The organism is Gammaproteobacteria bacterium (genome assembly GCA_035279405.1).
Lineage (GTDB): Bacteria > Pseudomonadota > Gammaproteobacteria > Natronospirales > REEB76 > REEB76.
Genome location: DATEHU010000040.1, coordinates 57,294 through 111,935, shown reverse-complemented (window position 1 = coordinate 111,935; position 54,642 = coordinate 57,294). Strand labels below are relative to the sequence as shown.

62 protein-coding genes (1 of these 62 cut by a window edge) are annotated in these 54,642 nt (G+C 62.2%); 23 read left to right on the top strand and 39 right to left on the bottom strand.

From position 1 onward, the window contains the following. Positions 1-169: 169 nt before the first annotated feature. From VJR90_09735 to VJR90_09715, 5 genes are all read left to right on the top strand, one after another. Entirely contained in the window at positions 170-739 is a 570-nt protein-coding gene (locus VJR90_09735; protein HKV97757.1) for a phosphoribosyltransferase family protein, read from the top strand. 29 nt (positions 740-768) lie between these two features. After that, on the top strand, positions 769-2,661 hold the full coding sequence (serA, locus tag VJR90_09730; protein ID HKV97756.1) for a phosphoglycerate dehydrogenase: 1,893 nt from the start codon (positions 769-771) through the stop codon (positions 2,659-2,661). 186 nt (positions 2,662-2,847) lie between these two features. Then, positions 2,848-3,255 (top strand): DUF1761 family protein, encoded by a 408-nt coding sequence (locus VJR90_09725; GenBank protein ID HKV97755.1) that lies wholly within the window; start codon positions 2,848-2,850, stop codon positions 3,253-3,255. 35 nt (positions 3,256-3,290) lie between these two features. After that, positions 3,291-3,776 (top strand): isoprenylcysteine carboxylmethyltransferase family protein, encoded by a 486-nt coding sequence (locus tag VJR90_09720; protein HKV97754.1) that lies wholly within the window; start codon positions 3,291-3,293, stop codon positions 3,774-3,776. After that, positions 3,777-4,313, top strand: a complete 537-nt coding sequence (locus VJR90_09715; protein HKV97753.1) for a GNAT family N-acetyltransferase — start codon at positions 3,777-3,779, stop codon at positions 4,311-4,313. It begins immediately after the preceding gene. A 251-nt stretch (positions 4,314-4,564) separates the two neighbouring features. Here VJR90_09715 and VJR90_09710 read toward each other — a convergent pair whose 3' ends face one another. From VJR90_09710 to VJR90_09700, 3 genes are all read right to left on the bottom strand, one after another. Continuing rightward, a complete protein-coding gene (locus VJR90_09710) occupies positions 4,565-6,838 on the bottom strand; it encodes a thiamine pyrophosphate-dependent enzyme (GenBank protein ID HKV97752.1) in 2,274 nt (757 codons plus the stop codon). Continuing rightward, a complete protein-coding gene (locus tag VJR90_09705) occupies positions 6,835-7,509 on the bottom strand; it encodes a glutathione S-transferase family protein (GenBank protein HKV97751.1) in 675 nt (224 codons plus the stop codon). Before VJR90_09705 ends, VJR90_09710 begins: the two co-directional genes overlap by 4 nt. 120 nt (positions 7,510-7,629) lie before the next feature. After that, a complete protein-coding gene (locus tag VJR90_09700) occupies positions 7,630-8,793 on the bottom strand; it encodes an acyl-CoA dehydrogenase family protein (GenBank protein HKV97750.1) in 1,164 nt (387 codons plus the stop codon). Positions 8,794-8,869: 76 nt separating this feature from the next. On the opposite strand from VJR90_09700, the gene VJR90_09695 reads away from it, so the two are divergent. The 3 genes from VJR90_09695 to VJR90_09685 all read left to right on the top strand — a co-directional run bounded on the left by VJR90_09695 (position 8,870) and on the right by VJR90_09685 (position 11,872). After that, complete coding sequence (locus VJR90_09695) at positions 8,870-9,787, top strand: hypothetical protein (GenBank protein ID HKV97749.1); 918 nt, start codon at positions 8,870-8,872, stop codon at positions 9,785-9,787. Positions 9,788-9,985: 198 nt separating this feature from the next. Continuing rightward, entirely contained in the window at positions 9,986-10,720 is a 735-nt protein-coding gene (locus VJR90_09690; GenBank protein HKV97748.1) for a DUF969 domain-containing protein, read from the top strand. A gap of 195 nt (positions 10,721-10,915) precedes the next feature. Next, complete coding sequence (locus tag VJR90_09685; GenBank protein HKV97747.1) at positions 10,916-11,872, top strand: DUF979 domain-containing protein; 957 nt, start codon at positions 10,916-10,918, stop codon at positions 11,870-11,872. A 107-nt stretch (positions 11,873-11,979) separates the two neighbouring features. Here the strand turns inward: VJR90_09685 and VJR90_09680 are convergent, their stop codons facing one another. The 19 genes from VJR90_09680 to VJR90_09590 all read right to left on the bottom strand — a co-directional run bounded on the left by VJR90_09680 (position 11,980) and on the right by VJR90_09590 (position 28,950). Further along, entirely contained in the window at positions 11,980-12,204 is a 225-nt protein-coding gene (locus tag VJR90_09680) for a GDCCVxC domain-containing (seleno)protein (GenBank protein HKV97746.1), read from the bottom strand. A gap of 45 nt (positions 12,205-12,249) precedes the next feature. Beyond that, positions 12,250-12,864: a LysE family transporter gene (locus tag VJR90_09675; GenBank protein ID HKV97745.1), complete on the bottom strand. Its 615-nt coding sequence runs from the start codon at positions 12,862-12,864 to the stop codon at positions 12,250-12,252. A 383-nt stretch (positions 12,865-13,247) separates the two neighbouring features. After that, positions 13,248-14,066, bottom strand: a complete 819-nt coding sequence (locus tag VJR90_09670) for a hypothetical protein (GenBank protein ID HKV97744.1) — start codon at positions 14,064-14,066, stop codon at positions 13,248-13,250. Position 14,067: 1 nt separating this feature from the next. Further along, positions 14,068-17,931, bottom strand: coding sequence for a translocation/assembly module TamB domain-containing protein (locus VJR90_09665; protein HKV97743.1), 3,864 nt, complete (start codon positions 17,929-17,931; stop codon positions 14,068-14,070). After that, complete coding sequence (locus VJR90_09660; protein HKV97742.1) at positions 17,928-19,691, bottom strand: autotransporter assembly complex family protein; 1,764 nt, start codon at positions 19,689-19,691, stop codon at positions 17,928-17,930. The genes VJR90_09665 and VJR90_09660 overlap by 4 nt, the downstream gene beginning before the upstream one ends. After that, positions 19,688-21,586: a S9 family peptidase gene (locus VJR90_09655; protein ID HKV97741.1), complete on the bottom strand. Its 1,899-nt coding sequence runs from the start codon at positions 21,584-21,586 to the stop codon at positions 19,688-19,690. Before VJR90_09655 ends, VJR90_09660 begins: the two co-directional genes overlap by 4 nt. Next, positions 21,583-22,356, bottom strand: coding sequence for an NRDE family protein (locus tag VJR90_09650; GenBank protein ID HKV97740.1), 774 nt, complete (start codon positions 22,354-22,356; stop codon positions 21,583-21,585). Before VJR90_09650 ends, VJR90_09655 begins: the two co-directional genes overlap by 4 nt. Before the next feature lie 48 nt (positions 22,357-22,404). Next, the gene (gene nudC / locus VJR90_09645) at positions 22,405-23,337 is read right to left on the bottom strand and encodes an NAD(+) diphosphatase (GenBank protein ID HKV97739.1); all 933 of its coding nucleotides are present in this window, start codon (positions 23,335-23,337) and stop codon (positions 22,405-22,407) included. 196 nt (positions 23,338-23,533) lie between these two features. Beyond that, positions 23,534-23,953 carry an HIT domain-containing protein gene (locus VJR90_09640; GenBank protein HKV97738.1) on the bottom strand — a complete coding sequence of 140 codons (420 nt, stop codon included), beginning with the start codon at positions 23,951-23,953 and terminating at the stop codon, positions 23,534-23,536. Positions 23,954-24,060: 107 nt separating this feature from the next. Continuing rightward, positions 24,061-24,480, bottom strand: coding sequence for a putative toxin-antitoxin system toxin component, PIN family (locus tag VJR90_09635; GenBank protein ID HKV97737.1), 420 nt, complete (start codon positions 24,478-24,480; stop codon positions 24,061-24,063). Next, positions 24,477-24,710, bottom strand: a complete 234-nt coding sequence (locus VJR90_09630; GenBank protein ID HKV97736.1) for a CopG family transcriptional regulator — start codon at positions 24,708-24,710, stop codon at positions 24,477-24,479. Before VJR90_09630 ends, VJR90_09635 begins: the two co-directional genes overlap by 4 nt. Before the next feature lie 163 nt (positions 24,711-24,873). After that, entirely contained in the window at positions 24,874-25,992 is a 1,119-nt protein-coding gene (gene cfa, locus VJR90_09625) for a cyclopropane fatty acyl phospholipid synthase (protein ID HKV97735.1), read from the bottom strand. Positions 25,993-26,019: 27 nt separating this feature from the next. Then, positions 26,020-26,181 (bottom strand): hypothetical protein, encoded by a 162-nt coding sequence (locus VJR90_09620; protein ID HKV97734.1) that lies wholly within the window; start codon positions 26,179-26,181, stop codon positions 26,020-26,022. A 115-nt stretch (positions 26,182-26,296) separates the two neighbouring features. Continuing rightward, positions 26,297-26,845 carry a M15 family metallopeptidase gene (locus tag VJR90_09615; GenBank protein ID HKV97733.1) on the bottom strand — a complete coding sequence of 183 codons (549 nt, stop codon included), beginning with the start codon at positions 26,843-26,845 and terminating at the stop codon, positions 26,297-26,299. Between the two features lie 18 nt (positions 26,846-26,863). Next, the gene (locus VJR90_09610) at positions 26,864-27,376 is read right to left on the bottom strand and encodes a YbhB/YbcL family Raf kinase inhibitor-like protein (protein ID HKV97732.1); all 513 of its coding nucleotides are present in this window, start codon (positions 27,374-27,376) and stop codon (positions 26,864-26,866) included. A gap of 44 nt (positions 27,377-27,420) precedes the next feature. Continuing rightward, a complete protein-coding gene (locus VJR90_09605) occupies positions 27,421-27,639 on the bottom strand; it encodes a hypothetical protein (GenBank protein HKV97731.1) in 219 nt (72 codons plus the stop codon). Between the two features lie 39 nt (positions 27,640-27,678). Beyond that, entirely contained in the window at positions 27,679-28,245 is a 567-nt protein-coding gene (locus tag VJR90_09600; GenBank protein HKV97730.1) for a YbhB/YbcL family Raf kinase inhibitor-like protein, read from the bottom strand. Between the two features lie 24 nt (positions 28,246-28,269). Then, positions 28,270-28,737, bottom strand: a complete 468-nt coding sequence (locus VJR90_09595; GenBank protein HKV97729.1) for an MgtC/SapB family protein — start codon at positions 28,735-28,737, stop codon at positions 28,270-28,272. Between the two features lie 3 nt (positions 28,738-28,740). Next, the gene (locus tag VJR90_09590; GenBank protein HKV97728.1) at positions 28,741-28,950 is read right to left on the bottom strand and encodes a hypothetical protein; all 210 of its coding nucleotides are present in this window, start codon (positions 28,948-28,950) and stop codon (positions 28,741-28,743) included. 134 nt (positions 28,951-29,084) lie between these two features. On the opposite strand from VJR90_09590, the gene VJR90_09585 reads away from it, so the two are divergent. From VJR90_09585 to VJR90_09570, 4 genes are all read left to right on the top strand, one after another. Continuing rightward, positions 29,085-30,287, top strand: a complete 1,203-nt coding sequence (locus tag VJR90_09585) for a M20 family metallopeptidase (protein HKV97727.1) — start codon at positions 29,085-29,087, stop codon at positions 30,285-30,287. A gap of 59 nt (positions 30,288-30,346) precedes the next feature. Then, the gene (locus tag VJR90_09580) at positions 30,347-30,553 is read left to right on the top strand and encodes a 2-oxoisovalerate dehydrogenase (protein HKV97726.1); all 207 of its coding nucleotides are present in this window, start codon (positions 30,347-30,349) and stop codon (positions 30,551-30,553) included. Beyond that, complete coding sequence (locus VJR90_09575; GenBank protein ID HKV97725.1) at positions 30,550-30,735, top strand: type II toxin-antitoxin system HicA family toxin; 186 nt, start codon at positions 30,550-30,552, stop codon at positions 30,733-30,735. The genes VJR90_09580 and VJR90_09575 overlap by 4 nt, the downstream gene beginning before the upstream one ends. 178 nt (positions 30,736-30,913) lie before the next feature. After that, on the top strand, positions 30,914-32,464 hold the full coding sequence (locus VJR90_09570) for a peptidase S10 (protein ID HKV97724.1): 1,551 nt from the start codon (positions 30,914-30,916) through the stop codon (positions 32,462-32,464). A 329-nt stretch (positions 32,465-32,793) separates the two neighbouring features. Here VJR90_09570 and ubiB read toward each other — a convergent pair whose 3' ends face one another. From ubiB to VJR90_09515, 11 genes are all read right to left on the bottom strand, one after another. Then, positions 32,794-34,461: a ubiquinone biosynthesis regulatory protein kinase UbiB gene (ubiB, locus tag VJR90_09565; GenBank protein ID HKV97723.1), complete on the bottom strand. Its 1,668-nt coding sequence runs from the start codon at positions 34,459-34,461 to the stop codon at positions 32,794-32,796. Between the two features lie 210 nt (positions 34,462-34,671). Then, positions 34,672-35,289 carry an SCP2 sterol-binding domain-containing protein gene (locus tag VJR90_09560; GenBank protein HKV97722.1) on the bottom strand — a complete coding sequence of 206 codons (618 nt, stop codon included), beginning with the start codon at positions 35,287-35,289 and terminating at the stop codon, positions 34,672-34,674. Continuing rightward, on the bottom strand, positions 35,286-36,041 hold the full coding sequence (gene ubiE / locus VJR90_09555; protein HKV97721.1) for a bifunctional demethylmenaquinone methyltransferase/2-methoxy-6-polyprenyl-1,4-benzoquinol methylase UbiE: 756 nt from the start codon (positions 36,039-36,041) through the stop codon (positions 35,286-35,288). The genes VJR90_09560 and ubiE overlap by 4 nt, the downstream gene beginning before the upstream one ends. Positions 36,042-36,384: 343 nt before the next feature. Beyond that, positions 36,385-36,618, bottom strand: coding sequence for an addiction module protein (locus VJR90_09550; protein ID HKV97720.1), 234 nt, complete (start codon positions 36,616-36,618; stop codon positions 36,385-36,387). A gap of 54 nt (positions 36,619-36,672) precedes the next feature. After that, entirely contained in the window at positions 36,673-37,053 is a 381-nt protein-coding gene (locus VJR90_09545; protein ID HKV97719.1) for a DUF971 domain-containing protein, read from the bottom strand. Then, positions 37,050-38,381: an ATP-dependent protease ATPase subunit HslU gene (gene hslU, locus VJR90_09540; GenBank protein ID HKV97718.1), complete on the bottom strand. Its 1,332-nt coding sequence runs from the start codon at positions 38,379-38,381 to the stop codon at positions 37,050-37,052. Before hslU ends, VJR90_09545 begins: the two co-directional genes overlap by 4 nt. A gap of 137 nt (positions 38,382-38,518) precedes the next feature. Further along, on the bottom strand, positions 38,519-39,055 hold the full coding sequence (gene hslV / locus VJR90_09535; protein ID HKV97717.1) for an ATP-dependent protease subunit HslV: 537 nt from the start codon (positions 39,053-39,055) through the stop codon (positions 38,519-38,521). 134 nt (positions 39,056-39,189) lie between these two features. After that, positions 39,190-40,104: a tyrosine recombinase XerC gene (gene xerC / locus VJR90_09530; GenBank protein ID HKV97716.1), complete on the bottom strand. Its 915-nt coding sequence runs from the start codon at positions 40,102-40,104 to the stop codon at positions 39,190-39,192. Further along, on the bottom strand, positions 40,101-40,805 hold the full coding sequence (locus VJR90_09525; protein ID HKV97715.1) for a DUF484 family protein: 705 nt from the start codon (positions 40,803-40,805) through the stop codon (positions 40,101-40,103). Before VJR90_09525 ends, xerC begins: the two co-directional genes overlap by 4 nt. Next, positions 40,802-41,632 carry a diaminopimelate epimerase gene (gene dapF / locus VJR90_09520; GenBank protein HKV97714.1) on the bottom strand — a complete coding sequence of 277 codons (831 nt, stop codon included), beginning with the start codon at positions 41,630-41,632 and terminating at the stop codon, positions 40,802-40,804. The genes VJR90_09525 and dapF overlap by 4 nt, the downstream gene beginning before the upstream one ends. Beyond that, a complete protein-coding gene (locus VJR90_09515) occupies positions 41,629-42,057 on the bottom strand; it encodes a CoA-binding protein (protein ID HKV97713.1) in 429 nt (142 codons plus the stop codon). The genes dapF and VJR90_09515 overlap by 4 nt, the downstream gene beginning before the upstream one ends. A 173-nt stretch (positions 42,058-42,230) precedes the next feature. On the opposite strand from VJR90_09515, the gene VJR90_09510 reads away from it, so the two are divergent. Then, positions 42,231-42,878 carry a ParA family protein gene (locus tag VJR90_09510; GenBank protein HKV97712.1) on the top strand — a complete coding sequence of 216 codons (648 nt, stop codon included), beginning with the start codon at positions 42,231-42,233 and terminating at the stop codon, positions 42,876-42,878. Between the two features lie 168 nt (positions 42,879-43,046). Here VJR90_09510 and VJR90_09505 read toward each other — a convergent pair whose 3' ends face one another. Next, a complete protein-coding gene (locus tag VJR90_09505) occupies positions 43,047-43,448 on the bottom strand; it encodes a MerR family DNA-binding protein (protein ID HKV97711.1) in 402 nt (133 codons plus the stop codon). 74 nt (positions 43,449-43,522) lie between these two features. On the opposite strand from VJR90_09505, the gene VJR90_09500 reads away from it, so the two are divergent. From VJR90_09500 to VJR90_09485, 4 genes are all read left to right on the top strand, one after another. Then, positions 43,523-43,861 (top strand): mercuric transporter MerT family protein, encoded by a 339-nt coding sequence (locus VJR90_09500; protein HKV97710.1) that lies wholly within the window; start codon positions 43,523-43,525, stop codon positions 43,859-43,861. 15 nt (positions 43,862-43,876) lie between these two features. Next, positions 43,877-44,179 (top strand): mercury resistance system periplasmic binding protein MerP, encoded by a 303-nt coding sequence (gene merP, locus VJR90_09495; protein ID HKV97709.1) that lies wholly within the window; start codon positions 43,877-43,879, stop codon positions 44,177-44,179. Continuing rightward, the gene (locus tag VJR90_09490) at positions 44,176-44,544 is read left to right on the top strand and encodes a carboxymuconolactone decarboxylase family protein (protein ID HKV97708.1); all 369 of its coding nucleotides are present in this window, start codon (positions 44,176-44,178) and stop codon (positions 44,542-44,544) included. The genes merP and VJR90_09490 overlap by 4 nt, the downstream gene beginning before the upstream one ends. A 195-nt stretch (positions 44,545-44,739) precedes the next feature. Continuing rightward, a complete protein-coding gene (locus VJR90_09485) occupies positions 44,740-44,973 on the top strand; it encodes a hypothetical protein (protein HKV97707.1) in 234 nt (77 codons plus the stop codon). Positions 44,974-44,990: 17 nt separating this feature from the next. Here VJR90_09485 and VJR90_09480 read toward each other — a convergent pair whose 3' ends face one another. Beyond that, on the bottom strand, positions 44,991-45,515 hold the full coding sequence (locus VJR90_09480; protein HKV97706.1) for a hypothetical protein: 525 nt from the start codon (positions 45,513-45,515) through the stop codon (positions 44,991-44,993). Next, positions 45,512-46,852, bottom strand: coding sequence for a chloride channel protein (locus VJR90_09475; GenBank protein HKV97705.1), 1,341 nt, complete (start codon positions 46,850-46,852; stop codon positions 45,512-45,514). Before VJR90_09475 ends, VJR90_09480 begins: the two co-directional genes overlap by 4 nt. Positions 46,853-46,995: 143 nt before the next feature. Between VJR90_09475 and VJR90_09470 the strand changes: the two genes are divergently transcribed. After that, positions 46,996-47,838, top strand: a complete 843-nt coding sequence (locus VJR90_09470; GenBank protein HKV97704.1) for a DUF1684 domain-containing protein — start codon at positions 46,996-46,998, stop codon at positions 47,836-47,838. Between the two features lie 35 nt (positions 47,839-47,873). On the opposite strand, the gene VJR90_09465 is transcribed toward VJR90_09470, so the two are convergent. Continuing rightward, positions 47,874-49,994: a TonB-dependent receptor gene (locus VJR90_09465; protein HKV97703.1), complete on the bottom strand. Its 2,121-nt coding sequence runs from the start codon at positions 49,992-49,994 to the stop codon at positions 47,874-47,876. A gap of 165 nt (positions 49,995-50,159) precedes the next feature. Then, positions 50,160-50,837, bottom strand: a complete 678-nt coding sequence (locus VJR90_09460; protein ID HKV97702.1) for a dienelactone hydrolase family protein — start codon at positions 50,835-50,837, stop codon at positions 50,160-50,162. 179 nt (positions 50,838-51,016) lie between these two features. Here VJR90_09460 and VJR90_09455 point away from each other — a divergent pair, with 179 nt between their 5' ends. The 4 genes from VJR90_09455 to VJR90_09440 are packed head-to-tail and all read left to right on the top strand — an operon-like array spanning position 51,017 to position 53,610. Further along, on the top strand, positions 51,017-51,775 hold the full coding sequence (locus tag VJR90_09455; protein ID HKV97701.1) for an SDR family oxidoreductase: 759 nt from the start codon (positions 51,017-51,019) through the stop codon (positions 51,773-51,775). 11 nt (positions 51,776-51,786) lie between these two features. After that, entirely contained in the window at positions 51,787-52,497 is a 711-nt protein-coding gene (locus VJR90_09450) for a TerC family protein (protein HKV97700.1), read from the top strand. After that, entirely contained in the window at positions 52,494-53,189 is a 696-nt protein-coding gene (locus tag VJR90_09445; protein ID HKV97699.1) for an ATP-binding protein, read from the top strand. The genes VJR90_09450 and VJR90_09445 overlap by 4 nt, the downstream gene beginning before the upstream one ends. Next, positions 53,173-53,610 (top strand): hotdog fold thioesterase, encoded by a 438-nt coding sequence (locus VJR90_09440; GenBank protein HKV97698.1) that lies wholly within the window; start codon positions 53,173-53,175, stop codon positions 53,608-53,610. Before VJR90_09445 ends, VJR90_09440 begins: the two co-directional genes overlap by 17 nt. A gap of 230 nt (positions 53,611-53,840) precedes the next feature. Here VJR90_09440 and VJR90_09435 read toward each other — a convergent pair whose 3' ends face one another. Further along, positions 53,841-54,512, bottom strand: a complete 672-nt coding sequence (locus VJR90_09435) for a cation/multidrug efflux pump (GenBank protein HKV97697.1) — start codon at positions 54,510-54,512, stop codon at positions 53,841-53,843. Between the two features lie 64 nt (positions 54,513-54,576). On the opposite strand from VJR90_09435, the gene VJR90_09430 reads away from it, so the two are divergent. After that, positions 54,577-54,642, top strand: the beginning of a protein-coding gene (locus VJR90_09430; GenBank protein HKV97696.1) for a lipoprotein. The gene runs 123 nt beyond the window's last position; 66 of the gene's 189 nt are visible here — the first part of the coding sequence; the start codon lies at positions 54,577-54,579; its stop codon lies off the right edge, out of view.

Genomic DNA, 54,642 nt, shown 5'->3' with positions numbered 1-54,642 from the left:
TGGTCCGCCATCGGTGGCGGTGCCTCGGCAATAATTCAGAAATGAATAATAAAAATTGTGGCGACCGCGGCACCGGAACACGTCCGCCGGGCGGCTCAGTGTAGTATGGACACCGGCATTCGATTTCGGTTCGCGCCACCCCAACGCGTCTGATCGGAGAATCCGGGTCATGCAGTCGCCGTCATTTACCCTGCGGATAGGCCGGCTGGCCCGCGAACTCCCGCTGTTCGAAGTCCAGCCCGGGCTGCGCATCGCGGTGCTCAACATCCTGGGCGATGTGGAACTGGCGGAGGAAGCCGCCGCGGCACTCGCGCCGCGCATTGCTGCGCACGCTCCGCAGGTGCTGATGACGCCGGAAGCCAAGAGCATTCCGCTGACCTACGTCCTGGCACGACGGCTGCAATTGCCTTACGTGGTGCTGCGCAAGACTTACAAGAGCTACATGGGCGAAGCGCTCTCGACCACCACCACTTCGATCACCATGGGCCGTAAACAAACCCTGTACCTCGATCAGAAGGACCGCGACCTGGTTGCCAACGCGCGCGTGGCCCTGATCGACGACGTGATAAGCACGGGCTCCACGCTGGTGGCCATGCGCGAGATCGTGACGCGCGCCGCCGGCCAGGCCGTGTGCGAAGCGGCCATCTGCACCGAAGGCGAGCGTGAAGACTGGAAGCATGTGATCGCGCTCGCGCATCTGCCGTTGTTCAAAACCGGCGGCAACGCGGCCGACGCCTGAAACTCAACCGCGCACGGACCGCGAACGCCATGCCAACCGACATCCAGTTCATCCTTGACTTCGACAGCACGCTCATCCGCGTGGAGATGATGGACGTCATGGCGGAAATCGCCGTCCCCGATCCGGTCGCGCGCGCCGATATCCGGCGGCACATCCAGGAGCTGATTGACGCAGCCATGGCCGGCCACCTGGATTACCGTGAATCGCTGCAGCAGCGCCTGGCGCTGCTGCATTTCCCGCGCGCGCGCATGCCGGAGGTAAGTGCCCGGCTCCAAACCCTGGTGACGCCTTCGTTTCTTCGCAACCGCGCGTTTCTCGCCGCGCATGCGGACCGCGTGCATGTCCTCACAGGCGGTTTCCGGCAGATGGTGGAACCGGTGATCCGCAACCTCGGCCTGCGCGCGGAGTATCTGCACGCAAACACGCTCACCTTCGATGCGGCGGGCGTGAGCAACGGCTGCGACTGGGACAATCCGCTATCGCGCGAGGGCGGCAAAATCGAGGTCGTCCAGAAGCTCAAACTGGACGGGCGCGTGATTGTCGTGGGCGACGGCTGGAGCGATTACAAAATCCGCGCAGCGGGCGCCGCCGCGCGTTTCTACGCGTTTACCGAAAACATCGCGCGTCCTGAGGTCACGGCCAAAGCCGACCACGTGGCGCCGAATTTCGACGAAGTACTCTACGATCTCGGCTTGCGTGCGGCAGTGTCGTACCCCAAGAACCGCATGAAAGTTCTGCTGCTGGAGAACATTCACGCGGACGCCGTGGCTGCGTTCGACAAGGAAGGCTACAGCGTGGAAACCGTGGCCGGCAGTCTGGAGGAAGCCGCACTCGCGGAGCGGCTCGCCGATGTGTCCATCCTCGGCATCCGCTCCAAGACACAGGTGACGGAGCGCGCCCTCGCCGGTGCCAGGCGCCTGCTCGCGGTCGGCGCATTCTGCATCGGCATCAACCAGATGGACCTGCACGCCTGCGAACGCAAGGGCGTAGTCGCCTTCAACGCGCCCTTCAGCAACACACGCTCGGTGGTGGAGCTGGCGCTCGCGGAAATCATTTTCCTGCTGCGCGGCATCCCCGAGAAAATCCGCCTCATGGACCACGGTGTGTGGGACAAGTCCGCAAAGGGTGCGCACGAGGTACGCGGCAAGCGCCTGGGGATCGTCGGCTACGGCAACATCGGCATGCAACTCTCGGTGGTGGCCGAATCGCTGGGCATGGACGTGTGCTTCTACGACGTGGCGGAGAAGCTCGCGCTCGGCAACGCGCACAAGTGCACGACACTGGACGAGCTGCTGGATAGTTCCGACGCCGTGACCGTGCATGTGGACGGCCGCAAGGAAAACTCCAAACTCATCGGCGTGCGTGAATTCGCGCGCATGCGGCCGGGCGCGGTGTTCCTGAACCTCTCGCGCGGCCACGTGGTGGATCTCGAGGCGCTGCGCGTGCAGCTGGAATCCGGCCGCTTGCTCGGTGCGGCACTCGACGTGTACCCCGAGGAGCCACACGCCAACGGCGAGCGCTTCGAGCATCCGTTGCGCAAGTCCGCCAATGCCCTGCTCACGCCGCACATCGGCGGCAGCACGCTCGAAGCCCAGCGGGACATCGGCCGCTACGTGAGCAGCCGCATTATTGACTACGTGAATACCGGCAACACCGAAGGCAGCGTGAATTTCCCGCCGCTGCGTCTGCCGCCGCAGGCCGATGCCCATCGCTTGATCCACGTGCACGAGAACGTGCCCGGCATCCTCGCGCAGATCAACCAGGCGCTGGCTGCGCATGGCGCCAATATCCTCGGCCAGTACCTGAAAACCCATGAACGGCTGGGTTACGTGATCACCGACATCAACCGCAATTATTCCGAAACGCTGCTTGACGACATCCGCCGCATTCCCCACACGCTGCGCTTCCGGGTGCTGTATTAGCGCCGCGGGACGGCCGCTGCCGCCGCCGGACGTGAACACACATGGGTGCGGCTGCGGACTTTACCCCGTGCGGCCTGCGCCGCGGCGCAGGCGCCGAACGCTGCGGTGTGGTATAGATTGGGCCGCTTGGCGGCGCGGCAAACACCTCCAACCGCCGGCATTGACAGGCCTTGGAGAGATGTCCGCATGAGCACCGAATGGTTCATCGTGGCCGTGGTCGTGGCAATCGTCGTCACGTCACTCACGGACTGGTTCTTCGGCGGCGTGTTGTTCCACGAGAAATACAAGACTTATCCCGAAATCTGGCGCAACACCGGCAGCGGCAAAGGCGAGAGCCTGGCCATCACCTGGTCCGTACTGCTGGGCGTGCTCACCTGCGTGATATTCATTTACCTTGCCGTGCGGCTCGATGCCCTGAGCTGGGGGCACGCACTCGGCCTGGCGTTCGGCATCTGGCTGCTGGCACCGCTGCCGTTGCTGGTCACCAACGCACTGTTCATCAAAATCCACCCGCTCAACACTTTGTCCAACCTCATCGGTTGGCTGGTCAAGCTGTTGATCTGTGCCGTCGCGGCGCACCTGTTTCTGGGTTAATCGCGGCGCTGCATCGCAACGCAGGGAGACGCTGCATGTCCGAAACCCCCGTTCATCAAGACACCTCCGGCGTACGTTTCCCGCCGCCGCTCTATTACCTCATCGGCCTGATCATGGGCTTCGTTATTCAATATTTCTATGCGATCCATATCGGCAGGCCCGGCCATCGGTTGATCGAGTACGCGCTGGGCGGCATCTGGATTCTCGCCGGACTGTTGCTCATGGCTTGGGCGCTGTTCACGTTCCGGCGTGCCGGCACCAGCCCCATACCGCACGTGCCCACCAAGGTGCTGACCGCGGCCGGACCTTATCGCCTGACGCGCAATCCCATGTACCTGGGGATGACGCTCATCAGCGTGGGCGCGAGCCTCGCCGGCAACGCGCTCTGGCCGCTCTTGTCCGTGCCGGTGGCGCTGGTGCTGATTGACCGACTGGTAATCCGCAAGGAGGAGAAATATCTCGAACGGAAATTCGGCCAGGAATATCTCGGCTACAAGCAGCGCGTGCGCCGCTGGCTTTAAATGGCTTTCCGCATCGAAACCGAGCGGCTGCTGGTCCGCCCCTGGGAGGTGGCGGACCGGCCGGCGTTCGAGCGTTTCGCCGCCGACGCCGAAATGATGCGCTACATCAACGGCGGCCGCGGTTGGGATACGGCCCGCATTGACGCTTGGCTCGCACGCCAGGCGCGGAATCTCGCCCAGCACAGCTGCTGCATGGGCGCCGCGGTGCTGAAGCAGTCCGGCGCGATCAGCGGCGTGGGCGGCATCCAGCCGCTGGAAAATGCCGGCCTCTTCGAGATCGGCTGGTGGATCTGGAAGGACTACTGGAACCGGGGGCTGGCCACGGAAATGGCGCGGGGATTCGTCGCACACGCTTTCAACATCATGCAACTGCCGCAGGTCGTGGCCCTCGTGGACCCGCCCAACGGGGCCTCGATCCGCGTGGCCGAAAAACTCGGCATGCGCCGCCACGGCATCCGCAATGCCCACGAACTGGCGGAACGGTACCCTGAAATCGAAGTGCTGTATTTCACTCTCGCACGCAATCCGGCCGCGTAGAACGCGCTAATCTTGATCCCGGGGCGAGCCAACTGCGTGCTGCATAACACAGTTTTAATCGTGCCTTGAAAGCGCTCCTACCTGTGTTGGCCGTTGCAACAATGCGGACACAATGCACAGCAACAGCAAGCCAATGGCGACCAGTATGCGGGGCGCAGTCCGCCCACATCGGAAATCCAGCCGCAAAAATCGGCCCCGGCGTCTGGCCCAAGCAAAACATCGCAGTCAAGGCGGCGATCACCTGGGTCCACTTAAACAAGCGCATTAGCCGTTGAGAAAATCTCGTCCTCGCTCACCAGCACCAGATTCGCGGCGGCGGCCAGCGGAATATAGGAATCCCTTCCGACGACGCGCTTTTTGCGAATACCACGGCTGGTGTGTTCTTCGATGGCAGTGAAAATTTCTTCCGAGATGCCACCGGTCTCGCGCCCTTCATCCACCACCAGCATCTTGCCGACTTCTTTGGCGTGCTTGGCAATCAAATCCACGTTGAGCGGCTTGAGCCAGCGCAAATCCAGAATGCGGGTCTGTTTGCCGGTTTTTGCTTTGAGCTTCATTGCCACGCGCAGCGACATGGGTACGCCATTGCCGAAGGTGACGATCAACAAATCCTTCGCATTCGGGTTATAGACCCGCGCGTCGCCCAGAGGAATGGCGCGATCCGGCGTGGGGTAGTCGCAGAGCCACTGGTTGTCCTTGGGTGCGTACAAATCCTTGGCCATGTATAGCGCGATGGGTTCGAGCCACAGCACCACGCGGCCGTCCACTTTCGCGAGCGCCGCGCAGGTGCGCAGCATCATGGCCGCGTCGTCACCGCGCGAGGCGCAGGCGATCACCACGCCGGGAATGTCGCGCAGCGCGGTGAAGCTGTTGTCGTTGTGGAAATGGCCGCCGAAGCCTTTCTGGTAGCCGAGCGCCGCGATGCGCACTACCATGCCGTTTGAATACTGCGCGTTGGAAAAGAATTGCAGCGAGGCGGCCTCGCCACGGATCTGGTCGCAGGCATTGTGGAAATAGGCGAGGTACTGGATTTCGGGAAACGGCAGCAGGCCCATGTAAGCCGCGCCCTGGGCCATGCCGAGTATGGTCTGCTCGTCCAGCAATGTGTTGAACACGCGCTGGCCCTTGAAGGTCTTGTACAGGCCCGAGGTCACGGTATAGACGCCGCCTTTCTGCGCCACGTCCTCGCCGAACACGGTCATCCCGGGATACTTCGCCATGAGATCGAAGAGCGCGCGGTTCAACTGGATGGACAGATGCCGCGGCGGCTGTTTCTCCGGCAGCATATCTTCACCGCCGAATGCGGCGAGACGTGCTGCTCCCGAAGCCGGGCGCACGGCTTCCGCATTCACCTCGTCCGGGTGATACGGCGCCAATGGCGCCATGACTTCTTCGGCGGTGGTCAGCTTCGGTCGTTTTGCGGCCTTGAGCGCAGCCTCGTGCACGCGGGTGCGTGCCACTTCGTAAGCCGCCAGCAATTCGGGCGGCGAATACGCGCCCGATTCCAGCGCGATGCGCGCCGATACCAGGAGCGGATCACGCGCTTCCGTGGATTCCAGTTCGTCCGCGCTCTTGTATTCCGTTTCCGCGTCGGTGCCGGCGTGGCCCAGGAGACGCACGAGTTTCAAGTGCAGGAACACCGGGTGGCGGTGCGCGCGGCAATACTCCACGGCTTCCAGGGTTTTCGCGTACGCGTCCACCACGTCGGTGCCATCGGCGGCGATGTATTCGAGTCCCGCACGGTCACTGTAATTGGCTTCGATCCAGCCGGCGGGCGTCTTCACCGAGATGCCGATGGCGTTGTCTTCGCACATGAAAAGGATCGGACAGGGCAGTTTCTGGAACGCAGTCCATTGCGCGGCGTTGATCGCGCCTACGGCAGTCGAATGGTTCGCGCTGGCGTCACCGAAACTGCACACCACGATGCTGTCTTCGGGAATCGGCAGCTTCGCACCGATGCGTTGCGCCTGGCCTATGGCGACCGCCGTACCGACCGCTTTCGGCAAATGGCTGGCAATCGTCGAAGTCTGCGGCGGCACCCACAAGGGCACCGAGCCCCAAACCTTGTGACGTCCACCGGAAATCGGGTCCTCGCTGGACGCGGCCAGCGACAGGGCGGTGTCGTACACCATATCTATGCCGAGTTTACGCGCGCGCTCCTGCATGAACGCGCCGCTGCGGTAATGCAGGAACGCGATGTCGGTGTGGCGCGTAACGCGGCCCACGGCAGCATTGCCCTCGTGGCCGGAACTGCCGATGGTGTAGAAGCCTTCGTTGCGCGCGCGCATGGCGCGGGCTTCGAGGTCCTGATGCCGCGACAGCATCTGCGATTCGAACAGTTCCCTGAAATCCCTGACTGTGAGCGCGACGCCCGCACGCATGGCATCGCGATCTGACGGCTTGCGCGTGGGTGTTGCAGTCCATCCCTGCACAAAGTGAATGAAATTCTGATCCACGATTTCCGCGCGGTTGATGCTGCGCGTAGCGGCGCGGGCGAATCCACTGCTGCCCGACTGTTGGCTCATGTCCGAACCTGGAACCGGACAGCCTGCGACGCCAGGCTGACAAAACCGGGCTGGGCCTGCACGCGTTCAAACCAGTTGCGTACCGCCGGGTAAGCAGACAGCTCAAACCCGCCGTCTGCGGCGCAGTGTGTATAGGCAAACAGGCTGATGTCCGCAACCCCATAATCCGCACCGGAGAAAAACTTCTGCTGCTGCAAATGCTGCTGCATGACGTCCAGGGCCTGGTATCCGCGCGCGTGCAACTGCGGCAGATCCCGCCGCCGCGAATGATCCGCAGGCAGATACTTCATGATGAAACGCGCCACCGCGATATACGGCTCGTGGCTGTATTGCTCGAAGAACATCCACTGCAACGCCTGTGCGCGTTGCCAACGGTCGGCGGGCCAGAGCCGGCTGCCTTCCGCGAGAAAAATCATGATGGCATTGGATTCGGATAAAAACTTGCCGTCCGGCAATTCCAGCAACGGAACTTTGCCGTTGGGGTTTTTCGCGACAAATTCCGCGGTCCGCGTTTCACCGCGAGTGCTGTCTATTTCCACCCAGGCATAAGGCAACTGCAGCTGCTCCAGTGTCAGGCGCACCTTGTAGCAGTTCCCGGAACTCCACATTCCATAAACGGTGTAGGGCATGGCGGCGCGGGCGGAACCGGTGGTGGATTGCTTCTCAGTCATAGGCCGGAATTACAAGTGGCTTTGCTTGTTGACGGCTGCGCGGGTGAGGAGTGAGGAGCAAGAAAAATAAAATCGCGGCTCTTCCAACTCCTCACACCTCACTCCTCACCCTTCACTTCTTCAGAACGCATTAACGCCGGTCAGTTCCTTGCCAATCACCAACTGATGCACGCTCTCGGTGCCCTCGTAGGTAATGACGGATTCCAAATTGAGCGCGTGGCGGATGGGGCAGAATTCGGTAGTGATGCCGGCGCCGCCCAAAAGGTCGCGCGCGTCGCGGGCGATGTCGAGCGCCATGCGCACGTTGTTCCATTTGGCGAGCGACACCTGGCTGGGATGCAACTTGCCGGAGTCTTTGAGCCGCCCAAGCTGCAGCGCCAGCAATTGCGCGCCGGTAATCTTGCGCGCCATCTCCGCCATGCGCACCTGTGCCAATTGGTTGTGGTTTAGCGGTCGGCCAAATAATTCACGAGTCTGGGTGTATTCCAGCACTTCCTTCAGGCAAGCCTGCGCCGCACCGATGGCGCCCCAGGCGATGCCGTAACGCGCCTGCGTGAGACAGGACAGCGGACCCTTCAGGCCTTTCACATTCGGCAATACGTTGGTTTCAGGCACATGCACGTTGTCGAAATACAGCGCCGATGTGACCGAAGCGCGTAGCGACATCTTGTGGTGCACTTCCGGCGCGTCAAAGCCTTTCATGCCCTTCTCGACCAGGAAACCGCGGATGCCATCGTCGGTCTGCGCCCACACCAGCGCCACGTCGGCGATCGTGCCGTTCGTGATCCACATCTTGGCGCCGTTCAGCACCCAGTCGCCGCTCTGCTTCTTCGCGTGGGTTTTCATGTTGGCGGGATCGGAACCGCCGTGCGGTTCGGTCAGACCGAAACAGCCGATCTTCTCTCCGCGTGCCATCGCCGGCAGCCAGCGCTGTTTCTGTTCCTCGGAGCCGTAGCTAAATATCGGATACATCACGAGCGAGGATTGCACCGACACGAAACTGCGCAGGCCCGAGTCGCCGCGCTCCAGTTCCTGACAGATCAAACCGTAGGCCACGCCGTTCAAGCCCGCGCAATCGTAGCCGCGGATGGAACTGCCGAGCAGTCCCAGCGCGGCGATCTCGGGAACCAGCTCTTTTGGGAAACGTGCGTCTTCAAAGGCCTTGCCGATGATGGGCAGCACTTTCTCGTCCACGAAACGCGCAACGCTCGCCTGCGCCAGGCGCTCCTCTTCGCTCAGCTGGCCGTGGATGTCGTAGAGGTCTAGGGGATTCAGGGATTTCAAAACGGTCTCCGTTAAAAAACGGCGCCTATAATATCGCAATCGCTTTGGGAGTTCAGTGCTCTAAGAAGGAGCCCTCATGAAATATCTCCTGATTACTGGACTTGCCTTATTTACCTGGATCGCATGTAACGTCGCATCCGCAGAAATTACATTCAAAGGTGAATCTCCTGAACTGAAAGCAATCATCCCTAAGAACAATGACATCACGCCGGGCGCCTCATTAAAAGATGGGACAGAAGCGATACCGCAAGTTGCGCAAACAAAAATTGTTGCACTTGTATCTGCTATTTATGCAGCCTACAAGAAAAACTGCAGCCTGGAGCAATGCGACGAACCTTCATCGTCGTTTTATGGGCCAATTTTTCGACTGAGAGCTCCAAATGACGAGACCTTGTATGTTTTTGAGACCATGTCGTATTACGGAGGAATCAACTATTTCCTTATTTTATTCGACAAAAAAACAGCCAGAATCACTGTAAGTCCGCCATCCATTTACGCGAAGTGGCTGGACATGTTTTATGGCGACAGCGCAGGATTGTTACAGAGACCGTTTGTTAATTTCTCGAAGATTGGTGGAAGCGAAACGCTTGTCGTGGAGGATTATGCGCATAATGGCGACGCGTACAATGCCGCCCTATATCGGTATTTCTGTATTCAGAACAACCTTGCCTTGACGCCGATTCTTACGGTTGAACGTCGCGCACTATGGCCATTTGAAAAAAATGGTTCTGCGAATATCCTGATTAGGAACCTTCGACTTTTGAAGAACCATGTCGCAGAAATCAACGTATATCTGCAAAGTCTTACGAATAACCAAAATTCGCGTCTTGTAGGCAAAGTTATTTTGCAAGCTTCGGCTTCTTGTGAGCCGTATCACATAGTCAAAGTAATACCTCTTGATAATGAATTTAAGAAATTCAGTGATGCCCTAATAACAGTGTCGGAAACCGACATAAACAAGTTCATTGTCACGGGCGATGATTTATTTTACTAGCCCGTCATTAGACAGATCACCCGACCTGCTCTCCATCGCTGCACACACTTCCGGCGCATGGGCGAAGACGTCGGCAAACAACCAAACGGGGCGGGCCGCGCGCGAAAGCCGCCTAGCGTAGGGTACGCATCGTGACGAGCGGACCGTTAGAATGACGCGGCCACCGTCCATGAAAGCCCGGAGCAAAACCGCATGCACCTGTTGACGCTCATCGGCGTGCTCGTGGTCATCGTCGGCTTCGCGCTCAAGGTGAACCCGCTACTGGTGGTGACGGTCGCCGGAATCGCCACGGGTTTCGCCGGCGGACTGCATCCGGTGGCCATCATCAGCGAATTCGGGCGCGCCTTCACTGAGAACCGCTACATGGGGCTGGTGTGGCTCACGCTGCCGGTCATCGGCCTGCTGGAACGCGGCGGCCTCAAGGAACGCGCGCAGGAATTGATTTCCCGCATCCACAGCGCCACCACCGGCCGCGTGCTGCTCCTGTACCTCGCGATCCGCCAGCTCACCGCCACCATCGGCCTGACATCGCTCGGCGGACAAGCGCAGATGGTGCGCCCGCTGATCGCGCCCATGGCGGAAGCCGCGGCGGAAGCACGTTTCGGCGCGCTGCCGGACCAGACTCGCTATTTAATTCGCGCGCACGCCGCCGCCGTGGATAACGTCGGCGTATTTTTCGGTGAGGATATTTTTCTCGCCATGGGTTCGGTACTGCTCATCAAGGGCGTGCTGGACGCGAACGGCATTCATCTCACTCCGCTGCACATCGCGCTGTGGGCGATTCCCACCGCCGTGGCGGTATTCATCATTCACTCGGTGCGTCTGATGCTGCTGGATCGCAGGCTGCGCAAACAATTAACGACTATTTCGAACTCGCCTCTCCCCCACGCACGTGGGGGAGACGGCAAGGGTGAGGGGGCGCCAGAGGTATGAAACTAATGCCTTTCTCAAAATCCGTTCGCCCTGAGCGTAGTGCCGAAGGCACGAAGTCGAAGGGTATCGGATTCGAGAATATCCTGCGTTTCGACTTCGCGGAGCTGCGCTCCGCTACGCTCAACACGAACGGTTCGAAATCTTGAGATACGTTCTCATGAAAAACCATTCCATTTATCTTGACGCGAGCCGCCCATGATCCGGCTGGAATACGTTTATGTTCTCGCCGGCCTGCTGTTCGGCGTGGCCGCGGTGCTCGAATACCTCGACCGCGCCAATCCCAAACGCCTGCGCAAGACCGTGTTCTGGGCAATCTACAGCATCACCTTCCTATTCGGTTCGGTGCTGCCGCCGTTCGTGACCGGCTGCCTGGTGATTCTCATGGCGCTGGTGACCGGCTGGAAAGACCTCGGCATGAGCAAAGTGTCCACGGCGGCCGAACCGGAGCGCCGGCAAAGCGCGGCGCGCCTCAAGGACAAATTATTTATCCCGGCGCTGTGCATTCCGTTCGTGACTTTTCTCGGCACACTGGTGCTGCCGAAGATCGTGATCGCCGGTCATCCGCTGGCCACCGCCGGCAACGCCACGCTCGTCGGCCTGGGCCTGTCCGTGGTCGTGGCGTTCTTCGTCGCACTGTGGCTGTTCCGCCAGCGATTCGCCACCGGACTTCACGAGGGCCGGCGGCTGTTGACGGCCGTGGGCACGGTGACGGTGTTGCCGCAACTGTTGGCTGCGCTGGGCGCACTGTTCGCCGCGGCCGGCGTGGGCCAGGTGGTCTCCGGCCTGGTCACGGATTTCATCCCGGCGGACGCGAAGTTCCTGGTGATCGTGGCCTTCGCGGTGGGCATGGCGCTGTTCACCATGATCATGGGCAACGCCTTCGCGGCATTTCCGGTGATGGTCGCAGGCGTGGGCCTGCCGCTCATCGTGCACAAGCTCGGCGGCGATCCCGCCATCATGGCGGCCATCGGCATGCTCTCCGGTTACTGCGGCACGCTCATGACGCCCATGGCCGCGAACTTCAACATCGTGCCGGCGGCGCTCTTGGAATTGCCGGACCAGAACGGCGTCGTTAAAGTGCAGATTCCCACCGGTCTGATGTTGCTTGGAGTCAATATCCTGCTGATGTATTTCCTGGTGTTCCGCTTCTGATTGTGGGAGCGGCGATGACCGCCATGGATGGCGGAAATACAGATTTTGCAGGAGCAAAAATCTGCACTCGCCGCGAAATAAATACAACATCGCGGCTAAAGCCGCTCCTACAATTTATTTGCAACCATACGCTCCCGTTGTTTCGGCGGGCAGCGCACGGAGCCATAGGAGCAGAACACGCAGCAGTCGCCGGGTTTCGGTTTCAACAACGTGCCGCAGTGCGGGCACTCCCAGAAGTGCTGACAAGCATCCGTCGGCATCTGCGCTTCGGTATTCCGGCCACAGAGCGGGCAGGTGAGAACGGACGTGAGGATCGGCAAGCGTGCAGTCACACAGGCAGCTTAGGACCGGACAACTGCGCACACAAGCGCAATGCCTCAGGCGTGCAGCAAGCGCAAACTCGTCCAACCCACGTACAGGCCGAAACCTGCGAGCATCACGACGCTCACGTAGGCGACCCAGACGATGGCGGACAGGGCTTTGCGCCCCACCCAACGGAACGCGTAGGTGAAGGCTGCGGCATACAGGCTGCCGGTGACAAAGAAGGTGGCGATGCCGGGCCAGCCCCAAGCGGTATAAAGGAGTGAGCCGTTCGCCAGCCACCAGGCGAATGAAAACGGGCTGGTCACGGTCGTGAAAATGCCGAGCTTCATGGAGCCCGGCGTAGCGCCGGTCTGCAGACCGGCATGCCGCGTCTGCCACGTGCGCCAGGCCATCCACAAGAGCAGCGCCGCCCCCACAAGCCCCAGTATGCCCACTGCGTGCGGGCGGTGATCGAGAAACGCGATGACACCGATGATCGCAAGGCCGAGCCATAGCATGTCGCCCAGAATCGCACCGGCCGCCATCAGCAGTGATTCCCTGACCCGACCGCGCATCGCGCAATTCGCCATGATGGTCGTGACCGGCCCCGGCGGCGCCGCGATGCTGATCGCAAGCAGCGCGCCGCCCAACACCGCGTGCCACATGGACAAATGCAGGATTGGTTGCATATTCAGTGTTCGGCGCTCAGGTCGCGCATTGAATTGGGCGGCGACGTATATTCAACATGACTGAAATCCCCCCTCTATCGTACTTCGCTTGTTGGCTGCGCAATCCTGCTTCGCCAAAAGTCCAGCCCATACATCCTGTATGGGCGTTCGCGGCGTTGCCGCTCACCCTGCTTCGTCCGAAAGTCCAGGGCAGCCCTGCACACTCTGCCATCCTGCGCCGTGTACAGGTCCAGGGAGACCATCCATGGTCTCCCGCACAGCGCGTCGCGCTGTGCCCATGGCTGCCCGCTCGGAGCGTCGCTCCTCGCCCCCCTTTGCAAAGGGGGGAAGCGCGCCGAGCGCGCGGGGGGATTTGTCACGGATGGTCATTTTGCCGGGAGCGTTCAGCGCGCGTCAGGCGCCAGCGCCTGGCAGCCGTAACACAGGTTCAGGAATGGTCCATGGTAGACAAAACGCATGTAGCCGGTGAGATCGGAACGCTCTGCCTGCAGCGCCAAGGCGTAATAAGTGTAGCCAAGCTCCAGCGACAGGCCGTCAATCAGCGGATGCAGTGCTGACAGCGTGTAGCGGTTCAAATGGCCGCGGATGCCATTCACCGTCATCTTGAAATACGAGGCTTCAGACCGGAACTGCCAGCCGTGCACATCGTACAGGCCGCGCAGACCCACGACCGGTAATGGCGCCTGGGCATCCGCTGATTTGGACACGCCGCTGTTCTGGTCCGACAGTCCGACCGTGAAATGCGTGGCGTGCACGCCCGCGGCGATGCTCAAGCTCCAGGGATAGTCCGCCACGATGGCATAACGATATAACAGCGAATCGGTGCGCACGTCCGTAAACGTGCCGACCGTGGTGTTGAGCGTGTAATTCACACCGCCGTAAACGATGTTTTCGTCGATCACGCGGCTGCCGGTACGGCGCAGATCGAAGTAATTGAATTCCAGCGAGGAACGCGCGTCAGAGCGGTAACCCAAGGCCGCCTGCGGCACCACGCGCCGCCGCGGCAGATTGAGATCGGATTCCAGGTGCAGATTGGTTCCGACCGCTCCCTGCGGCGCATCCAGGCGGATGTTGGTCGAAGCCTTGGGATCGAATGCACCGAGACTCGCGAACCAGCCGGATTCGTTCGCGGCCAACGCCGCGACTGGCGCCAGACACAGCCACGCGGCCGTTATTCCCAGAAGCACAGGTCGTTGATGCATGTCAGCGCTCGATGCTGTATATCAAATCCGCGCCGCTCGCGAAACCGGTCTCGGCTTGGAGCATCCAGCGCGCACTCAGCGTGTACTGCAGGCGCAGCGTGTTGAACGGTTGGCCGAATACCGTACCGTAGCTGATGTACAGCCGCGGCGACAGGTATTTGCCGAGGAACACGGCGGGTGCACTGCTGCCGCTGGCAAGCGTCACATTCTGCACGCTCACGTCCTTGACGCCGATCTGCTCGCCGAGTTCCGACGCCAGCAATTGGCCGCCGGCGATCTGGGTGATATCCGAAGCCGTGGTGGGCGGCGCGCTGATCAGCGGCGAGAGGCTCTGGTTGACGCCGGTCTGGCCGGTGAGCAGATAGGCCAGCATCTGCGACTGCGGCAGCGGCGGCTGCGAAAACAGCGACACCTTGGGATGCCGCAGACTGCCGCGCACGATGACGCCGACTTTCTGTTCGCTGGCGCCGGGCGCCACGGTCACCGGATGCGCCGGCGGGCGGATGGCGCGGATGTCGAGGGCCGGGTTGTCAATCGCGCCGCCGCTGAACAGCAGGCGGCCGCGGTCAATGTTGAGCTTCTGGCCGTAGGCGGTGAATTTCCCGCCCAGGATTTCGAGCGTGCCGTTGCCGATAGTCGCATGGCCCGGCTCGTCCACCGCCTGCACGCTGCCGGCGATGCGGCCGGTGAGCCCGAATCCGTCGAAGCGCACGTCCGGTCCCATGATGGCGCGCACCTTGGCGTGCACGCGCCATTTGCCCGGCGCCGGGGTTTTTGCGCCCACGATTACCTGGTCCGGAGACACGCCTGCGGTCTGGCTGAGGTCGCGTGGCTGGAGTTTCGCGCTTGGCAGCGTGACATCGCCGTTCAGCCAGAGGTCGTAATTGTCGAGCTTGAGATCCAGGGCCGGCGACACCGCCACCTGCGCTTCCGGCGTATTCACCGCGCGGAAATTATCCCCGGTCAGTTTGCCCTGGGCCTGCCAGTGGTTCGCGCTGCGCGTGGCGCTGCTCGTCCAGGCAAGATTGCCGTTGCCGGAACGCGCGCTGCCATCGAGCTGCAAATGACCACCATCGCCCTGGAGCTTGAGCAGGATGTCGGTGATGTGCAGGCCGTAGCGCGGCACGCTCAACTCGCCGTCGCTGAGCACCGCGCTGCCGTCAAACAACGGATCCGAGGGCGTGCCGCTCAACACCAGATTGACGTCGAGTTTGCCGTTCACCGCACCGACCGCCGGCACCAAGGCGGGAATCAGCTGAAAGTCGCGCAGTTCGCCGCGGATATTGCCGCTCAGCGCGTCGCCCGAGGCGCGCGCGATACGCGATTGCATGTTCAGATAACCGCCGTCCGCCAATGACCAAGTGAGTTCCCCCGTGCTCTGCTCATCATTGGATTGCAGCTTGACGTTGCCGGAGGTGTAGGCGAGCAGGGTCACGCGCTGGCGGTTGACGACGCTGTGAATCCCGCCCGGCGACAGACTGGCGGCGAGATCAAGACTGCGCTTGCCGTCGGCTTCCTGGACATGCAGCGTACCGCCGAAGCTGCCGTCATACGCGAGGCCCTCCGGCAGCAGCGCCTGCAAGTCACTCATGGGCACCGCAGTGATGAGCGCGTCCGCCTGCCAATGTCCGGGCTGCCACTCGGCCTGCACGCAGGTACCGGCACCGCCTTGCTTCACACAGGCTTGCGGCAGGCTGAAATGCGCCGCGGCGATACGCGGCTGCCACGGCGTCGAGTTCTTCCATTCTCCAGCGTCGCGCGGTGACAGCGTGACCTCGGTGAGATCGCCCTGCCACACGCGGTTCGCGTAACTGCCGCGGCCGGCGAATTGCACATTTCCATAGGGCGAAGCAAGCGCGAGTTTGAGCTGCTGGTCCAGCGGCGCGCCCGTGGCTTCGCCGTCGGCGGAATCAATCCTGAGCCTTCCGATCTGCGCACCCGCAACGTGCATGCTCGCGTTGCTCGTCGGAGCCGTTCCTGCAAGGCTCGCCTGCAACTCCAGCTTCTGCACGCTGTCGTCTGCGTACTGCAGGTTCCGGCCCTGGAGGCTGAAACTCAACTGGGGTACCGCGCCGGATAAATCCGCTTGGCCGCTGCTGTGCAAATCCCCGTGAATGCCCGGCCAGAGCGAGGCGAGGTCCGGGGCGTCGAGCGTCCAGGCAAGTTGCGCATGCCGGCCGTATTCACCGTCGAGTTGCAAGCGGTTTTTGCCGGACTGCACTTGCAGCCGCTGGAACTGCCAGAGGCCCGCGTGGTGACTCACGCTGCCGGAGGCAAGCACCGGCACCCCGCGCAGCTCGCCGTCAAGGCGCGTCACCTGCACATTCCAGTCCGCGCGCGGTCCGAGCCGCCCCGAGAGCCGCGCATCGAAGTTGAGCGCGCCCGGAAAATCCGGATACAGGGCCGCGGGATTGAGCTGCTGCGCGACGACCGTGAATCCCCAGTTCTGGCCAGACACGTGCGGCACCCGGCCTTGTGCCTGTATCCGGCCGCCGAGCCAGGCGGCATTGAAGCGGTCCACGACCGTGAGCGCCGCATCGCCGTGGCCACGGAACTGAAGATCCATGGGCGGCAGCGGCTGGCCGCGCTTGAAATTCGTCAGGGCAAGCTGGAATTTGCGCGTGCTCGCCGTGAGTTGCCAGGCATGCGGCGCTGCCAAATGAACGCCGCCTTCGGCCTTGAATTGGCCGCCGTTGTCGAGCGCGCCGTCGAGACTCAACAGCACCTGATGCGCTTTGGTAGTCAATGTGAGATTGCCGCGCGGCGATGTGAACCACGGCTTGCCCGTCAGGGGCAGCGGCAATGCCTGCCATTCGCCATGCAGCGTCGGCTGCCATCGGCCCTGTACGTAACGCACCTGGCCGGCAAGTGCGAAACGTGTGCGGGTCTGCGCACGCGCCAGATTCAGGCTGCGGATTTCGAGCACGCGGTCGGCCCAGCTCAGATCCACGTGGCTTTGCCACAGTCCATAGACGGGTTCGCGCGCGTCGATGTCGCCGGTAAGCACCGTGGCCTGCGCATCGCCCTGCAACCGCAAAGCCCCGCGTGCAGTGAGTTGCGGCCAGTCGTCGCGCAGATGCTGCGGATCGAAATCGCTGAATTCCAGCGTACCGTCCCAGGACGGCGCGGTGAACAGCGCATGGATTTGCGCCGCGACCTGCAGCGGGAACGGAGCCGTCAAGGATCCGCTGAGAACCACCCGTTGCTCATCGCCCACAAGGCTCGCCCGCCCCGCGAATGCCGGCCACTGCGGCAGATGCAACTGCCACTGCAGTTGCCCCTTGATATGCTCGCCCGGCTGGAATTGCCAGTCACCGTCGCCGGCCACGTGCAGTTGGGCACCGCTGGCCCGCAATCCACTCACCGACCACGCGTGGTTATCGAGTCGGATCGCGAACTGCGCTTCATTCACGGTTAGCGGCTGTGCCAGGCCGGGCGCTTCGATCTGCAGGTTCTGAAGCCTGAGCTGCTGCACGTTGATGGCCACTGGCAGGTGCGGCGGCTGCGGGCGCACCAAACGGAAATGCGTTGCACCCGTGCCGGACTTGAGTGTGACTTGCACCGCGTTCAAATCCAGGCGCGTGATGTTCAGCTGTCGCCCCAGCAATGCCGAAATTCGCCATTCCATGGCGATACTGCCGATCCGGGCGTCGAATGTCGGGGCGTGCACCTGCACGTCGCCGAGCGTGATCGGTCCGGAGAGTGAGCCCTGCACCGTTCCGACACTGAGCTGGCCGGAGTAACGCGCAACCAACTGCGTCACGCTCCAGCGCAGCACGGTTTCGCTGTGCAGCGCGAACAGCACCGTGCCCGCGATCAGCAGAATGAGCGCGGCTGCAGCAATGGCCACGATGCGCTTGATCACAAATCCGTCCCGATGCTGATGTGGATGCGCACGCGGTCGAGGTCGGGGCGCTTGATGGGATGCGCGAAATCCAGGCGCACCATGCCCACGGGCGTGCGCCAGCGCAGGCCCGCGCCCACGCCTTTCTCCAGCGAGGTATTGAAGGAATTGAACACGTTGCCCGCGTCCACGAACGCCGCCACACCGAATACCGGCCCCAGCATGTGGTCTACCTCCACGCTGCCGACCATCAGATCCTTGCCGCCGATGACGTTGCCGTATTGATCGGTCGGTCCGATGGAATTGTAGGCGAAGCCGCGCACCGTCATGTCGCCGCCGGTGAAGAAGCGCTGTGACAGCGGCAGGGCGTCGAAATCCCGCGTCGCCGTGGCCCCGACTTCACCGCGCAACAATAAACGCGTACGCGGCGCGATCGTGAAGATCAGCTTGGCGCTCAGGTCGGCGCGCAGGAAACTGGTGCTGGAGCCGAGCGCCTGGCTCGCACCGCGGATATCCAACGACAAGCGATAGCCATGGGTCGGAAATATCGGATCGTCGGTCACTACGCGCGAGAACGTGCTACCCGGCAATAGCAGCGTGCTGATGCTGCTGGGGCTGGCCGCGTAATCGCTGCGGTTGTGCGACAGTTGCACATATTGGTTCCAGGACCAGTCGTTGAGGGTGGTCAGGCGGTTCACTCCAAGTGCAGTGGTGTAGGCCACGCCGCTGCCCAGGATCTGGCGCACGTTGGCCACGCTGTACACCAGCGTCGGTCCGTTGGGTGTGGGCACGGTGTAGCTCACCTGCGTGCTGGCCAGCACGTGCGAATACTGTCCAAGCACCGAAAATTTATGGCCCTGGTCGTTGAGGCGGCGGTTCTCCCAACCGAGCGTCATGCGCGGTCCGGTGTCGGTGCCGTAACCCAGGCCGAGCACGTACTTGTTGCGCTTGCGCGGGCTGAGCGTGATCACCACCGGGATGTGCTGCGCGGGGCCCGCGGCGCCGCGCTGCGGCTGCACCTGCACGAGGTCGAAGTAGCCGGAATCGTTGAGCGCGTACTCGAGTGCCAGCAGCTTGCCGCCGTCATACGGGTCGCCTGGCTTGAACGTCACGTATTGCGCCAAGAACTTCGAGTCCATGAAATCCTGCTCGAACGTGACTGCGCCGAAGTAATACTGCTCGCCGGTGTCGAGATGCAGCTCGACATCCGCCCAGTGCGCGGCCGGATCCACGCGCAGCACGCTGATCTCGTACTTGGCGTCGAGATATCCGCGGTGCGTGGCGATGTCGAGCAGCCGCTGCTTCACCTGGGAGTAGAGCGGCTGATTCAGTTGGCTGCCGGATTTGAGCGGCAGCGCGGCCAGATATCTGGTAAACGCCGCATCGCTCTTGCCCGGGCCGCTCACCGTTATATCCACGTTCCGCAATTCCACCGGAGCGCCGGGATTGACCGTATAGATGACGCTCCAGCCGCTTTCGGTCTGCTTGAGATCGCTGACAACCTGCGCCTGGTAATAGCCAAAAGGTTGCAGCGCGGTTTTGATCTCGGCCGGCGCGCGCGCATTCATCTGCTCCACCAGCGCGTCGTTGAGGTTGGGCGCGTCCTTGTAGGCGTTGATGCTGAGATAGGCGAGCACGTTGTTGAGCAACTCGCCGCTCACCCCCTGCACCTGGATTTGCACCTGCGGCACGGCTGCGTGCGCGCCCACGCTCACCGCCAGCAGCACCAGCCAGGCTGCGCAGTGAACCGGAAACCAGCGCAGGCTTCGCCTGCCGCTCATGAGTCCATCGCGGGCGTAAAGCCAAACACCCGGCCGTAGAACGCAAGCTCCGCTTCGAGCGTGCGTTGCAGCGTCTCGCGGCGGCGGAAGCCGTGGCCTTCCTCGGGGAATTCCAGACATTCGACCGGCACCTGGTTGGCGCGCAAAGCCTGCGCCATGCGTTGCGTCTGATCGGGCGGCACCACCTTGTCCTTGAGGCCCTGGAAAAATATCACCGGACAGCGGATGTTCGACGCCGCGTACAGGGGCGAACGTGCTTTATATATTTCACGCGCGGCAGGCCAGGGACCCAGCAGACTGTCGCCGTAATGCGCCTCGAATTTGTGGGTGTCGCGCATTGCGCTTTCGAGTTCGCTGATGCCGTAATACACCGCGCCGGCGTGGAAAAAATCGTGGAACGCCAGGGCGCAAAGCGTGGTAAAGCCGCCGGCACTGCTGCCGCTGATGGCCAGGCATTGGGGATTCACCAACCCGCACTCGACGAGGCAGCGCGCAGCCGCCACGCAGTCCTCGGCGTCCTTGATGCCCCACTGCCCGCACAGGCTTGCGCGGTAGGCGCGACCGAATCCGCTGCTGCCGCGATAGTTCACGTCCGCGACCGCGAAACCGCGGCTGGTCCAGAACTGCACGCGCAGTTCCAGGCCGTTGCCGCTCATGGCCGTCGGGCCGCCGTGGCACTTCACCAGCAGAGGCGGCTTTTCGCCGGCTGAAGCGCGGTATTCCGGGTTGTGCGGTGGGTAATACCAGCAATACAAAGTCTCGCCGTTGCTCGTCGGGAAACTCATGAACTCGGGCGCGCTCAGATATCCCGCCGGAACCCGCTCCGCATCCTGCGTGAGCCGCAGCTCGCGCTTGCCGTCACTCCAGATCACCGCGGGCGGATGCGTGCTGTCGGCGGCCAACAATGCCAACTGATTGCCCTGCACGTGCAGATGTTCGATCTGGCTGTATTGGGGCTGGCTTGATTGCACGGCACCATCCGCGCCGATGTGCACAAGTTCGGAACCACCCTGACGCCAACGCACCGCGTACAAACTGCCATCGTCCCGGAACCCGTAACTCGACATGCCGAAGTTCCACTGCGCAAAACCGTAGTCCATGGCGTCGCGTGTGACTGCGTTCAGCTTGTCATCCGCATGCTTATATATGTTCCAGAAGCCATCACGGTCCGAAATAAAATGCAGTGCGCCGTCCGGCGCGAACTGCGGCTGGAAAATGGATTCTTCCGTACCGCCGGCCACTCGCCGCGGATCGCTCGGCATGCCGTCGGCATCGAATGCGGCAAGCCACAGTTCGCAACCGTCCCAGGGCATGAGCGGCGGGTTCCAGCACAGCCAGGCCAACTGCCGGCCATCCGGACTCAAGGCCGGCGAGCTGTAAAAGTCAAAACCCTGCGCCAGTGTATCCAGATGCCCGTCAGCCAAGCCGATTGAAACCAGCGTATTGCGCAGCGCGTGCGCAGCTTGGCGATGGTCTTCGCCCACCGCAATCAGGCGATGGCGCGGCTCATCCAATTGCAGATCGGCAAACCGGCAACCGGACACTTTGGTCAGGATTTGCGGCGTCCCGCCGGCCAGTGCCTGACCGTAAATCTGCTGATCCGCGTCATTGACGAAATACGCAGTGTCCATGGTTACCGCGAACGCGCCGCCGCCATACTCGTGCACGCGGCTGCGCACGCTGAACGGCACGGGCGTGACATCGTGCGGGGGTTCGCCCGGCCGGGCGCGCACCAGCACCGAGCGACCGTTTTCCGCGGGCCGGCTTTCCAGCCAATAGACGTGCTCGCCCGCGACGCGCGGCTGGGCGAGCCGCACGCCACCGGCCGCAATCAACGCGGCGCTCAGCGGCGAGCGCCAGCTGCCACAGGCCGCGAGCTGCAGCGCGCGCTTCATGCGCCATCGCCTGTGAGCTGGAAATCCCGGGTTTCGAGGCGCCGGCCTTCGGCATCAAAACGCCGCTCGGCGAAATGCAGATCCCCGTTGCGCGCGCGCAGGATCGCGTTCGAGCAGCGCGTGCCGTACTCCGGATTGACCACGAACACCGGCGAGATCTGCCGCTCACGTTCTGCGCCGATACCGGTATCGGGCAACTCGTTCGCGGATGCGGGCATACGGTCGGCCAGCAACAGCATCAACTCTTCTATCGTTGGCGTGCCGCGCTGCAGCAGTGTTTCCAGTCGTGACTTGCTGAGTGTGACCTTTGGCCAGTGCGTATCGAGCAAGTGATTGCTCAATCCGTGGACGCCTGGACTGATCGGTTGCGGTGTTTGTTCGCCGCGGTTGGAAAAATACCACAGTGAATCTGCATCGCCGACAATCAGGCTGAACGGCGCATAGTCATGGGCATGTCGCTGAATCGCTGCCAGATAATCCTGTGGCAGCATCGTGCCGCGTAAAAAATCGGCGGTGAGTTCCCCGCGGGATCGCGGACCTTTTTTAGGCACCGGGCCTTCGCGGTAATTGGTGACCAACGCGAAGCGTGCACCAGCGGTCACGCCGAGCCAAGTGCCGCCGGCGGTGAGATCGCGGCCGGCCAATACTTCGGGCGCGTCCTCCCAGAAACCAGCGGGTGCCGCGGGACGCGCGTGCAACTCGTCACGATTACCGGCAAACACCAGCGGACAGTCGGAATGAACCTTCCACGCGAAGACGGCCACGCACATTCGGCCATTATAGCCAGCGACTTCAGCCCGATTCCCCGCGACGCTGTCTCAGCGTGCGCCGGCAACCGCCGGCAGCATGAATCCGGGTGCTTCCTCGAACCACTCGCGGATCAACGCATGCGAGCTGGAACCCGGCAGTGACAATGCCAGACTGCCGGCCTGCAGGCCGGCGGCAATGTCTTCGCGCGAAAACCAGCGGGCCTCCGCGAGCTCGCCGTCGTTGCAGCGGATTTCGGTGCTTTCGGCTTCGGCGCGGAAACCCAGCATCAGCGAGGCCGGGTACGGCCAGGGTTGCGAACGCAGGTAGCGCACCCGGCCCACGCGGATATCGGTTTCCTCGCGGATTTCGCGCCGCAATGCGGATTCCAGATTTTCGCCGGGCTCCACGAAACCGGCGAGCGTGGAAAAACGATTGGCCGCCCACTCCGGCTGGCGCCCGAGCAGACAGCGCTCGCCATGCGTCACCAGCATGATGACCGCTGGATTGACGCGCGGGTAAAGGATATTGCCGCAGCGTGTGCAGTGCAGTTCATGGCCGGCGCGCCGGCTTTGTGTGGGCGCACCGCATTTTCCGCAATAACGATTGTGGGCATACCAGTGCACCATGGCGCGCGCATAGCCGAGCAGCGCCAGTGCGTCATCTTCGAGCACACCAAACTGCGGCCGCAGATTGCTGCGCACCGTGCCTGCGCGCAGCAGCGCATCCGGCGCCAGTCCGAGCGCGAAACATGTGTGGCCGCGGTATTCGCCCAGCAGCACCGAGGCGTACGCCGAAGCGCGTAGCGCTTCGGCCTTGTGCGCGTCCAGGATCAGAGGCTCGCCATCGGCACTGAGCAGATTGTCTTCGCCCGACACGGGTACGAACCGCGTCGCTGGGTCCGACAGTTTCGCCTGGAGCCAGCTTTCATCGGCACGCCGCAGCGCCAGCCGGTCAAACCTGCTATCAGCAAATACCAATGGTTTATTGTTTGGGGTAGGCATGCAACGACTTTGCGACGAGCTCGCATTATCCCACAGCCTTACCAGAACATATCTCAGAATATCGTTCGCCCTGAGCGTAGCACCATAAGTGCGGAGTCGAAGGGTCTCAAACCATGATTTTCCCTGTTTCGACTTCGCGGAGCTTCGCTCCGCTACGCTCAACACGAACGGTTAGAGAATTTGGAAATAGGTTCCGTCATTCTGGGCGAAAATCCTCGTTCAATTTCGGCAGCAGCGCAGTTTTCAATTTGTTGATCTCGGCGCTGTAGTACGGTCGCGGCGGAACTTTGCCCCACACCGGCGCGGGCCAGGCTTTGTCGTGCGTGTAACGCACGATGTGATGCACGTGCAGTTGCGGCACCTGGTTGCCGAGCGCCGCAATGTTGAGCTTGTCGGGCTTGAAAATGACGGTGAGTGCGCGCGCCAGTTGCGCGGATTCGTCCCAGAGCTGACGGCGGTCGGCGTCGTCGAGTTCATGAATTTCACGGATGTTCTCGCGTTCCGGCACCAGGATGAACCACGGATAATTCGCATCGTCCATGAGCAGCAAGCGGCAAAGCTTGAATTTGCCGAGCGGCAGGGTGTCTTTTTCGAGCTGTGAATGAAGCTGGAACATGGAATTTGTTACTAATTGTCATTCCCGCGAAAGCGGGAATGACGAACAAATCTGAGATTCCTTTGAGTCCGACGATCGTCGCGTTTCGATTGGCCGCTGCGCCACAGTCAAGTCCCCACGAACTCGCGGGATCTCAATACGCGGCATTTGGGTGGCGGGTTTTCGATCAATAAAGCGTCTCCGGTAATCAGATTCAAGCCGGGGCGCGCTGCCAGCAAACGCCAGAGGTGATTGTCGCCAGGCTCCGGGGCCTGTTCATTGCGCCCGGTGGTATCCACGATCACGCCATTGGTCGCCAGCGCCTCCAGCAAAATATCAATTTCACTTTCCGTCAAGCGGTGGAGCTTCTTGATGCGTGGCCGCAGCAACACGCGCCGGTATTCGCTGAGCAAATCAAGCGAGAGCACAAAGTTGAATTCCGCGTTCAGCATGCGATCGAGAACCACTGCTGGCGGCGATGCCGCATCGGCTGTTATCACGGCCGATACCACGACGTTGGTATCCACCACCCAAAAAGAGGGGCTCACTGACGGGCCTTCCGGGTCTCCTCGACAGCAAGTTTTTCCGCCGCTGCCGCAGACAGCCGTGAGCGGGCGCGCGCTTTGGCAAGCAGCTCGGCTACCCTGTTTTCCGGCTTGATGCCGACTGCCTCCAGGCCTTCCGCCACGAGTTCCCCGATGGTTTTTCCGCGCCGGGCAGCGGCAGCCTTGAGCGCCTTGTGACGCTCATTCGTGATACTGATGGTTATCCGAGACATACTTTCCAACCTCTATACGCATCGATGCTAATACATCAAAACATATAGATGAGGCGCTGTCAAACCAATGCGGCTGCATTGCATACCAGGGCTAGTGAATTCCCGGCACGAGTCTGGGCGGTGCGGGTTGTCATCGGCCTGCTCGGGAGGAAGTAGGGAGCAATCAGCGCGGCGCGACGTAGCCGCCTGGTACTCCCCGTGGCGAGAACACGATCTGCCACAACTGGTTCTTGCGCGACCGGAACGAAGCCATGCTGGCGCAGAGGTAGTAACGCCACATGCGGTGGAAGGTTTCGTTGTACTGGTTTTTGAGTTCTTCCCAACTGTTCTCGAAGTTGCGCCGCCAAGCCTGCAGGGTCTTGTCGTAGTACACGCTGAAGTTGTGCCAGTCCTCCATGACGAACAGATCCTCGGTGGCGGCGGCGATCTGTTTGATGGAGGGCAGCATGCTGTTGGGGAAAATGTACTTGGCGATCCAGGCGTCGGTGTCGCGCACCGACTTGTTGCCGCCGATGCAGTGCAGCAGGAACAGACCGTCATCCTTGAGGCAGCGGTGCGCGGTCTGCATGTAGGCGGGATAGTTTTTCACGCCCACGTGCTCAAACATGCCGATCGAGAAGATGCGGTCAAACTTTTCGTCAAGCAACCGGTAATCCTGCAGGCGCACCTCAATCGGCAGTCCTTTGCTGATTTCACGTGCGTACCTGGCCTGCTGTTCCGAGACGGTGATGCCGACGCCAGTGATGCCATAGCGTTCGGCGGCGAGTTTCAGCGCTTCGCCCCAGCCGCAGCCGATGTCGAGCACACGCATACCGGATTTCAGCCCGAGCTTCTTGAAAATCAATTCGAGCTTGGCTTCCTGGGCGTCGTCCAGATTGTCCGCAGCTTTCCAGTAGCCGCAGCTATAAACCAGACGCTTGCCCAGCATGTGCTTGTAGAGATCGTTGCCCATATCGTAATGGCGCCGGCCCACCTCGAACGCGCGGTTGGGTTTCTGCAGATTGAAGAAACGTGCCTGCAGATAGGCCAGCACGTTATCCACGTTCACGGCTTTTTCTTCCAGATTGGCCATGAGTACACGGTAGATGAGGCCGTCGAGATCCTCCGCGTCCCACCAGCCTTGCATGTAGGACTCGCCCAGCCCCACCGAGCCGTGGGCGATGGCGCGCCGGTAGAAGTGCTCGTTGTGCACCTGGATGTCCCAGGGATGCGGACCGTTGACCGCGACGCCGGTGCCTTCCAGCAGATGTTCCACTTTGCGTTTGAATGCGGACTGTGACATGCGAACCCCTTGCTTATATGAATCCCGTCAATCGAGATACGCGCGGCCGATGCGCCAGCCGAGATATGCGCCGATGACGGCACCGAGACTGGACAGCAGCCAGGCGGTCACCATGCCGGCACGCGCCCCCACGGTCCAGCCGATTCCACTCAGAATAACCACGCACAGCAGCAGAATGAGTTTTTTCATGAGGTAGTGCAGTGTGAAACCAAAAATAAGCGCAGCTGCAATTGCATTTTGCTACCCCTCACATCGCACCCCTCACCCTAACCTCTCCCCTTGAAAAGGGGAGAGGAGATAAGGACTAAGAATCCTTTATATACGCCCAGTGCCAGGGTTCGTAGGCGATGCCATGCGGATTGTCGCGCGGATATGAAAGCCGGAAGCCGAAACCGTTCGCGTGGCGCTTCAGCCAGGCGAAGGCCTGGGTGGAATCGAATTCGGTTTCCAGCGGCGCGTATCCGGCCGCGGTCAAATCCACGGCGCAGCCGGTGTGATGCTCGCTGTAGCCGGGCGCGGCGTTCACCTTGAGAATGTCCGCGAGCTGCTGGCCGGATGCGAGCTTGCGTGCAATCAGATCGCGCTGGTAATCCAGGCCGCGGAATGCCGACACCACCAGCAGCACGATGTCATCCTGCAGCGCCCGGGTGCGCATCGCCTGCCACGGCCCGGCCGCATGCGGCGCGAGTTGCTGCTCGCGGCCGAAAATGTCCGGGCCGATGGCTGCGAGTTCTCCGGCTTCCGGGAGCAGTGGCAAACGGTGGCGTGCGGCGTAATCCGCCGGAATTCCGAGTTCACGGTGTATGGCGGCGACGCGTGCCGCGTAATCCGCCGGTGGGGTTGCGATCTGCACATTCAACGCGCAATGCCCTCAGCGCGGATGCTGGTAAGTGCCGATGATCTGCGCTTCGGCGAGCACGTGGCCACGCATTGCCGCGAGCAGCGCGTCCTTGGAGGGGCGATGCAGATCCGGCAACACGGTGTCCAGGGCATAGAGCTTCTGGAAATACCGGTGCCGCCCGATGGGCGGACAGGGACCGCCGTAGCCGGGGCGCTTCCAGCTGTTCGTGCCATCGCGCGTGCCGGCCGGCGCGTGCAGAGAGCCGCCTTCGGGCAGCCCGTGCACATCCACGGGGATGCCATACAGCACCCAGTGCACCCAGGTCACCTTGGGCGCCGCCGGATCCGGCGCATCCGGATCGTCCATGATGAAAGCGAAACTCTTCGTACCGGCGGGCACCCCCGACCAGGCGAGGGGCGGCGAGATGTCGGCACCGTCGCAGGTGTAGCGCGCGGGGATCGCGCCGTTGTCGGCATAGGCCGACGAGCTGAGCTGGAATTTCTGCGCCATGGGAGCCGCCTCCGCTATCCAGGGCAAAGCCATGCCTGCGATCAGCACAACGCCAAATTGCAATTGCAAACTGCGCGTCATGCCCACGGCTCGGCACTCGCCAGACGCGCGCGCAACTCGTCGTCGCTGAACGCGGCGACTTCGTGCTCGGCCGAGAGGTGATTGCCTGCCTGCAACGGGCTTTTGTACACGTCGAAACTGCCGAGTCGCCAGAACAGCATGAGCATGTTGCCGTAGGAGGCATCCATCACGTCTGCCTCCCACACCTGACCACCGATGTCGCTGAAACTGCGCATGCCGCCAGTATAAACCCGCGCCCCGCGCCGGGCCGGCGCTTATTTGCTGCGGCCGTACACGCCGACCAGGTGCGCTTGCGCGAGGGTGCTGAAATGCAGTTCAAAACCCACCATCGCGCCGGATGCATCGGCGTCGAGCGGCAGCTTGGCGACCTTGAGGGCGTACACCGTCACCTGATAATGATGCGGCGGATCGCCGACCGGCGGGCACGGACCGCCGTAATTCGAGAACCCGAAATCGCTGCGCGCCTGCACCGCTCCCGGCGGCAGCATATGCGCGTGCGCATCACCGGCGCCCGCCGCGAGACCGGTGACGTTTGCGGGAATGTTGAATACCACCCAGTGCCACCAGCCGCTGCCGGTCGGCGCATCCGGATCGTAGATGGTCACGGCAAAACTCTTGGTGCCCGCGGGCGCACCCGACCAGTGCAGCGCCGGGGATACGTCGCCGCCTTTGCAGCCGAAACCATTGAACACCTGCGCTTTGGGAATGGTGCCGCCGTTCGCAAAATCGGGACTGGTGACGCTGAACCCGCCCGCGGCCAGCGTGGCCCCCGGCAAAGCCAGCAACAGGAATGCCGGGAATGCGCGCACGAATAAACGCATGTTGAGCTCCTCAATCAAGTGCAATCAGGAATCCGCGTGATGATCACGCTCCAGCACTTTCATGCCGCGCAGCACGATGAGCGCCAAGATGGTCACGCCGACAGCGGCGATCAACTGGCCGAGCGCCACCGCCAGGCCCACGGCCGCCGAAGTCCAAATGGTTGCCGCGGTGGTGAGCCCGCCGACTTTGCTGTGCTCGCCGCCGCTGCGGAAAATCGTGCCCGCGCCCAGAAAGCTCACGCCGGTGACAATGGCCGCGGCCACGCGCAGCGGGTCAATGACCACCGTGCTCTTCAACTGCAGATAGTGTTCCGCTGCCGCGGCCACCGCCATGAACAGACAGGCGGCGCCTGCCACCAGCGTGTGAGTGCGAAAGCCGGCCGGCTTGTTGGCCAGTTCGCGCTCGAAGCCAATTACGCCGCCGAGGATCATGGCCACGATCACCTGGCCGATGATCACGAGTTGCGTGTGCCAGTCGGAATTCATGAACATGCGTCACGCGCTCCGGGGGCCGCGCAACAGGCGCGCGGGCAAACGCAGGATAGCACCGAGCAGCTCGAACACCGCGTCCACGCTGATGCCCACGAGCCGGAACGGCAGCAGCACCAGCCACACCAGCGGATAGAGAATCAGCGCGAGCAGCGCCAGCGGCCAGCACACCACGAGCAGAATCAGCCACAGAATCAGACCCGGGAACACACTCATGACACTTACCCAACCCATGGCCAAGCTGCGGGAAAGCCTATCATTTTCCGCCGGTGCGGGCAGCGCGACGGGATACCCGCCGGCGAATCGCTTTGGCATTCGATGGGGGCGGGACTATCATCGCGGCTTTTCCGATGGCGAGGTGCAGCGTGGATGCCAAACAAGCGGCGCGTGAACGCCTGAGCGCGGCACGCCTATCGCTGCTCGAGCTGAGCCACCGCATCCACGCGCATCCGGAACTCGGTTTCGAGGAAGAAAAAGCCTGCGGCTGGCTGGCGGAAACGCTGGACCAGGCGGGCTTTGCGGTGAACACCGGCATTTGTGACTTGCCCACGGCGTTTTCCGCCACCGCCGGCCACGGGCCGCTCAAGATCGGCATCATGGCCGAGTACGACAGCCTGCCGGGGGTCGGCCACGCCTGCGGCCACAACCTGATTGCCGCGATGGCGGTGGGCGCCGGGCTGGCCGCGGTCAAGGTGGCCGACGACGCCGGGTTGACGATTACGGTGCTTGGCACGCCCGCCGAGGAAATCGGCAATGCCGGCGGAAAAGTATTGATGCTGGAGCGCGGTGCCTTCAAGGGTATGCACGCCGCCATGATGGTGCACCCCGCGCCCATGGACATGCTGCAGCCGAAGATCATCGCGGCCTCCATGTTCGACGTGCATTACACCGGCAAGGAAGCGCATGCCTCGGCGTTTCCGGAACTGGGGATCAATGCCGCCGACGCGCTCACCGTGGCGCAGACATCCATAGGATTGCTGCGCCAGCACATCCGCCAGACCGACCGCATCCACGGCATCTGCACCCACGGCGGCGAGGCGCCTAACATCGTGCCGGCGCACACCTCCGCGCGCTACATCATCCGCGGCGAATCCGTGCAGGCCATGGAAGAACTGCGCGTGAAGGTGCGCCACTGCTTCGAGGCCGGCGCGCTCGCCACCGGCTCGAAACTGGAAATCAAGGGCGGCGACAAACCCTATACGGAAATGCACCATGACGCGGCCATGGCGGAAATCTACCGCCGCAACTCCGAGTTGCTGGGAAGGAGCTTTGACATCCCCGCCAAGGCGCGTGCCTTTGTCACACCCGAGACGGCGGCGCGCTTCAGCGCATCCACCGACATGGGCAACGTGTCGCTTGCGCTGCCCTCGATCCATCCCATGATCGGCATCGACTCGCTGCCGGCCGTGAACCATCAGCCGGAATTCACCGCCCATTGCGTGAGCCCGGCGGCGGACCAGGCGCTCTGGGATGGTGCGCTCGCCATGGCCTGGACCGTGATCGACATGGCGGCGGACCAGGATTTGCGTCAGCGTCTGTTGGCGCGGCACTGAACTCTTACAAAGTTAGCTGTTAATATTGAGCCATTGCGCGGGTTTAATCGGAAAGCGTCATGCAGGAAATTATTTTCATGGTAGACGAGGCCCCCGAGGGGGGTTATCAGGCGCGCGCGCTGGGAGAAGCCATTTTCACTGAAGCCGATGATCTTGCCGCTTTGCATACGCAGGTACGCGACGCCGTCGCGTGCCATTTTGACCCCGGAAAAGCACCCAAGGTAATACGCCTGCACTTCGTCAGAGAAGAACTGATCGCGCTATGAAGCTCCCGCGCGACGTAGGCGGGGCGCATCTGGCTAAGACATTGGGACGCTTGGGTTATTCGATCACGCGCCAAACCGGCAGTCACATCCGCCTTACTCGTGTATCAGATATCGTCAACCATCTCACAATTCCCGCCCATCAAACGTTGAAGGTAGGAACTCTGTCCGCGATATTTGGGTGAAGTCGCCGGACATTTGCAGATGTCCAAAGAGGAGTTGATCAAGCAGCTGTTCGGCGATTAAACGCCCTTGGCAAGACACATGCTTTGCGTTGAACCTAGGTGGGCCTTTGTTGTCCACCATGCGTCCCTGCGAAAACAACGATTCCATCCCCCGGCCTTCCACACACAGGTGATAACCATGAAGAAGTATCTCAGCCCCGCCTTGCTGCTGTTGCTAGCGGTTTACGCCGGCGCCGCCATCGCGGCCGATGCGCCTCCGGCCAAGCGTCCGGCGGCCAGCACCGCCACCGCGACCCAGGAGGAAAAATCCGTCACTCAGGGCAGCGTCACGGTCGAGGGCCAGCGTGTGGATTACGACGCCACCGCCGGCACCATCATCCTCAAGAACAAGGATGACAAACCCATCGGCAGCATGTTCTACATCGCCTATACCAAGCGCGGCGCCAATCCCGCCAACCGGCCGGTCACCTTCTTCTACAACGGCGGCCCCGGTTCCTCCACGGTGTGGCTGCACATGGGCGCCTTCGGGCCGCAGCGCGTGGTCACCGCGGACCACACCCACACGCCGGCCGCGCCCTACGGTTTGGTGAACAACGACTACAGTCTGCTGGATGCCACCGATGAAGTGTTCATTGACGCCATGGGCACCGGTTACAGCCGCATCATCGGCAAGGATGAGGGCGGTGCGGGCGAGCCCAAGGATTTCTACGGCGTGGATGCCGACGTGGCCTCGTTCGCGCAGTTCATCCGCCGCTACTTGAGCGACAACGGCCGCTGGAATTCGCCCAAGTACCTGTTCGGCGAGTCCTATGGCACACCGCGCTCCGCGGCGCTGGTGAACTATCTCTTACAACGCGACGACGTTGACATGAACGGCGTGATCCTGCTGTCGTCGATCCTGGATTTCCGCACCGCGAGCTTCAACGCCGGCAACGATCTGCCGTTCGAGCTGTTCCTGCCGAGCTACACGGCGGTCGCCTGGTATCACCACAAACTCCCCAACCCGCCGGCGGAGCTGCAGCCGCTGCTGCAACAGGTGCAACAGTTCGCGCTCGGCGATTACGCACGCGCGCTGGACGCGGGCAGCACGCTCACCGACAGCCAGTTTGACGCCATCGCGGAGAAGCTGCACACCTACACCGGACTGAGCACCGCGTACATCGAGAAAGCCAAGCTGCGGGTCAACGCCAGCCAATTCGAGCACGAGTTGCTGAATGACAACGACACCACCGTCGGCCGGCTGGACGCGCGCTTCACCGGCCCGACCATGAACCCGCTGAGCGAAGTGGCCTACTACGATCCGCAGTCCGCGGCCATCAGTTCCGCGTACGTATCGGCCTTCAATCACTACGTGCACAACACGCTCAAGTTCGGCCGCGACCGCCACTACCTCCCCGAGGCTTTCCACAAGTGGGATTGGACGCACCAGAACCCGACCACGGGCCAGGCCTGGCCGGGCACCTTGAATACGGCAGTGGACCTGACCGAGGCCATGAAATACAACCCGGATCTGCAGGTGCTGGTGAACAGCGGGTATTTCGATCTGGCCACGCCCTACTTTGCCACCGACTACACCATGGACCACCTGCCGATTCCCAAGGACCTGCAGAACCACATACACATGAAATACTACAATTCCGGCCACATGGTGTACGTGCATGTGCCGGCGCTCAAGCAGCTGCACGACAACGCCGCGGCGTTCATCCGCAACACCGACAACGTGAAATAAGGGATTGCCAACTAGACGAGATACAACAGGGCTCTGCGGAGCCCTGTTTTTTTTGTAGCTCAGAACCCGCCCTAAAATACGTTCACCCTGAGCGTAGTGCCGCAGGCACGAAGTCGAAGGGCCTGTCCTGAGCGAAATCGAAGGGTTGTTTGCCTCTGATTTTCCGTGTTTCGACTTCGCGGAGCGGCGCTCCGCTAGCCTGTCCTGAGCTTGTCGAAGGGCCTGTCCTGAGCTTGTCGAAGGGCCTGTCCTGAGCCTGTCGAAGGGCCTGTCCTAAGCCTGTCGAAGGGCTCAACACGAACGGTTCAGGATTTTAAGACAAACTCCAGTCAGTCCTTCCCAGCGCCGAGTTTGCGGCTGCGCCAGTGGCCCCAGATGAGCACCAGGAATCCCACGCCCGCCACCGCACAGGCCGCCCACAGCGGCACACCCGGTCGGCCGAGCAGCAGGGCGCCGCTCACCACCAGCGCGCCGCCCGCGACCGCGTGATATACGTGGCGCACGCGGTGGCGCACTGAATCGCGCAGGCTCTTGAGCTCGTCGCTGTCCATGCCCACGCGCAGCTTGCCCGCGGACAACTGCTCCAGAATCGTGTTGAGCCGGCCCGGAGTCTCCAGCAACAGCTCGCGCAGCGCCGGCAGGTTCGCGCGCAGCCGTCGCAGCGTGGCCTTGAGGCCCATCTGCTCGCGCACCCAGTCTTCCAGAAACGGCTTGGCGGTTTTCCACAAATCCAGGTCTGGATACAGCTCGCGGCCCACGCCCTCGATGTACAGCAGGGTTTTCTGCAGCAGCACCAGTTGCGGTTGCAGCGGCATGTTGAAGCGCCGCGCGGTCTGGAACAGCCGCAACAGCAGATTGCCGAAGGAGATGTCCTTGAGCGGACGGTTGAAGATCGGCTCGCACACCGTGCGAATGGCGCTTTCGAATTCGCTCACGCGCGTGCCGGCCGGCACCCAGCCGGAATCCACGTGCAGCTCCGCCACACGCCGGTAGTCGTGGCGGAAGAACGCCAGGAAATTTTCCGCCAGATAGCGTTGATCACTCTCCGTGAGCGCGCCCACGATGCCGAAATCCACCGCCATGTAGCGCGGATGCTTCGGATCGTGCACGTCCACGAAGATGTTGCCGGGATGCATGTCGGCATGGAAGAAATTGTGCTTGAACACCTGAGTGAAGAAGATTTCCACGCCGTTCTCGGCCAGCCGCAGCATGTCGGTGCCGCGCGCCTTGAGCGTGGCCACGTCGCTCACCTGCACGCCGTGGATGCGTTCCATCACCATGACGTTGCGGCGGATGAGCGGCCAGTAAACCTCGGGCACATACAGCAGCTTCGAACCCTCGAAATTGCGCCTGAGCTGGGCGGCGTTCGCCGCTTCGCGCATCAGGTCGAGTTCGTCGAGGATGGTTTTCTCGTACTCCGCCACCACTTCGCGCGGCCTGAGGCGCCGCGACTCGTGCCAGTAACGTTCCGCCAGCCCCGCCATCAGATACAGCAGCTCCAGATCCGCGCGAATCACGCGCTCCACGTCGGGGCGCAGTACCTTGACCACCACCTCGCGCCCGTCCTTGAGGCGCGCCGTGTGTACCTGGGCGATTGAGGCCGAGGCCAGCGGTGTTTCGTCGAATTCCTCGAACAATGCGCTCACCGGCTGCTCAAGCGCCTGCTCCACGATCAAGCGCGCCGCGCGGCCCGGGAACGGCGGCACGCGGTCCTGGAGCTTGACGAGTTCGTCGGCGATGTCCGGCGGCAGGAGGTCGCGGCGCGTGGACAGCATCTGCCCGAATTTCACGAACACCGGCCCCAAGTCTTCGAGCGCGCGACGGATGCGCACGCCGCGCGTGACATCACGGCGCCGCAGCCAGTGAAACGGAGAAACATATATGACGAAGCGCACCGGACGGAAAATGTGTGCCGAGAGGATGATTTCATCCAGGCCGTGACGCGCCAGCACAAAGCTGATGCGCATGAGCCGCAGCGTCTGGCGCGGCGTGATCATGTGGATGTATTCCGGCCCAGCATGCGCGCGTGCCGCCCGGCCCCCTCCTTTGCAAAATCCCCCTCTTTCGCACTTCGCAATCCTGCTGCATGCGAAAGTCCGGGGCAGCCATCCATGGCTGCCCGCTCGGCACTTCGTGCTTCGCCCCCCTTTTTCCAAAGGGGGAAGCATAGATATTGATGGGCACAGGGGTTCGCGGATTGCATTGCGTCAGCTCTTGCGGTGTTGTCCCGCCAAGCGCTGCACCCGCGCCGCCAGGCGCTCGGCGTCGTTCTTCAGCCGGTCCACGCCGTCAAGAAAGATTTCGACTTCGTGACGCGGTGGCAGCGTGGCGCTTTCATACACGAGGTATTCCGCCAAGTCCTGGCTGAAACGCATCGCCGCATCCTTGCCCCAACGCAGCAGGCCGCGCGCCAGGTTTCCAATCTGGTGCGCGGCGACGTCGCCCACGTAGCGCGACAGGATTTCTTCCCAGTCGAGGTCCGCCTGCTTCAGCAGGCGGGAAAATATCTGGCCGGTTTCCGCATCGCCGTTCAGCTCGATGCCGCGCGGCGGGGCATCGCCGCGTTTCAGCGCGGCTTCCAGCAGCGCGAAACTCGGCGCGCGCACCGTCAGATCAACCTTGCCTTCATGCGCAGCGCGCACCGCGAGCCGTTGGGTCTGCGGCAGAAAGTACAGCTTGAGCGGCAATTCTTTGAGTTCCAGCGCGATGACTTTGCCGTCGAGCTGCTTGATGTCGCGCGCCGCGGCGTTCGAGCCAGCCAGCGCTTGATGCAGCGCCAGTTCCACAGCGGGCGCCAGCAGTACGCCAAGCGTCGGCGCGCTCACAAGCGGTAACCGCGATGCAGTGCCACGATGCCGCCGCTGAGATTCAGATAATCGCAGCGCTCGAAGCCGGCCGCTTGCAGCATTTGCTTCAGGGTTTCCTGATCGGGATGTACGCGTATGGATTCGGCGAGATAGCGGTAACTGGCTTTGTCCCGGGCGATCACCCGGCCGAGTTGCGGCAGCACCGCGAAAGAGTACAGGTCGTAAAGCGCCTTCAGGCCGGGGACAGCGGGCTTGGAAAATTCCAGCACCAGCAGCCGGCCGCCGGGCCTGAGCACCCGGTACATGCCGGCGAGTGCCGCCTCCTTGCGTGCGACGTTGCGCAGACCGAAGGCGATGGTGATGCAGTCAAAGTGCTGGTCCGGATACGGCAGATGCTCGACATCCGCCTGCACGTAGTCCACGTTGCCGGCGACGCCCGCGTCCACGAGCCGCTCGCGGCCGCGCTCCAGCATCGCAGCATTGATATCGGCCAGCACCACACGCCCGTTTGCGCCCACCTGTCTCGCCAGCCCGCGGGTGAGATCGCCGGTGCCGCCAGCCACGTCCAGCGCCGTCTGGCCGGGCTTGAGCCCGGTCTGGCTAAGCGCAAAGCGTTTCCACAGGCGATGCACGCCGAACGACATCAGGTCGTTCATCAGGTCGTAGCGATTGGCGACCGAGCTGAACACCTCGCCCACGCGCCGCGCCTTGTCGGCCAGCGGAATCTGCTGGTAGCCGAAATGCGTGGCGGGTTCGGTATCGTCGGTCATGATATGCATCCCGCGGTGGGCCTGCATTCTAACAGTCATTGTGAGATGCCGATGGCATTCGGCTGCGCGACAGGGCATGGAATCTATTTGAGCGCCACCCGCGCGGTTACGTGGTCTCCCAGCGCTGCGGCTTGCGATGTGTATGGGCTACGGAGAGCACGACTATGGCGTTGCCTGACATTTCTGCCCGTGATGGGTGAGCCTTCCGGATAGCAGCGCATGAAGCCCAACGCCTTGTCCAGCTCATCGAGCCACTCTGCACCGAGACCAAGATGCTGATCTACGTAATAGTACAAGGCTGCGAGCAACTCACGCTGCGCGACAGTAGAAAAGACCAAACGCATTATTTGCCGACTAGTGCGCGAGCTTCGGCAATGACTTTCTCGGCAGGAACAACTTCGAGTTTCCCTGTTTCATAAGCCTCAAGACGGCGAGCAGACTCTTCCAGCCAAGCAGCTGCGTAATTTTCTGCTGACGCATCATCCAGACTTTCAATCAGCACCGAGGCAAGCTCAGCACGTGCCTGTTTCGGAAGAGCCAGCAGTGATTTTCCCAAATCCTTGCGGTTCGCGGCCATGTCAGATCCCTGAAATTTGCGCTGACTACACGGTAATCCGGCCTCTTGCGGCTGTCAACGAACCAAACCGTTCTCCTTGCGCTGATAGCCGGCATCTTTGAGGCGCTTGAGATACCGCGTCCAGTTCTGTTCGTGGTTCTGGCCGAGATCGTGGAGCACCGGCCAGGAATACAGGCCGGTGTCGTGACCGTCGTCGAAAATCAGGCGCACGGCGTAACTGCCCACCGGTTCGACACCGATGATCTTCACGTGTTCCTTGCCGATCTGCAGGATTTCCTGTCCCGGGCCGTGGCCGCTGACTTCGGCGGAGGGCGAGAACACGCGCAGATACTCGAACGGCAGCTCGAACTTCTCGCCGCTGGCGAACGTCACCGCGAGCACGCCCGCCGATTTGCGCAAGCGGATCTCGGTGGGATGCTGGGCGGCGGTACTCATAATATGTACCGGCTCAAGTCCTCATCCTTGACCAGCTCGCCGACCTGTTTGTCGACGTAGGCGGCATCTATGGTCATGGCCTTGCCGTTCTTGTCGGCCGCCTCGAAGGACAGGTTCTCGAACAGCCGCTCCATGACGGTGTGCAGGCGGCGCGCGCCGATGTTCTCGGTACCCTCGTTGACCTCGAACGCGACCTCCGCGATGCGCCGCACGCCGTCCGTGCTGAACTCCAGCTTGACGCCTTCGGTGGCCAAGAGCGCCTTGTACTGCGTGGTGAGCGCTGCGTCCGGCTCGGTGAGAATGCGCACGAAATCCTCGGTGGTCAGCGCCGAGAGTTCCACGCGGATCGGCAAGCGGCCCTGCAGTTCCGGAATCAGATCCGACGGCTTGGACATCTGGAACGCGCCCGAGGCGATGAACAGCACGTGGTCGGTCTTCACCGTGCCGTACTTGGTGGTCACGGTGGTGCCCTCGACCAGCGGCAGCAGGTCGCGCTGCACGCCCTCGCGCGACACGTCCGCGCCGTGCAACTCGCCGCGGCGCGCTACCTTGTCAATCTCGTCAATGAACACGATACCGTTCTGCTCCATATTTTCGAGCGCGGCGAGCTTGATCTCGTCCTCGTTGATCATTTTGCCGGCTTCCTCGTCTTCCAGCAGTTTGCGCGCCTCGCGCACCTTGAGCTTGCGCGTACGCTTGCGACTCCCGCCCATGTTCTGGAACAGCCCCTGCAGTTGCTGGGTCATTTCTTCCATGCCGGGCGGCGCCATGATTTCCACCCCCACGTTGACCACCAGCTCCACCTCGATTTCACGGTCTTCCAGTCCGCCTTCCCGCAGCAGCTTGCGAAGTTTCTGTCGCGTGTCGGACTCGTCGGGCGGCAGCGGCTCGTTGGCGAAGCCGATGTGCTGTTTGCGCGGCAGCAGCGCATCCAGGATGCGTTCCTCGGCCGCTTCCTCGGCGCGCGCCTGCACGTGGTGCTTGGCCTGTTCGCGCTCCATCTTGACCGCGGCCTCCGCGAGGTCGCGCACGATGCTGTCCACATCCTTGCCGACGTAACCCACCTCGGTGAATTTGGTGGCCTCCACCTTGACAAACGGCGCGTTCGCGAGCCGCGCCAGACGGCGCGCGATCTCGGTCTTGCCGACGCCGGTCGGGCCGATCATCAGGATGTTCTTGGGCGTGATTTCGTTGCGCAGTTGCGGCTCGACCTGCATGCGACGCCAGCGGTTACGCAGCGCGATGGCGACGGCGCGCTTCGCCGCCGTCTGGCCGATGATGTGCTTGTCTAACTCTTGGACTATTTCTCTAGGGGTCATCTCAGACATGTTCAAATCCGGTGAGGGGAAAGGTATGAGGAGTGAGAGGTCAAGAGACGAGACGGGCATTCCAAATGTTTCCCACCTCACCCCTCACTTCCTCACGCCTCACTGGTATCAGAGTCGAACGATGATCCAGTACACGTTTACGTCAATACCTCGATGGTGAGGTTGCGATTCGTGTAAATGCAGATGTCCGCCGCGATGTTGAGCGCGCGTTCGACAATGGCGCGCGCGTCAAGTTCAGTGTTCTCGAACAGCGCACGCGCCGCGGCTTGGGCGTACATGCCTCCCGAACCGATGGCCATGAGACCCTGTTCCGGCTCGATGACGTCGCCGTTGCCGGACACGACCAGCGAGGCGCTCCTGTCGGCCACGCACAGCAGCGCCTCCAGGCGCCGCAGCATGCGGTCGGTGCGCCAATCCTTGGCGAGTTCCACCGCGGCGCGCGTCAGGTTGCCGCTATGCTTGCTCAACTTTTCCTCGAAGCGCTCGAACAGCGTGAAGGCGTCCGCGGTGCCGCCGGCGAAACCCGCAAGCACCTGATCGTTGTACAGGCGGCGCACCTTGCGGGCGTTGGGTTTCATCACCGTGTTGCCGAGCGTCACCTGGCCATCGCCGCCCATGGCGACGCTTGCATTGCGGCGCACGCAAAGAATGGTGGTGCCGTGGAGTTGGTCCATGGAATGGATCCTAAAAAAGCTGGCCGGATTCAGGTGTCAATATCGCTGCCCAAGGTGATTGCTGGTGAGGAAGTGAGGCGTGAGGAGTGAGGAGTGAGGCGGAAACCTGACACCTGCATTCTACATCTCACTCCTTACTCTTTACCCCTCACTTTGGTCCGCGCGCGCGGATGCGCCTTGTCATAGGTGCGGGCAAGGTGCTGGAAATCAAGGTGCGTGTAAACCTGCGTGGTGCTGACGTTGGCGTGTCCCAGCAGTTCCTGCACGGCACGCAGGTCGCCGCTCGATTCCAGCAGGTGGCTGGCAAAGGAATGCCGGAACAGGTGCGGATGTATGCCCTGGGCCACGCCTTGGGCGCGGCCCCAGCGCCTGAGGCGCGCCTGCAAGGTGCGCGGGCTCAGGGGACCGCCCCGCGGCCCGACGAACAGCGCCTGGTCTTCGGGCTTGGCCAACTGGCTGCGTACCTTGAGCCAATCCTGTAGCGCGCCGAGGGCCTTACGCCCGACCGGGACGACGCGGGTTTTCGCGCCCTTGCCGGTGACGCGCACTTCGGCGGCACCCGGATCAATCGCGTGGCGCTCCAGCGAAAGCAGTTCCGCGAGCCGCAATCCCGAGGAGTACAACAGTTCCATGATGGCGCGGTCGCGTACCGCCTGCGCATCGTCGCCCTGGATCGTGAGCAACTGCGCCATCTGGTCGGCATCGAGCGTGGCCGGCAGGCGCTTTTGCGCCTTGGGTGCGGGCACGCCGTTGGCCGGATTGTTGCGCACCGCGCGTTCGCGCAGCAGATAATTGTAGAAACTGCGGATCGCGGCCAGCTGGCGTTGCAAGCTGCGCGGCGACAGGCCTTGGCGATGGCGTGCGCTCACGAATGCGCGCACATGGTGGATGTCCACCGCGCCCCAGTCGTTCACCTGCTGCTGTTCACAGTAGCGGCGGAAGCTGTCGAGGTCCCGCGTATAGGCCGCCGCCGTGTGCACCGAGAGACGGCGCTCGTGGGCAAGATGTCCGATGAATTTTCCGACTGCAGCGCTGAGCGGCGCGCTCATTCCGGCCAGAGCGGCTGGATGGCCGCCGTCACCAGCTCGCCGATGCGCGCGAGAAATGCGGTACCGAGCGTCGGGCCGAAACGGTCGGCCTCATGGCTGCCGACCGCGAGGAGGCCGAGCTTGCCCTGCACGCCGAGCGGCATGAGCGCGAGCGAAGTGATGCGCTCGGCCTGCGTGCCGAACAGGAATTCGAGTTGCGGGGCGCGCAGCCGTCCGACGTAAGGTTTGCCGGCCTTGAGGAACTCGTGCAGTTGCTCGAGACCGCCATCCCCGGGCTGCAGCCAGCGCGCCGGGCCGGCATCGGGATTGTCGCTGCGCTCGCTGATCAGGAACAGGCTGACTTCGTCGGCGCCGAAGCGGTTGCGCAATTCCTCCTGCACGGCGTACAGGCGGTCGGCGAAAGTCTGGGCTTCGAGCAGTGCCAGCGCCAGCCGGTGGATGCGCTCGATGAGCGCGTCGTTGCCGCGCGCTACCTCGATCAGGTCCACGAGTTTGCGTTCCATCTGGCGGTGCTGCTGGCGCAGCACCTCGACCTGGCGCTCGATGAGCGACACCGCATGGCCGGCCGGGTGCGGCACCTTGAGTTTGGCGAGCACGTCCACGTGGCTTTCGAAAAATTCCGGATGCTGAACCAGATAATCCGTGACGGAATCTTCCTGTTCGGCGTGATCCGGCAGGCCGGATTTGTGCTCGATGCTCATAATTCGATGGTTCCGTCGTACACCCGGTTGGCCGGACCGCGCATCCACATGGGCTGACCCTCTCCGGGCCAGCTTATCACGAGCCGCCCGCCGCGCAGTGCGACTTCCACGCTCTCGTCCAGCCAGCCGGCGAGTCTCCCCCAGGCAGTGGTGGCGCACGCGCCCGATCCGCACGCCAGGGTTTCGCCGGTACCGCGCTCGAACACCCGCAGCTTCACGTGCGTGCGGTCCAGCCATTGCGCGAAATTGACGTTCACGCGTTTCGGAAAGCGCGGATGACGTTCGATCCTGGGGCCGAGTTCCGCGACCGGCGCGATGTCCACGTCCGGCATGTCGAGGATGGCATGCGGATTGCCCATGGAGACCACGCCGATCTCGTAGTTGCGGCCGTCCACTTCCAGCTCGTAGGTAAGCGCGCGCTCGCGCGCCTCGAAGGGCACGCGCGCCGGCTCGAATTCCGGCACGCCCATGTTGACGCGCACGCTGTCGAGGTCGCGCACGTCGGCGATGAGCACGCGACCGGCGGACTCCAGGCTGAGTTCGGGGCCGCGCGCGCGGCCGTTTTCCACCAGCAGGCGGCTCACGCAGCGCGCGCCGTTGCCGCACTGCTCCACTTCGCCGCCGTCGGCGTTGTAGATGCGGTAGTGCGCGGTGTGCGCCTTGTCGCGCGGCGCTTCGAGCAGCAGCAATTGATCGAAGCCCACGCCGGTGCGCCGGTCCGCGAGCTCCTGCACGCGCCGGGTGTCCAGACGCAGCGGCCGGTCGAGGGCATCGATCACCATGAAGTCGTTGCCCAGGCCTTCCATCTTGCTGAAGGGGATTTTCACGCTTGCGCTCCGCTCATGAGTACGCGGTAGTCCTTGTCTATGCAGCGGTCCATGACCACCATAATACCGGCTTGGCGGGCGCGCTCCGCGGCCGGCACGTTGACCACGCCTTCCTGCAGCCACAGCGCCGGTGCATGGATGGCGATGCAGTCGTCCACGATTTGGTCCACGTGCTCGGGCGCACGGAACACGTCCACAAGGTCCACCGGACCGGGCACCGAGCGCAGGTCCGGCCAGGCTTTCTCGCCCAACACCTCGTCCACCGCCGGCCGCACCGGGACGATCTCGTAACCGTAACGCTGCAAGGCCCGGGCCACGCCGTGGCTTGGCCGCGCGGGGTTGGGCGACAGGCCGACCACCGCGATGCGCCGGATGCGCTGCAGCAGGGCCCGGATTTCCTCGGTGGGCGGGTTGCGAAAGCTCATGCCTGTACCGGAATCAGATTGCGGGATGCGCCCATTATAGGCATGGCAATGCGCGGGCCTGGTGGCGGGCAAACCCGCCGGGCCGGCGTTCCGCGCTGGCAACCGCCGTCTATACTGAACCCGGTTAAAGGGGGCAAAAAACGGCTAACAAGGACACGTCTTGAGGAGGCCACATGCGCACGATCATGGTGATAAACGCCAAGGGCGGCTGCGGCAAATCCACGCTCGCCACCAACATCGCCGGCTACTTCGCCAGTAACTGGGACGCGGTCACCAGCCTCGCGGATTACGATCCGCAGGCCTCGAGCCTCGATTGGCTGGCGCGACGCCCGCCGGAGCGCGACAAGATCCACGGCGTGGATGCGCACAAGCACGGCCTCACGCATCTCGACCGCTACACCGATTTCCTCATCATTGATGCGCCGGCCCGTTCCCACGGCTCGGAACTCACGCAGATGGTGCGGCATGCGGAAACCATCGTGGTGCCGGTGCTGCCTTCGCCGATAGACATCGGCGCGGCCGCCAAATTCGTCACGGAACTGCTGGACGTGGGCAAGGTCGAGCGCAGGGAAGTCAAAGTCGCAGTGGTCGCCAACCGCGTGCGCGAGAATCTTTTGATCTACGACGAGCTGGAAGAATTCCTCGACACGCTCAAGGTGCCGGTGATCGCGCGCCTACGCGATACCCAGAATTATATCCGCGCCTACACCCGCGGACTCGGCATCCACGAACTGCCGGAATATCTTTCCTGGCCCGATCAGGAACAGTGGGAGCCGCTGGTTGAATGGCTGGAGAGCCGACGCAGCCGGCCTGCGGCATGAAACAAACGGCAGGAAGAGGCTCAATGCTTTCTTTCATGCCCTTTTGCCATCAGCGTCCAGTGAGCCTTATCGGTTGAATACTCCTGCCGGTATTCAATCGCACGCAGTGAACTCCAGGTGCTCCCCTTGGGGAAATGGGTGGCATTGCCGTCGGACAATTGGCAACGCTCAGTGATTACGTTCGTGCAATGATTGAATGATCGGGCAGCTCATTTTTCCGCGTGTGGTCTCGCAGCGCCGCACCAGTACCGCCAACGTGTGTTCAACGCGTTTCAGTCCCATGATGCGTTTCCGCACTACCGCGAGTTTGGCTTCCGCCAAAGTTTCCACGGCGCGGCAACTGCCGCCCTGTTCCAGGCTCAGCAGTTCTCCGATCTCTTTCAGGCTGAATCCCAGCTCCTGCGCGGCGCGGATGAAGCGCAGCCGCTCAACCTCACCGGGACCGTAACGGCGGATGCTGCCGTAGCCGCGCGGCGGCTCGGGCATGAGTCCGCGGCGCTGGTAGTAGCGCACCGTCTCCACACCGATGTCCGCGGCTTTCGCCAGCCCGCCGATGGTCAGTTCGTTCATATTAGATCGCCTCTTGACTCCGTACCGTGGTACAGGGCGTAGTTTAACGCCGTGGCAGGCGGCGAAGATTGAGCATGTCGGAGAAGCATTGGTTAGTCGGCGGTGTGTTGGCGACGGTGGGCGCTTCGCTTTGCTGCGTGGTGCCGCTGGTGTTCGTGAGTCTCGGCATCGGCGGCGCCTGGCTCGCCAGCCTGCAATGGTTTGAGCCCTACCGGCCTTATCTTATTGGCATTACTGTTTTGTTCCTGGCGCTCGGCTTCCGCGCGCTGTATCTGAAACCGGTGCGCTGCAAGCCCGGCGAAGCCTGCGCCGACCCGCGCGTGCGCCGCCGGCAACGCGCGATTTTCTGGAGTGTGAGCGTTATCTTGCTGGTGTTGATTGTCATTCCCTGGTTTGCGCCTCTGTTCTACTGAGGCAAGGAGTCGAAGATGAAAATGCGTAGCGCTGCAATCGTATCGTTGTTGTCTTTCGTTCTGGGCGCGAGCGCACTCGCGGCACCGGTCACAAAAACCGCAGTGTTGGACGTGCCGGGCATGACCTGTCCGCTGTGCCCCATCACCGTGCGCAAGGCACTGGAGCGCGTGCCGGGCGTGGAAAAGATCTCGGTGAATTTCCCGGCGCGCACCGTGTCGGTCGCGTATGACGCCGGACGCACCGATGTGACGGCGCTGCTCAAGGCCACGACGGATGCGGGTTATCCCGCAAAGCTTGAAAACCAGGTGAAACCATGAATACCGCCGCACATTCGGAAACCCATGACCCGGAACTGGCTGCGCACCGGGAGTTTGGCGAAATCAGTCACGGTACCGCGCGGCATCTCAAGTTCATGCGCCAGGAAGCGATCTTCAGCGACGGCGCGCTGCCGGCGCGCCTGAAGGCGCTGGCCGCGGCGCTGTGGAGCGTGAGTGCGCGCTGTGAGCCGTGCATCCGCTTCTACATGCAGAAGGCCCATGAACTTGGCGCCACGCGAGAGGAGATCGGCGAAATCCTGGCAATCGCCTCGACCATGGGCGGCTGCGTGGGCGAGACTTGGGCAGTCAAGGCGTTTGCCGCAGTGCGCGAAGACTTGCCAGAAGCGGCCTGCTGCGAGACCTGAAAGATCGCCTCTCCTTCAAACCTACCCTCTCAAGGAGATACCTACATGAGTACGTGCGCGACGAACAGCGAAAGAGATTTGCTCGGTCGTCGCTGGACCATTGGGCTGTTGTGGGTGGCACCATGGGTATTAATTGTTGCAAGCGCCTATACCGACAACCTCATTCGTACGGTCGCCTGAACCTTCGGATTTACGATGATGGGGGTCGCCTGTCTCGTCAATGCCCGCGGTTGCGGACGCCGTCATTGTTTCTATACCGGGCCGCTTTTTCTTCTGGCCGCAGTGGCTTCGCTGCTCTATGGGTTGCAGGTCCTGCCGCTCGGCCCTGATGGCTGGAACTGGATCATCGGAGTTACGGTGGTGGGGAGCCTGCTGGCCTGCTGTGGGCTGGAAACCATGTTCGGCAAATATACGGCCGGCCATTCATAATGCATCAGTCGCTCTCATCATGAACGTGTTTTGATTTCAGTTCCCTTTGCCACCAGTGTCCAGTGAACCTTGTCGTTTGAAAATTCCTGCCGGTATTCGATGGAGCGCGGTGAACTCCAAGTATTCACCACGCGGAAGTATATGGTTTTGCCCTTGTCGTGATATTCCCAGGGAAAGGTCCAGACGTTGCCTTTGATGATGAGTTTGCCGGCCGCTCCGGGATCATCCCCATTCATTGGAACTCCATAAACATGGTATAGATCGGCGTTGGCATCGTAAGTATACACGCTCAGCACCGGTGCGGGTTTGCCGTTCACGGTCTGGTGAATGACGTAGAAATCTCCGCTGCGCCAGCAGTCATTGTGTATGGTGTCGGTTTCGTGGCCGGCCTTACTGTAAGACGTGTTGAACTTTTCGGTCTGGCCTTTCCAGGTGCCGGTGTAGGCGGCGATCTTGTCCAATCCCGCAGGTGCGGAGGCGGCGGCGAATGTGGAAGTGAAGAACAACGCGATAAACAAGGACATCTGGAATAATTTGTTCACGACTGGCTTCCGTCAGTATTGGTAGCGGCTGCATCGGATGTGATTTCGTTTTTCGGCTTGTCGTCGGCGACGGTACTGAGAAACTCCTCCGCCAATGCCCAATACACCGGCCGGCGGCACACAAGTTTCGAGGCGCCCAACGCGATTAACGCCGCCGCCAGGATCGGGAAAATCATCGCCTGATCGTTGACCATTTCCATGACGATCACCGCGGCGGTGAGCGGCGTCTGCACCGCTCCGGTGAAATAACTCACCATGCCGAGCACCACCACGGTGGCGGCCGGTGCGAACGGTACCAGCAACGCCAGATCCGCGCCCAGTCCCGCACCCGCCGCCAGGGATGGCGAAAACAAGCCGCCGGGGATGCCACTGTAATAGGACACGAGGTTAGCCAGGATTTTGTAAAACGGAAAACCCCAACCCATACTCCGGTCACCGGCGAGCACGTGGCGCGCTTGCTCGTAACCGGTGCCGTAGGTGGCGCCGTGGGAGACCAGGCCGATGACCGCAATCAACAGTCCGCAGCCGAGCGCGATCACCAGCCAGTATTTTCCGAACCAGGGCCGCAGTCGGCGCATACCGCCAACCAGCAGGCGGCTGTAGATTCCACCCAGCAGTCCGCCCGCGACGCCGCAAACCGGCACCGCGATCCAGTCTCGCGCGTGCACAAAGCTCGCGCTGGTCACGCCGAAATAGGTGTAGTTGCCGAGAATTCCGAGCGCCACCACGCCGGCAATAATCACTGCCAGCAGCAGCATGCCGGTGGCTTTTTCCTCGTAGAAGCGCGCCATCTCCTCAATGGCGAACACAATTCCGGCAATCGGCGTGTTGAAGGCCGCGGCAATTCCGGCCGCACCGCCCGCCATGATCAGGCCGTGGCGCAGATAGTGCGGAGGAAAGCGCGTAAAACGCCCGAGCGAATACATAGTGGAAGCGCCGATGTGCACGATCGGGCCTTCACGGCCGATGGAAGCGCCGCCCACGAAGCCAATCAGCGTCAACAGGATTTTGCCGAAGGCGATGCGCAATGACAGCAAAGCGCGCCGCCGGGTGGCGTTGGGAATGCGCAATGCCGCAATCGCCTGCGGGATACCGCTGCCCTGCGTGTTCGGAAACACATAGCGCGTCAGAAACACCACGAGCACGAGAATCACCGGCGATACCAGGAAGGTCCACCAGCGCGATTGGTCCAGAATGCGCTGATGCAACGCCATCGCCCAAGTGCTGGCGAGCGTGAAGCCCGCGGCGATGCCGCCGACTGCCAGCGCCCCGCACCAGAAAATTATCCGGGTCTTCCAGTCACGAACCGAGAGGTAGCCCAGTAATCGGTTGGCCATGAGCCGTCTGTATTAAGGAAGGGCGGAGCAGGATAGCACTGGCCGGATTTTACATCGTGATGGACCGACATCGCAGGGCGAGTGGTCAGAATCCGCCAGCGCAGTTAGCATGCGCGGCATCCGGATGAACACGGGTGGCCTTGATGATGGCAGATGCGGAATACGAACGGGAAATCCTGGCATGGCGCGCCGCGCGCCTGAAAAGGCTCACGGCCGAAGACGGTTGGACCACGCTTGTGGGTCTCTATTGGCTGGAACCAGGTGACAATAGCTTCGGCCGGGCTGCATCGAACAGCATCGTGATGGATTATCCGGCCCTGCCGGATCACGCCGGTACGTTTCAGGTGAAGGGCCGCGAAGTGCGGTTCGTGGCTGCACCCGGTGCCAGCGTGCTGCACGATGGCCGGCCGGTGCACGCCATCGGACCGCTCGCGGATGACGCCGTCGGTGCACCCATGGTGCTCAGCATCGGCACAGTGAGTTTTTATCTCATCGAGCGCAGCAGCCGGCTGGGCATCCGCGTCAAAGACAGTCGGGCCGAGGCCCGGATACATTTCCGCGGACTGGAATATTTCCCGGTGGATCCAAATTGGCGGCTGGCCGCACGCTTCGAGCCATATTCGCCTCCGAAGAAAATACCCATCACCACGGTGCTGGGCATGGAAGAGGAAATGCCGTCGCCCGGTGCGCTGGTGTTTGAAGTGGAGCGCGAAACCTGCCGCCTCGATGCAGTATTGGAATCCGGGGAGCGGGAATGGTTTGTGATGTTTGCCGACCGCACCAACGGCAAGCAGTCCTATGGCGCCGGCCGGTTTCTGTACGTTGCGCCGCCGGCGGACGGCTGGACCGTAATTGACTTCAACAAGAGCTATTCACCGCCCTGTGCCTTCAGCGCCTTCGCCACCTGCCCGCTGCCGCCGCCGCAGAACCGTCTGCCCATCGCAGTCACCGCGGGCGAATTGCAGTACGCCGACGTTGATCACTGAGGAAAAACAGCACCGTGTTTCGGTGATGCTTTACATCATATCTGAAACGTGGCACTCAACTCGATGAAGCGCGCCGGCAGAATGTAGGACTGGCTGTTGCCCAGCTCGCTGTTGGAAATCGGGGGCCGCTGATTATTGAGATTACGGCCGTCGAGCCTCAGGGTCCATTTCTCAAAGCGATATCCGATGCCCGCGTCATAAGTGACGAAAGCGGGGGTGGAGACGGTATTCTCCGGATCGAAGTAACGTTGGCCGGTATAGCGCACCAGGAGCGAACCGATCCAGCCGTGCTCCGGCATGTAAAACAGGCCGGTGGAGAACAGATCGAGCGGTGACATCTCCAAGCGATGGCCGGCATCTTGTACCAAACCGGTGGGCGTCTGGTTGATGAAATTGCGGTAAGTGGCATCGTGGTAGCTGTAAGCCAGCTGCCAGCGCCAGTCCCGGTTCAGGCGCCAATCCGCGGCCAATTCGATTCCCTTGAAGCGGTTCTGGCCTCCGTTGGCGATGCCGGGCAGGCCGTTCACATCCGTCGAGATCACCGTGTTGTTCATATTGGTCAGGAACGCGTTTGCCTCCCAGTCGAGGCGGCCTTGCCACAGCTTGCCCTTGAGTCCGGCTTCATAGGCCTGGGCGGTCTCGGGTTCCAGAATATTCGGCGTGTACTCCGGCCCGAAATCGGTGGCCGCGGGCTTGAAAGTGTTGCGGTAATTGCCGTAAACGACCAGGTCATCCGCGCCGCTCTGCCAAGCGGTGTAGCCCAGCGCCACGATTCCGGAAAAACGCGTATTGCTGCGCTGATCGCCGCCGGACTGTGGCGTCTGGGCCGGGTCGGTGGGAAACAGCGTGGCGCTCCGGGATTCGAGGTCGTGATTAAATTGCAGGCCGAGGTTGAAGTCCCAGCGCGGCGCAAACGTCCAATCGGCCTGCGAGTACAGCCCGAAGAAGCGGCGCGTGTCCTGCATGCCGGTGTACTCGTCCACCGGCACAGAGGTGCTGGCAGGCGGATTGGCGCCGTCCGGCGCGATGAAATACTCGAAGTTGGCGCTTTGCTCCTGTCCCGAACCGTACAGATAGCTGAAACCCGCGACCAGTTCGAAATCATCCCGGAGCGAGAAAGTCAGGTGGCTGTCGAAATAGATATCCGTATGGTCCTGGCTCTGATTGAAGCCGTCCGCATTGGGCAGGCCGTTGTTGGTCAACTGGTCCGAGCGCAGGAAGCCGCGGATGTTGCGGTTGTGGGTAAAAACGTTGGCAAGCGTCGTGCTCCACTGGCCCCACTTCAGGCTGGTGTCGTTGCTGAGCACCAGGCTGACGCGGTCCTCATCCATCCTGGCGTCGCTCGGATTGTTGTTGGTGTCAACCGGCACCAGTGGCGACAGCGCGCTTGCACCGTCGGGCAGTGGGCGCGGGCTCGCGGGTTTTTGGCGCAGCAGCAGGCCGTCCAGGTCCAGACGGAACTCACCGCTGTCCGTGTCCACGGCGCTGCGATACAGGACGTGGGAGCGCGTATAGGCGGTGCGCGGATCGCTGAAATTGCGCTGGGTCACGTCCGCCGCGATAGATTGGCGGACCGGACCGTCGCTGGTGATGGGCGCGGCCACGCCGGCACTGCTGCTGCCGTAGGAACCGTAGGATGCCGTAGCGGTGGCGCCGGGTGCGCCGGCCTTGCGGTGGATGATGTTGATGACCCCCACAAACGAGGTGGCGCCATATTTCACCGGTGCCGAACCGCGGATCACCTCAATGCGCTCCACGTCGTTGAGACTAATGCTCGCCAGATCCGGGTTGAAAGCGCCGCCCACCGGGACGCCGTCCACCAACAGCAGGAAGGCATCGAACTCGCGCAGACCCTGGAACTCGGGCACCGCGCTCGCCGGTCCGCCATCGCCGCCCGGTGCAATCTCCACGCCGGCTGACAATGCCAGGGCGCTGCGCAGGTCCGTGGCGCCCATCGCCATTAGTTGATTGTGGTTGATGATGTTGATGCTCTGCGGCACGCTGCCCAGATTTTCGGGCAAGGGCGTGGCGGTGACTTCCACCGAGCCCAGGGTCGTGGTTTGAAGCTGGTCCGGAGTGTCCGCTAAAGCGGTGTTGCACATGAAGGCAACAGGAAGCAGAACGGAAATTAGCAAACCCGATGACGTGATTTTCATGAGGGATTTGACCTTGTTGCAATTATATTTTGGTGGGGAAAAAGAAGCGGGGATTTCGGTAATCCTAATGTGACTTCCGGAGGTGGAAATAGTTCCGAGGCCGTCCAACGGTATTTTGTCCGGGCTGGGAACGGACTCCGAGGCACGGCCGTCATTGCGCCTGACTTACACGGTGTGCGGTAATACGCTCAAAAGCCAAGCTCGCAGGTGCTGGATTTCCTCGGGACAAACTGCATGCGGCATCGGATAAGTATGCCAAGCGATCCGACAACCGCGCGCTGTCAGCACCTTGCGTGTCTGCTCGGCCAGCGGCAGCGGCACAATCGGGTCCTGCGTGCCGTGACCGTAGAAAATCGGCGTCGCGGTATTGGCGGCGTGGATCGCAAAATCCAGGCCTTCATTGAGCGGCAGGTAGGTGGACAACGCCATGATGCCCGCGAGCCGTTCGCGGTATTGCAGGCCGGTATAGAGCACGACCGCGCCGCCCTGCGAAAACCCCGCGAGCACGATGCGCGCGGCTGGAACGCCGCGCTGGTTTTCGCGTGCAATCAGCGCTTCCACCAATGCGCGTGAAGCCAGCATGCCAGCCTTGTCGCGCGGCTGGTGTGCGCCGATTTTCACGATGTCGAACCAGGCGCGCATCGGCATGCCGTTGTTGAGCGTCACCGGCCGCACCGGTGCGTGCGGAAATACGAAACGCACCGGCAGCGTGGCGGGCAACCTGAGTTCCGGCACGATGGGTCCGAAGTCGTGGCCATCCGCCCCCAGGCCGTGCAGCCAGATGATGCTGGCTGTAGGCGCACCACCGGTTTCAATCTCGACGCACTCGGGCAAATCCGCCATCGCGCTCTCCGCTAGAATGAGCGGCGATTGTAACGAAGAACCAATCCTTTTCCTTGTCCCCTCGCCCCCGGAAGGGAGAGGGCGAATTGCAAAGCAATGAGCGGGCTGCCACGGATGGCAGCCCTGGACTTTCAGGCGCAGCAGGATTGCGCAGCCTGAAAGGGTGAGGGGAAACAGCTTTGGATTTCTCAAACAAAACTATTCTTATCACCGGCGCGGCGCGCGGCATCGGCCGCGCGACAGCCAAAGCCTTTGCTAAGCTCGGCGGCAGCGCAGCGGTGCATTACCACACGAGCCAAAAACAGGCCGAGCAACTTGTTCATGCCTTGGCCGGTAAAAATCATCGCGCCTTCGGCGCCGACCTCACCGATCCCCCCGCCTGTGAATCGTTGATCAACGAGGTGGTCAACCATTACGGCCGGTTGGATGTGCTGGTAAATAACGCCGGCATTTATGAAGTCAGGCCGCTCAAGGATTTGAACTACGCCGGCTGGCAACTGACCTGGAAGAACACACTGGCCGCCGACCTCACCGCACCCGCCAATCTCTGTTTCCTCGCCGCGCAAGTCATGATGAATCAGAAAAGCGGTCACATCATCAACATCTCCTCGCGCGGCGCCTTTCGCGGCGAGCCGGAGGCTCTCCCCTATGGCGCATCCAAAGCGGGATTGAACCAGTTTTCCCAATCCCTCGCCCAGGCACTTGCGCCCTGGAACATTTTCGTGGGCGTGGTCGCTCCCGGCTTCGTGCGCACCGACATGGCGACCGCACTGCTAGATGGCCCGCAGGGCGAAGCCATCCGCAAACAAAGCCCGCTCAACCGCGTGGCCACCCCGGAAGAAATCGCTGAAGCTGTCGTTCGACTTGCCGCCGACGGCATGTTGTACGCTACCGGCTGCATCCTGGACGTGAATGGCGCGTCGTATTTGCGAAGCTGAGGCAGTAAGCCATGGACTGGATTACCGATCCGAACATCTGGGCCGCGCTGGTGACATTGACCGCGCTGGAGATCGTACTCGGCATCGACAACATCATTTTCATTTCCATCGTGACCGGCGGCCTGCCGGTCGAGCGCCAGGCCTCGGCGCGTCGCACCGGCCTGATTCTGGCGGTGGTCACGCGGCTGCTGTTGCTGGCGTCCATTTTCTGGCTGTCGCGCCTGACGCGTCCGCTGTTCACGCTGTTCGAACAGCCGTTTTCGCTCCGCGACCTAGTGCTGATCGGCGGCGGCCTGTTCCTGCTGGCCAAGAGCACGCTTGAAATCCACGGCGATATCGACCAGAGCCATACACGTCAACGCGCAGCGCAACGTAGATCGTTCTTTGCGGCGGTGACCCAGATTCTGCTGCTGGACGTGGTGTTCTCGCTGGATTCGGTCATCACCGCCATCGGCATGTCGGACAAACTGGCAGTGATGGCCGCGGCCATCATCATCGCGGTGGGCTTCATGCTGATGTATGCCGGCGCAGTAAGCCGCTTCGTGCAGCGCCACCCCACGCTCAAGATGCTGGCGCTGGCGTTTCTGGTATTGATCGGCGTGGCACTGATCGCGGACGGACTCGGCGTGCACATCCCCAAAGGCTACATCTACTTCTCCATGGCCTTCGCCTTCGGCGTCGAGATGCTCAATCTGCAGATCCGCAAGCGCCGCGCGCCATGAGCCGCCTGCCGCTGATCCTGTCCTGGAGCGGCGGCAAGGACAGCGCCTTGGCGCTGCACGCCCTGCGGCATGACCCGCGCTACCGGGTCGTAGGTCTGCTCACCAGTGTGAACGGGCATTACGGCCGCGTCAGCATGCACGGCGTGCACGAGGCACTGCTGAATGCACAGGCGGAATCCATCGGCCTGCCGCTTTACAAGGTGAAGCTTTCGGAGCGCCCGTCCAACGAGGAATACGAGCAGAAAATGCGCATTGCTTTGGAGGGCTTCAAAGTTCAAGGTATCCGGCATGTAGCCTTCGGCGATTTGTTTCTGGAGGACATCCGCCAATACCGGTTGGACAATATGCACAAGGTGGACATGGAATGTGTGTTCCCGCTATGGCACAAGCCTACGGACCAACTGGCGCGGGAATTCATTGCACTCAGATTCAAGGCCGTGCTGTGTTGCGTGGACGAGCAGCAGCTCAGCGGCGAATTCGCCGGCCGCGAGTACGATGCCGCCTTGCTAGGTGCGTTGCCGGCTACCGTGGATCCCTGCGGGGAGCACGGCGAATTCCACACCTTCGTGTATGCCGGCCCGGTATTCCGGCGACCAATTGCTTTCCGGCGTGGCGAGCGCGTGCGCCGCGATGAGCATTTCCATTTCTGCGACCTGATTTCTGCGGAGGCTCGGTATGACGATCTGGCTTAAACCGGTGAACGTGGATGACCTCAACCGCTACCAACAGCAGACGCTGGTGACGCACCTCGGCATCCGCTACACGGAGGTGGGCGAGGATTACCTCAAGGCCACAATGCCGGTGGATGCGCGCACCAAACAGCCGGCCGGCATCCTGCACGGCGGGGCCTCCGCGGCGCTCGCCGAAACCTTGGGCTCCACCGGCGCCAATCTGGTGGTGGACCGGAGCAAAACCCTGTGCGTGGGGCTGGAACTCAACTGCAATCACATCCGCGCGATGCGCGAGGGCCAGGTCACCGGCACCGCGCGGCCGCTGCACGTCGGCAGAACTACCCAAGTGTGGGAAATCAAAATCACCGACGATCAGGATCGCCTGGTGTGTGTGTCGCGGATCACGATGGCGGTGCTGGATCGCTCAACAATCAAGAGTTGACGGTCGTTCCATGAGCCATGCGTGGCGCGCCGATCGGCTGGCTCACGCTGGGCCCATGACGGTTTTGGAACGCGCCGCTTTTCGAACTGGATGATCAATCGTTAAGAAACTGCGCACGCGAGCCAGTTGGCCAATCCCGCGCGTTCCTCGAAGGTGGCACCGCTGCATTAGGCGGTAGGTGTGGCGCGCAAAAATCAGCGGGCGTTCTGATGTACGGCAGCCACCAGCGTTTACCAGTGCGCCACCGCCTGTTGGGCCGCGGCGTTCGCAGGCCGCGCCAACAATCCAGTCTGGCTCATGCTCACGCGATATTCGGCGCCGTCCGCCATCGGCAGGTAGGTGGCGCTGCCGTAGCTCGCGTCCACCCACGGCAGCCAGGCGTGGGCACGCGCGAAACTCCACACGTCCAGTCCGCCGCCGCCCGCAAGGTCCACCGCCGTGTGGTAATCGCGTTGCTCCTGCTCGATATTCCGGTAACGACCCTCGAGCCGGTCGAGGTGATACAGCGCATTGAAACCCAGCAGATTGCCCGGGCCGGTCCACTTGAGCACTCGTGCTGAAAGCTCCCACTCGTCGCCGCGCAGCACCTTGGTGCGTACCCGGCCGCGCGCATCCGTGAGGCTCGCGCGAAACTCCTGGGGTGCAAGCTGAGTGAACGCCAGATCCGCTACCGGCTGCTCGTAGGTCAGACGATGATAGCTGCGCAGATTGATCGCCACCGCCACCGTCAGCCCCACCGCCGCGAGCAGGATTGCGCCGACGATCACGCGGCCGATGCCACCGGCGAATTTGCCCCGGAACAGCCGCTGCCAACCGCGGAAAAACACGGCGAGGCCGATGAGCGCTACCAGAATCACCACCAGCCCGGCAATCCACAACGACACCGGCACCTGGAATGACATACACGCTCTCCTGTGACGGCAAGACTCTAGCACGCGCAATGCGAAGCGCGGTTATACTCTTGCGATGCGGCGTCCTGTATTGGTTTGTTTGGCGTTCCTGCTGCTTGCAGGACTGGCCGGCTGCGGCCAA

What these genes read in the sequence shown, in the direction of transcription:
- VJR90_09735 (HKV97757.1), top strand. Translation starts at nt 170, where the DNA reads ATGCAGTCGCCGTCATTTACCCTGCGGATAGGCCGGCTGGCCCGCGAA.
- serA (HKV97756.1), top strand. Translation starts at nt 769, where the DNA reads ATGCCAACCGACATCCAGTTCATCCTTGACTTCGACAGCACGCTCATC.
- VJR90_09725 (HKV97755.1), top strand. Translation starts at nt 2,848, where the DNA reads ATGAGCACCGAATGGTTCATCGTGGCCGTGGTCGTGGCAATCGTCGTC.
- VJR90_09720 (HKV97754.1), top strand. Translation starts at nt 3,291, where the DNA reads ATGTCCGAAACCCCCGTTCATCAAGACACCTCCGGCGTACGTTTCCCG.
- VJR90_09715 (HKV97753.1), top strand. Translation starts at nt 3,777, where the DNA reads ATGGCTTTCCGCATCGAAACCGAGCGGCTGCTGGTCCGCCCCTGGGAG.
- VJR90_09710 (HKV97752.1), bottom strand. Translation starts at nt 6,838, where the DNA reads ATGAGCCAACAGTCGGGCAGCAGTGGATTCGCCCGCGCCGCTACGCGC.
- VJR90_09705 (HKV97751.1), bottom strand. Translation starts at nt 7,509, where the DNA reads ATGACTGAGAAGCAATCCACCACCGGTTCCGCCCGCGCCGCCATGCCC.
- VJR90_09695 (HKV97749.1), top strand. Translation starts at nt 8,870, where the DNA reads ATGAAATATCTCCTGATTACTGGACTTGCCTTATTTACCTGGATCGCA.
- VJR90_09685 (HKV97747.1), top strand. Translation starts at nt 10,916, where the DNA reads ATGATCCGGCTGGAATACGTTTATGTTCTCGCCGGCCTGCTGTTCGGC.
- VJR90_09675 (HKV97745.1), bottom strand. Translation starts at nt 12,864, where the DNA reads ATGCAACCAATCCTGCATTTGTCCATGTGGCACGCGGTGTTGGGCGGC.
- VJR90_09670 (HKV97744.1), bottom strand. Translation starts at nt 14,066, where the DNA reads ATGCATCAACGACCTGTGCTTCTGGGAATAACGGCCGCGTGGCTGTGT.
- VJR90_09660 (HKV97742.1), bottom strand. Translation starts at nt 19,691, where the DNA reads ATGAGCGGCAGGCGAAGCCTGCGCTGGTTTCCGGTTCACTGCGCAGCC.
- VJR90_09655 (HKV97741.1), bottom strand. Translation starts at nt 21,586, where the DNA reads ATGAAGCGCGCGCTGCAGCTCGCGGCCTGTGGCAGCTGGCGCTCGCCG.
- VJR90_09650 (HKV97740.1), bottom strand. Translation starts at nt 22,356, where the DNA reads ATGTGCGTGGCCGTCTTCGCGTGGAAGGTTCATTCCGACTGTCCGCTG.
- nudC (HKV97739.1), bottom strand. Translation starts at nt 23,337, where the DNA reads ATGCCTACCCCAAACAATAAACCATTGGTATTTGCTGATAGCAGGTTT.
- VJR90_09640 (HKV97738.1), bottom strand. Translation starts at nt 23,953, where the DNA reads ATGTTCCAGCTTCATTCACAGCTCGAAAAAGACACCCTGCCGCTCGGC.
- VJR90_09630 (HKV97736.1), bottom strand. Translation starts at nt 24,710, where the DNA reads ATGTCTCGGATAACCATCAGTATCACGAATGAGCGTCACAAGGCGCTC.
- cfa (HKV97735.1), bottom strand. Translation starts at nt 25,992, where the DNA reads ATGTCACAGTCCGCATTCAAACGCAAAGTGGAACATCTGCTGGAAGGC.
- VJR90_09620 (HKV97734.1), bottom strand. Translation starts at nt 26,181, where the DNA reads ATGAAAAAACTCATTCTGCTGCTGTGCGTGGTTATTCTGAGTGGAATC.
- VJR90_09610 (HKV97732.1), bottom strand. Translation starts at nt 27,376, where the DNA reads ATGGCTTTGCCCTGGATAGCGGAGGCGGCTCCCATGGCGCAGAAATTC.
- VJR90_09605 (HKV97731.1), bottom strand. Translation starts at nt 27,639, where the DNA reads ATGCGCAGTTTCAGCGACATCGGTGGTCAGGTGTGGGAGGCAGACGTG.
- VJR90_09600 (HKV97730.1), bottom strand. Translation starts at nt 28,245, where the DNA reads ATGCGTTTATTCGTGCGCGCATTCCCGGCATTCCTGTTGCTGGCTTTG.
- VJR90_09595 (HKV97729.1), bottom strand. Translation starts at nt 28,737, where the DNA reads ATGTTCATGAATTCCGACTGGCACACGCAACTCGTGATCATCGGCCAG.
- VJR90_09590 (HKV97728.1), bottom strand. Translation starts at nt 28,950, where the DNA reads ATGAGTGTGTTCCCGGGTCTGATTCTGTGGCTGATTCTGCTCGTGGTG.
- VJR90_09585 (HKV97727.1), top strand. Translation starts at nt 29,085, where the DNA reads ATGGCGAGGTGCAGCGTGGATGCCAAACAAGCGGCGCGTGAACGCCTG.
- VJR90_09580 (HKV97726.1), top strand. Translation starts at nt 30,347, where the DNA reads ATGCAGGAAATTATTTTCATGGTAGACGAGGCCCCCGAGGGGGGTTAT.
- VJR90_09575 (HKV97725.1), top strand. Translation starts at nt 30,550, where the DNA reads ATGAAGCTCCCGCGCGACGTAGGCGGGGCGCATCTGGCTAAGACATTG.
- VJR90_09570 (HKV97724.1), top strand. Translation starts at nt 30,914, where the DNA reads ATGAAGAAGTATCTCAGCCCCGCCTTGCTGCTGTTGCTAGCGGTTTAC.
- ubiB (HKV97723.1), bottom strand. Translation starts at nt 34,461, where the DNA reads ATGATCACGCCGCGCCAGACGCTGCGGCTCATGCGCATCAGCTTTGTG.
- ubiE (HKV97721.1), bottom strand. Translation starts at nt 36,041, where the DNA reads ATGACCGACGATACCGAACCCGCCACGCATTTCGGCTACCAGCAGATT.
- VJR90_09550 (HKV97720.1), bottom strand. Translation starts at nt 36,618, where the DNA reads ATGGCCGCGAACCGCAAGGATTTGGGAAAATCACTGCTGGCTCTTCCG.
- VJR90_09545 (HKV97719.1), bottom strand. Translation starts at nt 37,053, where the DNA reads ATGAGTACCGCCGCCCAGCATCCCACCGAGATCCGCTTGCGCAAATCG.
- hslU (HKV97718.1), bottom strand. Translation starts at nt 38,381, where the DNA reads ATGTCTGAGATGACCCCTAGAGAAATAGTCCAAGAGTTAGACAAGCAC.
- hslV (HKV97717.1), bottom strand. Translation starts at nt 39,055, where the DNA reads ATGGACCAACTCCACGGCACCACCATTCTTTGCGTGCGCCGCAATGCA.
- xerC (HKV97716.1), bottom strand. Translation starts at nt 40,104, where the DNA reads ATGAGCGCGCCGCTCAGCGCTGCAGTCGGAAAATTCATCGGACATCTT.
- VJR90_09525 (HKV97715.1), bottom strand. Translation starts at nt 40,805, where the DNA reads ATGAGCATCGAGCACAAATCCGGCCTGCCGGATCACGCCGAACAGGAA.
- VJR90_09515 (HKV97713.1), bottom strand. Translation starts at nt 42,057, where the DNA reads ATGAGCTTTCGCAACCCGCCCACCGAGGAAATCCGGGCCCTGCTGCAG.
- VJR90_09510 (HKV97712.1), top strand. Translation starts at nt 42,231, where the DNA reads ATGCGCACGATCATGGTGATAAACGCCAAGGGCGGCTGCGGCAAATCC.
- VJR90_09505 (HKV97711.1), bottom strand. Translation starts at nt 43,448, where the DNA reads ATGAACGAACTGACCATCGGCGGGCTGGCGAAAGCCGCGGACATCGGT.
- VJR90_09500 (HKV97710.1), top strand. Translation starts at nt 43,523, where the DNA reads ATGTCGGAGAAGCATTGGTTAGTCGGCGGTGTGTTGGCGACGGTGGGC.
- merP (HKV97709.1), top strand. Translation starts at nt 43,877, where the DNA reads ATGAAAATGCGTAGCGCTGCAATCGTATCGTTGTTGTCTTTCGTTCTG.
- VJR90_09490 (HKV97708.1), top strand. Translation starts at nt 44,176, where the DNA reads ATGAATACCGCCGCACATTCGGAAACCCATGACCCGGAACTGGCTGCG.
- VJR90_09485 (HKV97707.1), top strand. Translation starts at nt 44,740, where the DNA reads ATGATGGGGGTCGCCTGTCTCGTCAATGCCCGCGGTTGCGGACGCCGT.
- VJR90_09475 (HKV97705.1), bottom strand. Translation starts at nt 46,852, where the DNA reads ATGGCCAACCGATTACTGGGCTACCTCTCGGTTCGTGACTGGAAGACC.
- VJR90_09470 (HKV97704.1), top strand. Translation starts at nt 46,996, where the DNA reads ATGATGGCAGATGCGGAATACGAACGGGAAATCCTGGCATGGCGCGCC.
- VJR90_09465 (HKV97703.1), bottom strand. Translation starts at nt 49,994, where the DNA reads ATGAAAATCACGTCATCGGGTTTGCTAATTTCCGTTCTGCTTCCTGTT.
- VJR90_09460 (HKV97702.1), bottom strand. Translation starts at nt 50,837, where the DNA reads ATGGCGGATTTGCCCGAGTGCGTCGAGATTGAAACCGGTGGTGCGCCT.
- VJR90_09450 (HKV97700.1), top strand. Translation starts at nt 51,787, where the DNA reads ATGGACTGGATTACCGATCCGAACATCTGGGCCGCGCTGGTGACATTG.
- VJR90_09445 (HKV97699.1), top strand. Translation starts at nt 52,494, where the DNA reads ATGAGCCGCCTGCCGCTGATCCTGTCCTGGAGCGGCGGCAAGGACAGC.
- VJR90_09440 (HKV97698.1), top strand. Translation starts at nt 53,173, where the DNA reads ATGACGATCTGGCTTAAACCGGTGAACGTGGATGACCTCAACCGCTAC.
- VJR90_09435 (HKV97697.1), bottom strand. Translation starts at nt 54,512, where the DNA reads ATGTCATTCCAGGTGCCGGTGTCGTTGTGGATTGCCGGGCTGGTGGTG.